At 42.1% G+C, this 57,671-nt stretch carries 52 protein-coding genes (2 of these 52 only partly in view); 51 read left to right on the top strand and 1 reads right to left on the bottom strand.

The features are described from left to right. The 11 genes from priA to spoVM form a co-directional block, all read left to right on the top strand. Positions 1-1,995, top strand: the 3' portion of a protein-coding gene (gene priA / locus QUF73_08615) for a primosomal protein N' (GenBank protein MDM5226275.1). Its footprint begins 420 nt before the window's first position; the window shows 1,995 of its 2,415 coding nt (coding positions 421-2,415); the start codon falls outside the window, past its left edge; the stop codon is at positions 1,993-1,995. Positions 1,996-2,181: 186 nt separating this feature from the next. Then, positions 2,182-2,667 carry a peptide deformylase gene (gene def, locus QUF73_08610; GenBank protein MDM5226274.1) on the top strand — a complete coding sequence of 162 codons (486 nt, stop codon included), beginning with the start codon at positions 2,182-2,184 and terminating at the stop codon, positions 2,665-2,667. Continuing rightward, the gene (gene fmt, locus QUF73_08605) at positions 2,664-3,614 is read left to right on the top strand and encodes a methionyl-tRNA formyltransferase (protein MDM5226273.1); all 951 of its coding nucleotides are present in this window, start codon (positions 2,664-2,666) and stop codon (positions 3,612-3,614) included. Before def ends, fmt begins: the two co-directional genes overlap by 4 nt. After that, a complete protein-coding gene (gene rsmB, locus QUF73_08600; GenBank protein ID MDM5226272.1) occupies positions 3,611-4,966 on the top strand; it encodes a 16S rRNA (cytosine(967)-C(5))-methyltransferase RsmB in 1,356 nt (451 codons plus the stop codon). Before fmt ends, rsmB begins: the two co-directional genes overlap by 4 nt. Beyond that, entirely contained in the window at positions 4,967-6,052 is a 1,086-nt protein-coding gene (rlmN, locus tag QUF73_08595) for a 23S rRNA (adenine(2503)-C(2))-methyltransferase RlmN (protein ID MDM5226271.1), read from the top strand. A 4-nt stretch (positions 6,053-6,056) separates the two neighbouring features. Then, positions 6,057-6,821 carry a Stp1/IreP family PP2C-type Ser/Thr phosphatase gene (locus QUF73_08590; GenBank protein MDM5226270.1) on the top strand — a complete coding sequence of 255 codons (765 nt, stop codon included), beginning with the start codon at positions 6,057-6,059 and terminating at the stop codon, positions 6,819-6,821. After that, entirely contained in the window at positions 6,814-8,805 is a 1,992-nt protein-coding gene (gene pknB / locus QUF73_08585) for a Stk1 family PASTA domain-containing Ser/Thr kinase (GenBank protein MDM5226269.1), read from the top strand. The genes QUF73_08590 and pknB overlap by 8 nt, the downstream gene beginning before the upstream one ends. 15 nt (positions 8,806-8,820) lie before the next feature. After that, the gene (gene rsgA, locus QUF73_08580) at positions 8,821-9,702 is read left to right on the top strand and encodes a ribosome small subunit-dependent GTPase A (GenBank protein MDM5226268.1); all 882 of its coding nucleotides are present in this window, start codon (positions 8,821-8,823) and stop codon (positions 9,700-9,702) included. A 3-nt stretch (positions 9,703-9,705) separates the two neighbouring features. Continuing rightward, on the top strand, positions 9,706-10,356 hold the full coding sequence (rpe, locus tag QUF73_08575) for a ribulose-phosphate 3-epimerase (protein MDM5226267.1): 651 nt from the start codon (positions 9,706-9,708) through the stop codon (positions 10,354-10,356). Between the two features lie 71 nt (positions 10,357-10,427). Next, positions 10,428-11,075, top strand: a complete 648-nt coding sequence (locus QUF73_08570; protein MDM5226266.1) for a thiamine diphosphokinase — start codon at positions 10,428-10,430, stop codon at positions 11,073-11,075. 177 nt (positions 11,076-11,252) lie between these two features. Beyond that, positions 11,253-11,333, top strand: coding sequence for a stage V sporulation protein SpoVM (spoVM, locus tag QUF73_08565; GenBank protein MDM5226265.1), 81 nt, complete (start codon positions 11,253-11,255; stop codon positions 11,331-11,333). Positions 11,334-11,479: 146 nt separating this feature from the next. Here the strand turns inward: spoVM and rpmB are convergent, their stop codons facing one another. Next, on the bottom strand, positions 11,480-11,668 hold the full coding sequence (gene rpmB, locus QUF73_08560; protein MDM5226264.1) for a 50S ribosomal protein L28: 189 nt from the start codon (positions 11,666-11,668) through the stop codon (positions 11,480-11,482). 449 nt (positions 11,669-12,117) lie between these two features. On the opposite strand from rpmB, the gene QUF73_08555 reads away from it, so the two are divergent. The 40 genes from QUF73_08555 to hslU all read left to right on the top strand — a co-directional run. Then, entirely contained in the window at positions 12,118-12,480 is a 363-nt protein-coding gene (locus QUF73_08555; GenBank protein MDM5226263.1) for an Asp23/Gls24 family envelope stress response protein, read from the top strand. Between the two features lie 16 nt (positions 12,481-12,496). Beyond that, entirely contained in the window at positions 12,497-14,173 is a 1,677-nt protein-coding gene (locus tag QUF73_08550; protein ID MDM5226262.1) for a DAK2 domain-containing protein, read from the top strand. Positions 14,174-14,404: 231 nt separating this feature from the next. Then, positions 14,405-16,453 (top strand): ATP-dependent DNA helicase RecG, encoded by a 2,049-nt coding sequence (gene recG / locus QUF73_08545; protein MDM5226261.1) that lies wholly within the window; start codon positions 14,405-14,407, stop codon positions 16,451-16,453. Between the two features lie 112 nt (positions 16,454-16,565). Further along, positions 16,566-17,126: a transcription factor FapR gene (gene fapR, locus QUF73_08540; protein MDM5226260.1), complete on the top strand. Its 561-nt coding sequence runs from the start codon at positions 16,566-16,568 to the stop codon at positions 17,124-17,126. 20 nt (positions 17,127-17,146) lie between these two features. Further along, positions 17,147-18,151: a phosphate acyltransferase PlsX gene (gene plsX, locus QUF73_08535; GenBank protein ID MDM5226259.1), complete on the top strand. Its 1,005-nt coding sequence runs from the start codon at positions 17,147-17,149 to the stop codon at positions 18,149-18,151. A 26-nt stretch (positions 18,152-18,177) separates the two neighbouring features. Continuing rightward, the gene (gene fabD, locus QUF73_08530; protein MDM5226258.1) at positions 18,178-19,125 is read left to right on the top strand and encodes an ACP S-malonyltransferase; all 948 of its coding nucleotides are present in this window, start codon (positions 18,178-18,180) and stop codon (positions 19,123-19,125) included. Continuing rightward, a complete protein-coding gene (gene fabG, locus QUF73_08525) occupies positions 19,122-19,865 on the top strand; it encodes a 3-oxoacyl-[acyl-carrier-protein] reductase (GenBank protein ID MDM5226257.1) in 744 nt (247 codons plus the stop codon). The genes fabD and fabG overlap by 4 nt, the downstream gene beginning before the upstream one ends. 91 nt (positions 19,866-19,956) lie before the next feature. After that, entirely contained in the window at positions 19,957-20,190 is a 234-nt protein-coding gene (locus QUF73_08520) for an acyl carrier protein (GenBank protein MDM5226256.1), read from the top strand. Positions 20,191-20,678: 488 nt separating this feature from the next. Next, positions 20,679-21,419, top strand: coding sequence for a ribonuclease III (rnc, locus tag QUF73_08515; protein ID MDM5226255.1), 741 nt, complete (start codon positions 20,679-20,681; stop codon positions 21,417-21,419). A 43-nt stretch (positions 21,420-21,462) separates the two neighbouring features. Further along, positions 21,463-25,029: a chromosome segregation protein SMC gene (smc, locus tag QUF73_08510; protein ID MDM5226254.1), complete on the top strand. Its 3,567-nt coding sequence runs from the start codon at positions 21,463-21,465 to the stop codon at positions 25,027-25,029. A gap of 71 nt (positions 25,030-25,100) precedes the next feature. Then, entirely contained in the window at positions 25,101-26,114 is a 1,014-nt protein-coding gene (gene ftsY, locus QUF73_08505; GenBank protein ID MDM5226253.1) for a signal recognition particle-docking protein FtsY, read from the top strand. Between the two features lie 303 nt (positions 26,115-26,417). Continuing rightward, on the top strand, positions 26,418-28,793 hold the full coding sequence (locus QUF73_08500; protein MDM5226252.1) for a hypothetical protein: 2,376 nt from the start codon (positions 26,418-26,420) through the stop codon (positions 28,791-28,793). Then, on the top strand, positions 28,790-29,725 hold the full coding sequence (locus tag QUF73_08495; protein ID MDM5226251.1) for an ABC transporter ATP-binding protein: 936 nt from the start codon (positions 28,790-28,792) through the stop codon (positions 29,723-29,725). The genes QUF73_08500 and QUF73_08495 overlap by 4 nt, the downstream gene beginning before the upstream one ends. Next, a complete protein-coding gene (locus QUF73_08490) occupies positions 29,722-30,570 on the top strand; it encodes an ABC transporter permease subunit (protein ID MDM5226250.1) in 849 nt (282 codons plus the stop codon). Before QUF73_08495 ends, QUF73_08490 begins: the two co-directional genes overlap by 4 nt. Positions 30,571-30,601: 31 nt before the next feature. After that, the gene (locus tag QUF73_08485) at positions 30,602-32,218 is read left to right on the top strand and encodes a hypothetical protein (GenBank protein ID MDM5226249.1); all 1,617 of its coding nucleotides are present in this window, start codon (positions 30,602-30,604) and stop codon (positions 32,216-32,218) included. A gap of 5 nt (positions 32,219-32,223) precedes the next feature. Beyond that, the gene (locus tag QUF73_08480) at positions 32,224-33,228 is read left to right on the top strand and encodes a MoxR family ATPase (GenBank protein ID MDM5226248.1); all 1,005 of its coding nucleotides are present in this window, start codon (positions 32,224-32,226) and stop codon (positions 33,226-33,228) included. Then, positions 33,228-34,094, top strand: coding sequence for a DUF58 domain-containing protein (locus QUF73_08475; protein MDM5226247.1), 867 nt, complete (start codon positions 33,228-33,230; stop codon positions 34,092-34,094). The genes QUF73_08480 and QUF73_08475 overlap by 1 nt, the downstream gene beginning before the upstream one ends. Before the next feature lie 7 nt (positions 34,095-34,101). After that, positions 34,102-35,874 (top strand): VWA domain-containing protein, encoded by a 1,773-nt coding sequence (locus QUF73_08470; GenBank protein ID MDM5226246.1) that lies wholly within the window; start codon positions 34,102-34,104, stop codon positions 35,872-35,874. After that, positions 35,858-38,641, top strand: a complete 2,784-nt coding sequence (locus QUF73_08465) for a VWA domain-containing protein (GenBank protein ID MDM5226245.1) — start codon at positions 35,858-35,860, stop codon at positions 38,639-38,641. The genes QUF73_08470 and QUF73_08465 overlap by 17 nt, the downstream gene beginning before the upstream one ends. A gap of 150 nt (positions 38,642-38,791) precedes the next feature. Continuing rightward, positions 38,792-39,124 (top strand): putative DNA-binding protein, encoded by a 333-nt coding sequence (locus QUF73_08460; protein ID MDM5226244.1) that lies wholly within the window; start codon positions 38,792-38,794, stop codon positions 39,122-39,124. A 12-nt stretch (positions 39,125-39,136) separates the two neighbouring features. Beyond that, complete coding sequence (gene ffh / locus QUF73_08455; GenBank protein MDM5226243.1) at positions 39,137-40,489, top strand: signal recognition particle protein; 1,353 nt, start codon at positions 39,137-39,139, stop codon at positions 40,487-40,489. 233 nt (positions 40,490-40,722) lie between these two features. After that, positions 40,723-40,995: a 30S ribosomal protein S16 gene (rpsP, locus tag QUF73_08450; protein MDM5226242.1), complete on the top strand. Its 273-nt coding sequence runs from the start codon at positions 40,723-40,725 to the stop codon at positions 40,993-40,995. Between the two features lie 11 nt (positions 40,996-41,006). After that, positions 41,007-41,237: a KH domain-containing protein gene (locus tag QUF73_08445; protein ID MDM5226241.1), complete on the top strand. Its 231-nt coding sequence runs from the start codon at positions 41,007-41,009 to the stop codon at positions 41,235-41,237. A gap of 249 nt (positions 41,238-41,486) precedes the next feature. Further along, positions 41,487-41,873 carry a YlqD family protein gene (locus tag QUF73_08440; GenBank protein MDM5226240.1) on the top strand — a complete coding sequence of 129 codons (387 nt, stop codon included), beginning with the start codon at positions 41,487-41,489 and terminating at the stop codon, positions 41,871-41,873. A 12-nt stretch (positions 41,874-41,885) separates the two neighbouring features. Then, positions 41,886-42,407 carry a ribosome maturation factor RimM gene (gene rimM, locus QUF73_08435; protein ID MDM5226239.1) on the top strand — a complete coding sequence of 174 codons (522 nt, stop codon included), beginning with the start codon at positions 41,886-41,888 and terminating at the stop codon, positions 42,405-42,407. Next, positions 42,407-43,144, top strand: coding sequence for a tRNA (guanosine(37)-N1)-methyltransferase TrmD (gene trmD, locus QUF73_08430; protein ID MDM5226238.1), 738 nt, complete (start codon positions 42,407-42,409; stop codon positions 43,142-43,144). The genes rimM and trmD overlap by 1 nt, the downstream gene beginning before the upstream one ends. A 137-nt stretch (positions 43,145-43,281) precedes the next feature. Beyond that, positions 43,282-43,626, top strand: coding sequence for a 50S ribosomal protein L19 (rplS, locus tag QUF73_08425; GenBank protein MDM5226237.1), 345 nt, complete (start codon positions 43,282-43,284; stop codon positions 43,624-43,626). A 214-nt stretch (positions 43,627-43,840) separates the two neighbouring features. Continuing rightward, complete coding sequence (lepB, locus tag QUF73_08420) at positions 43,841-44,392, top strand: signal peptidase I (protein MDM5226236.1); 552 nt, start codon at positions 43,841-43,843, stop codon at positions 44,390-44,392. Positions 44,393-44,436: 44 nt separating this feature from the next. Beyond that, positions 44,437-45,309, top strand: a complete 873-nt coding sequence (ylqF, locus tag QUF73_08415) for a ribosome biogenesis GTPase YlqF (protein MDM5226235.1) — start codon at positions 44,437-44,439, stop codon at positions 45,307-45,309. Between the two features lie 86 nt (positions 45,310-45,395). Next, on the top strand, positions 45,396-46,175 hold the full coding sequence (locus tag QUF73_08410; GenBank protein MDM5226234.1) for a ribonuclease HII: 780 nt from the start codon (positions 45,396-45,398) through the stop codon (positions 46,173-46,175). A gap of 11 nt (positions 46,176-46,186) precedes the next feature. Then, complete coding sequence (locus tag QUF73_08405; GenBank protein MDM5226233.1) at positions 46,187-48,046, top strand: hypothetical protein; 1,860 nt, start codon at positions 46,187-46,189, stop codon at positions 48,044-48,046. Further along, a complete protein-coding gene (locus QUF73_08400) occupies positions 48,043-48,339 on the top strand; it encodes an EscU/YscU/HrcU family type III secretion system export apparatus switch protein (GenBank protein MDM5226232.1) in 297 nt (98 codons plus the stop codon). Before QUF73_08405 ends, QUF73_08400 begins: the two co-directional genes overlap by 4 nt. Positions 48,340-48,644: 305 nt before the next feature. Next, positions 48,645-49,805 carry an ADP-forming succinate--CoA ligase subunit beta gene (sucC, locus tag QUF73_08395; GenBank protein ID MDM5226231.1) on the top strand — a complete coding sequence of 387 codons (1,161 nt, stop codon included), beginning with the start codon at positions 48,645-48,647 and terminating at the stop codon, positions 49,803-49,805. Positions 49,806-49,938: 133 nt separating this feature from the next. Further along, complete coding sequence (gene sucD / locus QUF73_08390; GenBank protein MDM5226230.1) at positions 49,939-50,841, top strand: succinate--CoA ligase subunit alpha; 903 nt, start codon at positions 49,939-49,941, stop codon at positions 50,839-50,841. Positions 50,842-50,955: 114 nt separating this feature from the next. After that, positions 50,956-51,831, top strand: coding sequence for a DNA-processing protein DprA (dprA, locus tag QUF73_08385; GenBank protein ID MDM5226229.1), 876 nt, complete (start codon positions 50,956-50,958; stop codon positions 51,829-51,831). 496 nt (positions 51,832-52,327) lie between these two features. Then, positions 52,328-54,403, top strand: coding sequence for a type I DNA topoisomerase (gene topA / locus QUF73_08380; protein MDM5226228.1), 2,076 nt, complete (start codon positions 52,328-52,330; stop codon positions 54,401-54,403). A gap of 246 nt (positions 54,404-54,649) precedes the next feature. Further along, complete coding sequence (gene trmFO / locus QUF73_08375; protein MDM5226227.1) at positions 54,650-55,957, top strand: FADH(2)-oxidizing methylenetetrahydrofolate--tRNA-(uracil(54)-C(5))-methyltransferase TrmFO; 1,308 nt, start codon at positions 54,650-54,652, stop codon at positions 55,955-55,957. Positions 55,958-56,021: 64 nt separating this feature from the next. After that, positions 56,022-56,924, top strand: coding sequence for a tyrosine recombinase XerC (gene xerC, locus QUF73_08370; GenBank protein MDM5226226.1), 903 nt, complete (start codon positions 56,022-56,024; stop codon positions 56,922-56,924). Positions 56,925-56,995: 71 nt separating this feature from the next. Then, positions 56,996-57,538, top strand: a complete 543-nt coding sequence (gene hslV / locus QUF73_08365) for an ATP-dependent protease subunit HslV (protein MDM5226225.1) — start codon at positions 56,996-56,998, stop codon at positions 57,536-57,538. Between the two features lie 18 nt (positions 57,539-57,556). Beyond that, positions 57,557-57,671 carry the 5' end (the start) of an HslU--HslV peptidase ATPase subunit gene (hslU, locus tag QUF73_08360; GenBank protein MDM5226224.1) on the top strand. 1,289 nt of this gene lie beyond the right edge of the window, so only the first 115 of its 1,404 coding nucleotides appear in the window; it begins with the start codon at positions 57,557-57,559; its stop codon lies off the right edge, out of view.

The raw sequence follows: 57,671 nt of genomic DNA, 5'->3' as shown, positions 1-57,671 counted from the left end.
TGGGATGATGCAGTAAAAAGCGGAGCTTTGCCGCTTCTTCAAAAGGAAGCATCCCATGGAAATATCGAAATTATATACCAAGTAAAAGAACGAGTGAAAAAGAAAAAAGTAAAGCAGGTTTTCGCGGCTGCTGCCCCTAATAAGCTTGCTGATTACCTTCAGCAGCTTCCAGGCAACGCAACCAAACAGAAAGAATTGCTTGAGTATTTTCTTCATGAGGAGGGGCCGGTCGATCAGAAAGAGTTATTTTCCTTGCTTGGAATAACCTCGTCTACCATAAAAGGGCTTATGCAAAAAGGGCTGCTTGGCCAGAGGGACGTGGAAATTTACCGAAACCCATTTGGAGACCGTAAATTCGAAAGAACTGTACCGCTCTCTTTGACCGATGGACAGAGAAAGGCCATAATCCCCATCCTTAATTCTATTGAAAATAACAGGCATGAAACTTTTTTGCTTTATGGGGTAACAGGAAGCGGAAAAACTGAGGTGTATCTGCAATCCATTCAGCGAGTGCTTGAGGATGGCAAAGAAGCCATAGTCCTTGTTCCTGAGATTTCCTTAACTCCGCAGATGGTCAAACGCTTTAAGGGCAGGTTTGGCAATCAGGTTGCCGTCATGCATAGCGGCCTTTCAGCGGGAGAAAAGTATGATGAATGGAGAAAGATTCAGCGGAAGGAAGTCAAGGTTGTTGTCGGAGCGAGGTCGGCTATCTTTGCCCCTTTTGAAAACCTTGGAATCATTATCATTGATGAAGAGCACGAAACCAGCTATAAGCAGGAAGAAAACCCAAGATACCATGCAAGGGATGTTGCCATTGAAAGAGCGGGAAATCATAAATGTCCTGTTGTGCTTGGCAGTGCAACTCCCTCATTGGAATCTTTTGCGCGAGCACACAAAGGAGTTTACCATCTCCTCACTCTTGAAAATAGAATGAACAACCAGGCTCTCCCTTCCGTTGATATCATTGATATGCGGGAAGAGCTGCGTGAAGGAAACCGCTCGATGTTCTCAAGGAAGCTCCTTGAAAAAATTAAAGACCGTCTCGGGAAAAAAGAGCAGATCGTATTATTTTTAAATAAAAGAGGGCATTCTTCATTTGTTATGTGCAGGGACTGCGGATATGTTATTAATTGTCCTCATTGTGATATATCTTTGACTTATCATCGCTATAACCAGCAGATGAAATGCCATTACTGCGGCTATGAGGCACCCGTTCCGAATGCATGCCCGGAATGTGAAAGTGAGCATATCCGTTATTTTGGAACCGGCACTCAGAAAGTGGAAGAGGAATTGGCAAAAATATTGCCGGAAGCGAAGGTAATCCGGATGGATGTCGACACAACCAGCAGGAAGGGAGCACATGAAAAGCTCCTTGATCAATTCCAGGAAGGGCATGCAGATATTCTTCTTGGAACTCAGATGATTGCTAAAGGCCTTGATTTCCCCAATATTACCTTAGTAGGCGTGCTCTCGGCAGACACGATGCTGCACCTGCCTGATTTCCGCTCTTCTGAAAAAACCTTTCAGCTTCTGACTCAGGTAAGCGGGCGTGCTGGGAGGCATGAATTGGAGGGGGAGGTAATTATTCAGACCTACACTCCTGAACATTATAGTATTGAACTGGCGGGGGAACAGGATTACGATAAATTTTATGAAAGAGAAATGATGGTCCGCAAAATTCATAGATATCCCCCTTTCTACTATATATCCCTTGTTACCGTCAGCCACGAGGAATTAATGAAGGCTGTTTCGGTAACTGAGAAGATCACGCAGTACATTCAGTCAAAATTATCTGCAGAGAGCATAGTCCTTGGTCCGGTTGCATCGCCGATACCGCGGATCAATAATAGATATCGGTATCAATGTCTGATAAAATACAAGCGGGAGCCGGAACTTGGCCAGACGCTTAAGAAAATCCTGGATAATTATCAGCAGGATATTTCAACTGGGGGCCTATCCGTCTCCATTGACCTGAATCCATATATTTTAATGTAGTTTATTAAAGCTGAATAAGATTAGTTTGTTTGAACTTTGAGAACTGTTGGTCTCACAAGGAATGTTTCAACAGCTTCAAATCACACGGCTATAAGCGTCAGCTTTTTTAGGGGAGCGGAGCTTCCGTTTTTGTGGTTATGAATAAACTTAAATTGGTTGAAAATAGATAAAAATGGAGGAAATGTTTTGGCAGTAAAAAAAATTGTAACTTATCCGGCTGAGATTCTAGAGGCAGAATGCGAACCCGTTAAGGTGTTTGATAAGAAGCTGGGCAAATTATTAAATGATATGTATGATACGATGATCGAATTCGATGGGGTCGGGCTTGCTGCTCCGCAAATCGGGCTTAGCAGGCAAATTGCCATTGTTGATATAGATGATGATTTTGGAACAATTGAAATGATTAATCCGGTAATCCTTGAAACGAATGGGGTACAGACAGGCCCTGAAGGGTGCCTGAGCTTTCCTGGGTTATATGGTGATGTAACTAGGCCTGAATATGTAAAAATCAAGGCGCAGGATCGAAAAGGGAAATATTTTACACTCGAGGCTGAAGATTTCCTGGCAAGAGCGATCCTCCATGAAATTGATCATTTGCATGGGGTGCTATTTACCTCAAAAGTTACAAGATACTTGAACGAAGAAGAGTTGGAAGGATTGGAAGCTGAATGACAAAAATCGTATTTATGGGCACACCCTATTTCTCAGTGCCTGTACTGAAGCAAATAATAGAGGACGGATATGAAGTAATTGGAGTGGTTACTCAGCCTGACAGGCCTGTTGGAAGGAAAAAAGTCCTTACTCCCCCGCCTGTAAAAGTCGAAGCTGAAAGACAGGGCATCCCTGTGTATCAGCCCGAAAAAATCCGCCAGCCAGAAGAACTGGAGAAAGTTCTTGCTCTTAAGCCTGACCTGGTAGTCACTGCTGCGTTTGGTCAAATTTTGCCGAAGGAGCTTTTGGATGCACCCAAGTTCGGATGCGTAAATGTCCATGCATCATTGCTTCCTGAATTGCGCGGAGGTGCACCCATTCATTACTCCATTCTGCAGGGGAAAGAAAAAACAGGAATCACCATTATGTATATGGCTGAGAAGCTTGATGCCGGCGATATTTTAACACAAGTGGAAGTGCCGATTACGGAAAGAGATACAGTTGGCACTCTTCACGATAAACTTAGCGCTGCTGGATCAAAGCTTTTATCTGAAACACTGCCAAAGCTCCTGAATGGTGAACTCACTCCCGTCAGGCAAAATGATGAAAAAGCCACTTTTGCTTATAACATTAAAAGAGAACAGGAAAAAATCAACTGGAGCAAAACTGGAGAAGAAATCTATAACCATATCAGAGGGTTAAACCCATGGCCGGTTGCTTATACAACTTTTGACGGCAAAGTGATTAAAATCTGGAATTCGGAGAAGGTCAATTCTGCTGAAAGCAAAGAACCGGGAACAATAATCAGGCTTGAGGAAGATGGAATCGTTGTGGCAGCAGGGAATGAGACAGCCATTAAAATTACTGAAATGCAGCCTTCCGGAAAGAAAAAGATGCCAGCAGAACAATTTTTAAGAGGCGCAGGGTCCCATCTAACTGCCGGCGGCCGTTTGGGAGACCCCGAATGAAAAAGCTAAAGAAGAAAAATGTAAGAGAAACTGCACTGGAACTTCTTGAAGCCATTGAAAAAAATCAGTCCTACAGCAATCTTTTACTGAATAACGCCATTAAAAAGAACGAAATAGATCAGAAGGATATCGGACTTCTTACAGAACTGACTTATGGTACCCTTCAGCGCCGGATGACACTCGATTTTTACCTGCAGCCGTTTTTGGCAGGCAATAAAAAAATTGAAAGCTGGGTAAACCAGCTCTTAAGGCTGACTCTGTATCAGATGGTTTTTCTTGATAAAATTCCCGACCGCGCAGCTATTTTCGAGGCAGTAGAAATAGCAAAACGATGGGGGCATAAAGGGATTTCCGGCATGGTCAACGGCGTGCTCAGGAACGTTCAAAGAAAGGGGCTTCCTGATATTGAACAAATTGAAGGCAGTGTTGAACGCCTTTCCATTGAGACTAGCCATCCCGCCTGGCTGGTAAAAAGATGGGCCGATCAGCTTGGGTTTGAAGAAACAAAGAAAATGTGCGAAATTAACTTGACTGCTCCACTTCAGACTGCAAGGGTAAATGAGGTAAAGGCTTCCAGGGAAAAATGCCTGTTACTTCTAAAGGAAGAAGGATTTGAAGTGGAACCAAGTCCGTTTATACCAGTTGCCATTAAATGTTTAAGAGGAAACCTTGCCAATTCGCGTGTCTTCAAAGATGGCCTGATCACTATTCAGGACGAAAGCTCCATGCTTGCTGCTTATGCGCTTGGAGGAAATCCAAATGAAAAGATCCTGGATGCCTGCGCAGCTCCCGGAGGAAAATCCACACATATTGCAGAAAAAATGCAAAATACCGGACAAGTCATTTCACTTGATCTTCACGAGCATAAAGTAAAGCTGATTAATGATAATGCCGATAGATTGGGACTTTCGAATATTAAGACAAATGCCCTTGACAGCAGAAAAGTCCAGGAGCATTATGAAAATGAATCTTTTGACCGCATTTTAGTGGATGCCCCATGCTCAGGCCTTGGAGTTATGAGAAGAAAGCCGGATATGAAATACACAAAAAAAGAAGATGATTTATATCATCTTCATAAGATTCAAAGAAATCTTTTGGATGCCGTTTCACCTTTGCTGAAAAAAGGTGGTATTCTTGTTTATAGTACATGTACAGTGGACAAGGAAGAGAATCAGCATGTTGTCCAGTCATTTTTAAAGAATAATGCGGAATTTGAGGGAGATGTATCTGTTCGTGAGCGGATGCCTAAAGCAATTGCTCCGTTTATAGATAATTTTGAAATACAGATTTTACCGCAGGATATTGGTTCGGACGGGTTTTATATTGCCTGTCTGAGAAAGAAGGTGCAATAAATGGAACAAACAGCAGCAGAGAAAATAACAGCAGCCGAACAAAAACCATCCATTTATACTTTACAGCTGCATGAGCTGAAGGATTGGCTTAAAGAAAATAATGAGAAAGCTTTCAGGGCTGAGCAAATTTTTGATTGGCTTTACACAAAAAGAGTCACATCATTTGAGGATATGACGAACCTGTCAAAAGGGTTAAGAGATACGCTATCAGCAAATTTTTCGCTGACAACTCTTAAAACGATCATTCAGCAGGAGTCAGCTGATGGGACAATAAAATTTTTATTTGAACTTCATGATGGCTATTCGATTGAAACTGTACTGATGAGGCATGACTATGGTAATTCAGTATGTGTAACTACTCAGGTGGGCTGCCGAATCGGCTGTACATTCTGTGCTTCAACTTTAGGCGGGTTAAAACGCAATCTTGAAGCAGGAGAAATCGTTGCGCAGGTCGTAAAAGTACAACAGGCACTAGATGAGACAGATGAACGGGTCAGCTCGGTTGTTATTATGGGGATCGGCGAGCCATTTGATAATTATGACAGTATGCTGTCATTCCTGAAGATAATCAACCATGATAAAGGGCTGAATATCGGTGCACGCCATATCACTGTTTCGACTAGCGGTATCATCCCAAAAATCTATAAATTTGCAGATGAAAATATGCAGATCAATTTCGCGATCTCATTACATGCTCCAAACACCGAAATCAGAAGCCGCCTGATGCCAATAAATAGAGCATATAAGCTGCCGGACCTTATGGATTCAATCAGGTATTATATAAATAAGACAGGCAGACGGGTGAGTTTCGAATATGGCTTATTCGGAGGGGTCAATGACCAGGTGGAACATGCCGAAGAGCTGGCAAAGTTAATAAAAAATGTGAAGTGCCATGTTAACCTGATTCCAGTAAACTATGTGCCTGAACGAGATTATGTAAGGACACCCAAGGATCAAATTTTTGCTTTTGAAAAGACACTGAAGAACCACGGCATTAATGTAACCATTCGCAGGGAGCACGGTCATGATATAGATGCAGCATGCGGACAACTTCGTGCAAAGGAGCGAAAAGAGGAGACGAGGTGACAGAATGAAAGCTGTTTTTATGACAGATCAAGGCAAAGTCAGGCAGCATAATGAAGATAATGGCGGCATCTATGTGAACAGCAAGGGGCAGCGCCTTGCCATCGTAGCAGATGGCATGGGCGGCCACCGAGCTGGTGATGTCGCAAGCGAAATGACGTTAACAAGTTTAAAAGGATTCTGGGATCAGACAGACGATTTTCAGACTGCCGAAGAGGCGGAAGGATGGCTGCAGAAGCATATTGCAGAGGTCAACGCCATTCTATATGAACATTCGAAAGAAAATGAACAATGTGAAGGCATGGGAACAACTGTTGTTGCTGCAATATGTACCGATCGTTTTGCGACAATTGCCAATATCGGCGACAGCAGATGTTATATCATGAATGAATCGGGTTTTCAGCAGCTGACGGAAGACCATTCCCTGGTAAATGAGCTTGTAAGGTCCGGGCAGATTACCAAGGAAGATGCTGAGCATCATCCAAGAAAAAATGTGCTCCTCCGGGCATTGGGAACTGAAGCAACGGTTGAGATGGATATCAAAACCATTACGTTTGAAGAGGGCGATTTATTATTATTATGCTCTGACGGATTGTCCAACAAGGTAGCTGTTGCTGAAATGAGTGAAATCCTCAAAAGCGGACGAACACTGGAGGAAAAAGCCGAAGTGCTGATTGAACAGGCCAATAATAATGGCGGCGAAGACAATATTACGCTCGTGATTGCTGAGTATTTTGAAAGCAATGAGAGCGGGATGATAAATGATGATTAAGGGAAGAAGATTAAGCGGCCGCTATAAGATTCTTGATATGATTGGCGGAGGCGGCATGGCAAATGTCTACCTGGCCCATGACATGATTCTAGATCGAGATGTAGCCGTGAAAGTGCTTCGGATGGACTTTGCCGAAGATGAAGAATTTATCCGCCGTTTTCATCGTGAAGCCCAGTCAGCTACCAGCTTAGCCCACCCGAACATCGTCAATATCTTTGATGTTGGTGAAGAGGATACAATCTATTATATTGTGATGGAATATGTAGATGGACAAACGTTAAAGCAATACATACAGCAATACAGCCCGATCCGCATAGATGATGCGCTGGAAATTATGAAACAGCTCACCTCTGCCATATCCCATGCACATCAAAACCATATCATACACCGGGATATTAAACCGCATAATATTTTGATAGATAGGCATGGTAATGTTAAGATTACTGATTTCGGAATTGCCATGGCATTAAGCGCTACCAGTATAACCCAGACCAATTCTGTTTTAGGCTCTGTTCATTATCTTTCTCCGGAACAGGCCAGGGGAGGGATGGCCAATAGAAAGTCTGATATCTATTCCCTTGGCATTGTTATGTTTGAGCTTTTGACAGGCAGACTTCCTTTCTCAGGTGAATCCGCTGTATCAATAGCTCTCAAACATCTGCAGTCAGAGACGCCTTCCCTTAAGAGATGGAATCCGTCCATACCGCAAAGTGTTGAAAATATCGTTTTAAAAGCAACAGCTAAAGATCCTTTTCACAGGTATGATTCTGTTGAAGAAATGGAAGAGGATATCAGAACAGCTCTTGAACCCGAAAGGCTTCATGAAGAAAAGTTTATGGTCCCGATTGACGATGATGCTACAAAGGCAATCCCTGTTATTACAGATGACCGCCCATATCAAAGCATGGACGAAACACTTGTACATGCAAAGGATCCAAAGGGAGACACGCTGCCTGTGGCAAAACCTCTCCCTGAGAAGAAGAAGAAGGAAAAGAAGAAAAAGAAGAAAAAGAAATGGCCAATTATTCTGGTATCAGTCTTTTTGTTTCTGGCTGTATTAGGCATCCTGGCCATAACAGTTTTACCTGATCTGATGGAGCCCAAGGATGTCCAGGTTCCTGATGTGTCCGGTAAAGAGGTGGAAGATGCAGTAGCAGAGCTTATTGCCGCAGGGTTTACGATTAGGGATACAAAGCCGATAAGTGACCCTGATGTGGAAGAAGGTCTGGTAGTAAAAACTGATCCGAAAGCAGGCAGAACCGTAAAAGAAGGAACTTCCATAGATATCTTTGAAAGCACTGGCAAGGAAAAATTTGAATTAGCCGATTACCAGGGCAGGCAATTTGATGATGTAGTCCGATTGCTTGAAAGCAAAGATTTTAAAAGCATTGAAAAAACAGAAGAAAATAATGAGAGTGAGCCGGCTGGGACAATCCTGGACCAAAACTTCTCAGAAGGCGACCTTGTCGTTCCCGAAGATACGGAATTGATTTTCACTGTCAGCAAAGGACCTGCGCCCATTGCCTTAAAAGATCTGCGCGGCTATAACGAAAAGGGTCTGCAGGAGTATGAAGAATCGTCCGGATTAAAAGTAGAATATGGTGAAGAAGAATTTCATGAGGAAGTCCCTGAAGGACTAGTCATTAAACAGGATCCGGCACCAGGCACAAACCTGGCAAGGGGACAGAAAGTGACGGTGGTTCTTTCAAAAGGGAAAAAAGAACTTCTCCCTAAAACAGAAAATATTGAGATCAGCGTTCCATTTGAGCCTGCAGCCGAAGGTGAGCCAAATGAAGTTCAGATTATCATCAAGGATATGAATAATTCTGGTTCTGAACCAGTTCATACAGAGCTGATTTATGAAGATACGGTAATACCAATTGATATAACGATTGCTCCTGGACAGAATGCCACTTATAAGGTTCTGCGGGATGGCCAGGTTTTTGAAGAAAAGGAAATTCCTTATCCGGAAGAAGAATCATAAGCAAGGAGTGTTGCTATGCCTGAGGGCAAAATTATTAAAGCCTTAGCCGGGTTTTATTATGTTTTAAGCGGAGATGAAACCATTCAGTGCCGAGGCCGCGGAGTTTTCCGGAAAAATAAGGTTAACCCGCTGGTCGGTGATGAAGTTGTGTTTCAGGCAGAAAGTATTACAGAAGGATACATCTTAGAAGTAAAAGAACGGAAAAATGAGCTGATCCGTCCGCCGATAGCAAATGTTGATCAGGCCATTCTAGTGTTTTCAGCTGTTGAACCAGGCTTCAGCACCTCTCTATTAGATCGTTTCCTGGTGCTGGTTGAATTCAATCATATAAAGCCAATCATCTGCATTACTAAAATAGATCTGACAGACGAAGACGAGTATAAGGAAATTCAGCAATATGCATCAGATTACCGCAAAGCCGGCTATGATGTTTTGCTGACTTCCTCCGAAACAGAAGAAGGCGTTAAAGACTTAATGCCATATCTGGAAGGCGAGATATCCGTTTTTGCAGGACAGTCAGGTGTGGGGAAATCTTCTTTGTTAAATGTACTAAGACCAGACTTAGAGCTGAAAACAAATGATATTTCTTCACATTTGGGCAGAGGAAAGCATACAACCAGGCATGTAGAGCTGATAGAGGTTGGAAAAGGGCTTGTTGCTGATACCCCGGGATTCAGCTCCCTTGAATTTACAGATATCGAATTGGAGGATCTCAATTATTGCTTTCCAGAAATTCAGGAGAAAAGCGACCTGTGCAAATTTAGAGGCTGCCAGCACATGGCAGAACCGAAATGCGCTGTAAAGGCCGCCAGTGAAAACGGTGATATTCCTTCCTACAGATATGAGCATTACAAAACCTTTCTGCAGGAAATAAAAGATAGAAAGCCGAGGTATTAATTCATGGTAAAAATCGCACCTTCTATTTTATCGGCAGACTTTTCTAAATTGGGAGAAGAGATTAAAGATGTAGAGCGCGGCGGCGCTGATTATATTCATGTCGATGTAATGGACGGCCATTTTGTACCGAATATTACAATTGGTCCATTAATTGTTGATGCAATCCGTCCTGTGACAAAGCTGCCTCTGGATGTTCATTTAATGATAGAAGATCCGGATAACTACATTGAGGCATTTGCAAATGCGGGGGCAGATTATATCACTGTACATGCAGAAGCTTGCAAACACCTTCACAGAACAATTCATTTTATTAAATCTTTTGGCGTCAAGGCAGGGGTGGTTCTTAACCCGGCTACACCAGTTAATATGATAGAGCATGTTATTGATGATATTGATATGGTATTGCTTATGTCTGTTAATCCTGGTTTTGGAGGACAAAAATTCATCCATGGCGTTCTTCCTAAAATTGAGGCCGTTAAGAAAATGGCTGACGCAAAAGGTCTAAATATTGAAATTGAAGTGGACGGCGGAGTGAATGAAGAAACAGCACAATTGTGCATTGAAGCAGGTGCCAATGTGCTTGTTGCCGGGTCGGCAATTTATAATCAGAAAGACAGAGCCGGGGCGATTGCTGCTTTAAAAGGTTCGAGATAAAAAAGGGCCAGCTGGAATACAGCTGGCTTTTTTACAATTTAAGATATATATCATGAATGGAGCAATGAGAAATGATTATAAATATTTTAGCTGGCGGCCCTGAGGATTTGCTGCCTGAACTGTCTTCGTTCAGTGCTGCTGCTGACATTTGGGTCGGGGTAGATAGAGGAGTGCTTACTCTCATTCAAAATGGCATTCAGCCGAAAATGGCATTTGGCGATTTTGATTCTGTGTCAAAAGAAGAACTATTAATCATTGAAGAAAAAGTAAAAGAGCTGAACAGGTTCAAGCCGGAGAAAGACGAAACCGACATGGAGCTTGCCCTGAATTGGGCATTGGGCCAAAATCCTGAAAAAATCCGATTGTTTGGCGCCACAGGCGGCCGGCTTGACCACTTATTTGCAAATATTCAGCTGTTAATAAAGCCTGTACTTGCAGAAAACTTTGTTTCTGTCGAAATTATTGACAAAAAAAATAAGATTTATATTAAAGGCCCAGGTGAATACATCATAAAGCAAAATCCAAATTTCAAATACATTTCTTTCGTACCGATCACAATGGAAATTAAAGGTCTCACATTAAGAAATTTCAAGTATCCGCTCACAGATCGGACCGTCCCTGCCGGCTCTACTCTTTGTATCAGCAATGAACTTATTGATGATTGTGGTACTTTTTCTTTTACTGAAGGCATATTAATGGTTGTAAGAAGCAGGGATTAAGTGCCGGGCCTGTGCTGCCCTGCAAGGTGCTGGGGAGCAGGATATGAGTCCTGGCATGAATTGCTTTCTGATCATTTTTTGTATTCATGAGTACTCATCTTTCATTATTTGAATAAGATGGTAAAGACGATTTAAGGACAGAATGGATGCGTAAGATCGTGAGGAGGGACACGAGTAATGAGATTTTATACAATCAAACTTCCTAAATTTTTAGGGGGCATTGTGCGTGCCATGTTAGGGACCTTCAAAAAGGGGTAAACACCCATAAATGAAAAAGAAAATAGCATCAAAAACTGGGCACCTCTTTGGGGTGCTTTTATTTTTTGACTGAATGGGGGAGAATGATAGTGGATTTATAAAAAGGAAAATAAAAAGGACATCCTAAAAGGATGTCCCTGAGCATATTAAACGCGCTCAACTTTACCTGATTTAAGTGCTCTTGCAGAAACCCAAACACGTTTAGGTTTACCGTCTACAAGAATACGTACCTTTTGAAGGTTAGCACCCCAAGTACGCTTGTTAGCGTTCATTGCGTGAGAACGTGCGTTACCTGAAGTTGTTTTTTTACCAGTTACAACACATTTGCGTGGCATGTATGTTTCCCTCCTTACTAAAAGCATAAGCTGAAACTATTTTTCAATGCTTTCATTTGCAATAGTCAGATTCATCCATCTGAATTAATGAGGAATTCCTTTTCGGATTTCGACATTAAAAGATACTTTAATAATTTATCATACAACCCTTCTGATTGCAATAGTTTGCTTTCAAGAAAATTTCCTTGACATAGGGGCATGGAACATGAGCTATAATAGGGATGGGGAAGTATGACTTTCAAAATTACAGCCCATATAGTAAAATATCATAAGGTATGCATAAAGCTTTGGAGTTAGAAAGATCGCTGCCCAGCTGAAAAGGATGCATTCTCCTTTAACAGCAAGCTGGCCTCCATTTTACAATTAAGGGGGAACGCCAGCGTTTCCGTAAAGCGGGAGCGCTTGAAGAAGCTTTTTATTAAAAGCAATTTCCAAAGGGGGAACGAACCATGTCCATCGAATTAAAAACGAAGTTCGGGCAAATTGATATCTCTAATGACGTAATTGCAACAATCGCAGGCGGAGCAGCAGTCGACTGCTACGGCATCGTAGGGATGGCCTCTAAAAATCAAATTAAAGATGGCCTTACAGATATACTTCGAAAAGAGAATTTTACCCGCGGTGTAATTGTCCGCCAGGAAGAAGATGAAGTACATATCGATATGTATATTATTGTAAGTTACGGAACGAAAATTTCTGAGGTTGCCCACAATGTGCAATCTAAAGTGAAATACACCCTTGATAAAACAGTTGGGCTTAGCACGGACTCGGTTAATATTTACGTTCAGGGAGTTCGTGTAACGAACCCGTAGTGAGGAGGAAAGACTTGTGTCAAAAAGAGATTTAGATGGGAAGCTTTTTGCCGAAATGGTCATACAAGGAGCGAACCATTTATCTGCTAATGCAAAATTAGTGGATGCGTTAAATGTTTTCCCTGTTCCTGATGGAGACACAGGAACGAACATGAATTTGTCAATGACTTCCGGTGCAAAGGAAGTAAAAGCTAATATTCAGGAACATATTGGGAAGGTGGGCTCTGCTCTTTCTAAAGGTTTGCTGATGGGGGCACGCGGGAACTCTGGAGTAATTCTTTCCCAGCTGTTCCGAGGCTTCTCAAAGCACATTGAACAGAAATCATCCATCAATGGCAAAGAGTTTGCTGATGCTTTGAATTCAGGTGTAGAGACTGCTTATAAAGCTGTGATGAAGCCGGTTGAAGGAACAATCTTAACGGTTGCTAAAGATTCCGCTAAACAAGCGGTGCTGGCTGCAAAAAATGAAGATGATATCATAGTGATTATGGAGGAAGTTTTAAAAGAAGCACGCGCTTCTTTAAACCGCACTCCGGATCTTCTTCCAGTCTTAAAAGAAGTTGGGGTTGTAGACAGCGGCGGCCAGGGTCTTGTTTTTGTATATGAAGGATTCCTTGCCGAGCTCAAGGGCGAAAAACTTCCTGATACACCAGCAGCCCTTCCAAGGATGGATGACCTGGTTAGCGCAGAACACCATAAAAATGTTCATAGTTTTATGAACACTGAAGATATTGAATTTGGTTATTGCACAGAGTTTATGGTCAAGTTCGAAACTGAAAAGCTATCTGCTAATCCCTTTGCAGAAGACAAGTTCCGCCAGGACTTAAGCAAATATGGCGACTCGCTTCTTGTGATTGCGGATGAACAGCTTGTAAAAGTACATATCCACTCTGAACAGCCAGGAGATTGCCTGACATACGGACAGCGCTATGGCAGCTTAATCAATATGAAGATTGAAAACATGCGCCAGCAGCACACCAATTTGATTGATGACGTTCCTACACCATTGGCAGCTGAAGCTAAGCCAAAGGAAAAGCAGGAGTACGGAATTGTGACAGTATCAATGGGCAGCGGGATTGCTGATCTTTTCAGAAGCATCGGAGCACATGCCGTCATTGAGGGCGGCCAGACGATGAATCCCAGTACGGAAGATATTGTAAAGGCCATCAAAGAAGTGAATGCCAAGAAAGTAATCATTTTGCCAAACAATAAAAATATCATCATGGCTGCACAGCAGGCTGCAGAAGTGACTGAAGAAGAAGCAGTCGTTGTTCCTTCCAAGACCGTTCCTCAGGGAATGGCAGCCCTGCTTGCTTTTAACCCTGGTGCCGGACTTGCAGAAAATGAAGAAGGCATGACAGACGCCCTTCAGCATGTGAAGACAGGCCAAATTACATTTGCTGTCCGTGATACAAGCATCGATGGCCTCGAAATTGAAAAAGATGATTTTATGGGCATCGCAGATGGGAAAATTGTTGTCAAGAACAAGGATAGAGTGCAGGCTGCCAAAGATCTTCTCGATGGAATGATCGATGAAGACTCTGAGATCCTAACCGTATTAAAAGGTGAAGATGCGGCAGAAGAGGAAGTGGATGCCCTTATCAGCTATATTGAAGATAAGTATGAAGATGTTGAAGTCGAAGTGCATGATGGCAAACAGCCACTATACTCTTTTATATTCTCAATTGAATAACCAATAAAAAAAGCGAGGGCCCAGCCTTCGCTTTTGTCCATTTAAAAAGATTATATTTTTGTGAACTTCGGAAATATTAATATTTTTGGTTAAAGATTACTTACTTGCCTATTTAAATTATAATGTGCTAGTTATAAAGCAGGCGTTACATAGCCTGCAGTTAAAAGTAATTGAGCAGGGAGGGGTGGCGGACTGCCTTAAGAAAATATATTTGGCAGCCGTTCAATAAACGTGAATCCAAATTATAACCAGTCTGTTACAGCTGTTAAAGGCATTGGAGAGGAAACAGCAGTATCACTTGCAGAAATGAACATAGTCTCTGTAAAAGATTTGCTTGAATATTTTCCATATAGATATGAGGATTACAGGCTCAAGGACCTGGAAGAGATTAAGCATGATGAAAGAGTAACTGTGGAAGGAAAGGTGCACAGTGAACCTTCACTCTCCTATTATGGAAGGAAACGGTCCAGGCTGACTGTGAGAGTTCTTGTAGGCAGATATCTGATACAAGTGGTCATGTTTAATCAGCCATATTTAAAGAACAAAATTACATTGAACGAAACTGTTACAGTGACAGGCAAATGGGACCAGCACCGCCAGATCATTACAGCCAATGAATTAAAAATAGGAAATGCCTCCAATAACAAGGATTTTGAGCCGGTATACGCTGTGAAAGGAAATATCTCTGTCAAGGGAATCAGACGTTATATTAAACTGGCTTTTTCACAGTATGGGAATGAGATATCAGAAACTTTGCCAGAAAAATATCTTTTGCAATATAGGCTTTTAAATAGGCGAGATGCTATGAGATCGCTTCATTTTCCTGCCAATGATCAGGAACTTAAACAGGGGAGAAGACGTTTTGTTTATGAAGAATTCTTCTATTTTCAATTAAAAATGCAGGCACTGAGAAAGATTGAAAGAGAGCACTCTAAAGGGATTGCGCAAGCTTATGATCTTTCGGGGCTGATGGAATTTATAGACTCCCTGCCATTTGCATTAACCAGCGCGCAGAAAAGGGTAGTTAATGAGATCCTGTCTGATATGAAATCGCCTTATCGGATGAACAGGCTGCTGCAGGGGGATGTTGGTTCCGGCAAAACGGCTGTTGCGGCGATCGCCCTCTTTGCCAGCAGGACAGCAGATTTCCAGGGAGCTTTAATGGTTCCGACCGAAATCCTGGCAGAGCAGCATGCGGAATCTTTAAAGACGATGCTTGAGCCATTTGGCTTGCGATGTGAACTCCTGACAAGCTCCGTCAAAGGAAAGCGCAGAAGAGAAATTCTTCAGCATCTAAAGGATGGAGAAATTGATGTTCTTATAGGCACACATGCACTTATCCAGGAAGAAGTGGAATTTAATAAACTGGGACTTGTTATTACTGATGAACAGCATAGATTTGGTGTCGGACAGCGGCGGATCCTCAGGGAAAAAGGCGAAAATCCAGATGTTCTGTTCATGACTGCCACGCCAATCCCGAGAACATTGGCCATTACTGTTTTTGGAGAAATGGATGTTTCCATCATAGATGAAATGCCGGCAGGACGAAAAGCGATTGAAACCTATTGGGCAAAACCTGAAATGCTTGATAGGGTACTTGGCTTTATGGAAAAGGAGCTTTCAGCAGGCCAGCAAGTATATGTGATCTGTCCTCTTATTGAGGAGTCGGACAAACTGGATGTTCAAAACGCTATAGATGTCCATGCAGCAATGATGCATCATTTTCATGGCCGCTATGATGTCGGTCTCATGCATGGCAGGCTTCATCCAGAAGAAAAAGAAAATGTAATGAAGGCTTTTAGCCGAAATGAAACTCAAATTCTTGTATCTACTACGGTTGTCGAGGTGGGTGTAAATGTCCCAAATGCAACGATGATGGTGATCTATGATGCAGAGCGTTTTGGACTTGCACAGCTGCACCAATTAAGGGGCAGGGTAGGAAGAGGAGATAAACAATCTTATTGTGTCCTTTTAGCTGACCCCAAATCGGAAGTTGGAAAAGAACGCATGAAAATCATGACAGAAACCAATGACGGATTCGCTTTAAGTGAAAAGGACCTGGAGCTGAGAGGTCCAGGGGACTTTTTCGGAAAAAAACAAAGCGGGCTCCCGGAATTTAAAGTCGCCGATATGGTCCATGATTACCGCGCTCTCGAAACCGCCCGAAACGATGCAGCTTCTCTTGTAGAATCCCATGAATTCTGGCATTCAGATGAGTACCTGCCTTTGAGACATTATTTAAAGGAAACAGGAGTGCTGGAAGGGGAAAAACTGGACTAGGTCTAAGTGTAAACAAGCAGATTGCAGGAAAGTTCTTTCTTGCAATCTGCTTTTTTTGATTATATACTACTATTAGTACCTAGTCTTAATATCTCGGACGGTGGGATTTTTAATGAAAAGAAATAAAAAAGAACGCCAGCATTTATTAACGGACACAATAAAAGAAAATCCATTTGTCACGGACGAGGAACTTGCTGAAAAGTTCTCTGTAAGCGTCCAGACTATCAGGCTCGACCGCTTGGAATTATCTATTCCGGAATTGCGGGAGCGAATCAAGCATGTTGCTGAAAAAACTTTCGAGGATGAAGTCCGATCTTTACCCATAGAAGAAATAATCGGTGAAATAATAGATATAGAATTGGATAAAACTGCATTATCCATTTTTGATGTAAAAAATGAACATGTTTTCAAGCGAAATGGAATAGCCCGGGGTCATCACTTGTTTGCACAAGCCAACTCACTGGCGGTTGCTGTTATAAATGATGAACTGGCATTGACTGCAAAAGCCAATATTCAATTTACAAGGCCAGTGCGATTAAGTGAACGTGTAATAGCAAAAGCCAAGGTCCTTACAATTGATATTGACAGCGGAAGGACGATTGTTGAAGTCAATAGCTTTGTGAATAACGAACAGGTATTTAAGGGCGAATTCGATATGTTCAGAAAAAAATAATCACTAAAGGATGAAGCATCATGAAAATTTCCATAGACGCAATGGGAGGCGACAATGCACCAAAGGAAATTGTCCTTGGCGCAATGAAAGCTGCTGCAGAGTTTAAGGATATATACATTACCCTTGTTGGCGATGAGTCAAAAATAAAGGAATACCTTACGTCAAACGAGCGTATTGAAATTTTACATACAGATGAAGTCATCTTGCCGGATGATGAACCAGTGAGAGCTGTACGCAGAAAGAAAAATGCATCAATGGTGCTTGCAGCACAGCTTGTCTCAGACGGTAAAGCGGATGCATGCATTTCTGCAGGAAACACGGGTGCTCTTATGGCAGCTGGCCTTTTTGTGGTAGGAAGGATTGATGGCATAGAACGCCCGGCATTATCACCTACGCTTCCAACGATAGGCGGGGAAGGGTTCCTATTGCTGGATGTAGGGGCGAATGTAGACGCGAAACCTGAGCATCTTCTTCAATATGCGATTATGGGATCCATATATACAGAAAAGGTCCGGGGTGTTTCCAATCCGAGAGTGGGCCTTCTAAATATCGGAACTGAAGAGAAAAAAGGCAATGAGCTGGCGAAAAATACATTTGACCTTCTGAAGAATGCTGATATCAATTTCATCGGCAATGTAGAAGCGCGCGATTTGCTTGAGGGAGCTGCAGATGTTGTAGTGACAGATGGCTTTACCGGCAATATGGTGCTAAAGACAATTGAGGGTACTGCTCTATCTGTATTTAAAATGCTAAAAACAGCTCTGACCAGCAGCTTTAAAACGAAATTGGCCGCCGCCGCCTTAAAGCCTGATTTATACCAGCTTAAATCCAAGATGGATTATTCGGAATACGGCGGTGCTGGATTATTTGGATTAAAGGCGCCGGTTATTAAGGCTCATGGTTCATCAGATGCAACAGCTATATTCAGTGCAGTCCGGCAGACCAGGAATATGGTAGAAAACAATGTCGCTCAAACTATTAAGGAAGCAGTTGAAAAAGAAGCAGAAAAAACAGCCATTAAATAAACTTATTTTACATAGGGGGAAGCATGATGGGTAAAATCGCCTTTTTATTTCCTGGGCAGGGATCGCAGGCTGCAGGAATGGGAAAAGCACTAGCCGAACAGGATGAAAAAGTAAAATCATTTTTCGAAAGTGCTGATCAAAAACTTGGCTTTTCACTATCAGAACTTATTTTTGAAGGGCCTCAGGAAAAGTTGACGCTAACAACAAATGCCCAGCCGGCATTGTTGACTACTAGCATTGCCATCCTCGATTACTTTAAAAGATCGGGTGTAACACCTGATTTTGTTGCTGGCCACAGCCTTGGAGAATATACTGCACTCGTTGCAGCTGAAGCTATATCCTTTGAGGACGGTGTTTATGCAGTCCGTAAAAGAGGAGAGTTCATGGAAGAAGCAGTTCCTAATGGCGAGGGAACAATGGCAGCGGTACTGGGACTTGACAGGGACAAGCTTACTGCAGTCACAGAAGAGGTTACTTCAGGCGGCAATCCGGTTCAGCTCGCAAATTTAAACTGTCCCGGACAGATTGTGATTTCAGGTTCAAGGGCAGGTGTTGAACTAGCTTCAGCAAAGGCTAAAGAAGAAGGTGCCAAGCGTGTGCTTCCACTGGAAGTAAGCGGTCCTTTCCATTCTGAATTAATGAAGCCTGCTGCGGAGAAGTTCAGGCAAATCCTGGACGAGATTGAAATCAAAGATGCAGCTGTTCCTGTCATTGCAAATGTAACGGCTTCTGAAATGACTTCCGCTTCAGAAATAAACAGCAGATTGATTGAACAGCTGTATTCTCCTGTGCTCTGGGAGGATTCAATCCGCAAAATGATAGAGCTTGGAGTAGATACATTTATTGAAATAGGACCTGGAAAAGTACTGTCAGGCTTAGTGAAAAAGGTAGATCGTTCCCTTAAAACTTATGCCGTGTCCGATGCTGAATCCTGCCAGGCAGTTACAGAATCCTTGAAGGAGGAATTGAAATGAAGCTAGAGGGAAAAGCCGCTTTAGTAACGGGAGCTTCCCGGGGAATCGGAAGAGAAATCGCTTTGGGTCTTGCTAAGCAAGGTGCAGATATCGCGGTTAACTATTCCGGAAGTGAGACAAGGGCGAACGAAGTAGTTGATGAAATAAAAGCATTAGGCAGAAATGCATTTGCTATCCAATGCGATGTGTCCAGCAGTGATTCTGTGGCAAACATGGTAAAAGAAACAGTAGAAAAGTTTGGCAAGCTTGATATTCTGGTTAATAATGCTGGAATTACGAAGGATAACCTGATTATGAGAATGAAGGAAGACGAATGGGATGATGTAATTAACATCAACCTGAAAGGTGTGTTCCTTTGTACAAAAGCTGTTACAAGGCAGATGATGAAACAGCGCAGCGGCCGCATTATCAATATTTCATCCATCGTTGGAGTCAGCGGCAATCCTGGCCAGGCTAACTACGTCGCTGCCAAATCAGGTGTTATTGGCCTGACAAAGACCTCTGCAAAGGAACTTGCAACAAGAGGCATAACGGTCAATGCCATTGCACCAGGTTTTATCACAACTGATATGACCGATAAGCTGAACGAGGATGTAAAAGAGCAGATGCTTAAGCAAATTCCTTTGGCGCGTTTTGGCGACCCTGCAGATATTGCGAATGTGGCAGTGTTTCTTGCTTCAGAGGACAGCCGCTATATGACAGGACAAACCCTTCATGTTGATGGCGGTATGGTCATGTAGTCTGTAACAGGCTTGTAATGCAAATTTTTTTATAAAACCTTTCAATAAAGGCTAAAAATAATCTATAATACTTGAGGGGAGGTGAACAAGCATGGCAGAAGTATTAGAACGTGTAACAAAGATCATCGTGGACCGTCTTGGTGTTGAAGAGTCTGAAGTAAAATTGGAAGCTTCTTTCAAAGATGATCTAGGTGCTGATTCCCTTGATGTAGTAGAATTAGTAATGGAATTAGAAGATGAGTTCGACATGGAAATTTCTGACGATGATGCTGAGAAAATCGCAACAGTCGGTGACGCTGTAAATTACATAAAGGCTAGCCAATAATCGTTAGGTGAAACACTCTGCAGTGAGGGCATCCCCCTCGCTGCAGCAATTTTTTATCGCAGTCTAACGGGCAGTAAGACTCCCGTTTCTAGACTTAGAGGAACTCAAAAACTAATAAGTGTGAACCAAACTGCCCGTAAAGGTCCGATTGGTTCAACTAACAATCATTGGGGAAAAGCACCCCGCTGATTGAGTTTCACTTTATCAGCAGATGTTTACTGTCCGGTGTTACCTGTGACATAGAAGGGCAGCGGGGATAAAGCTGTCGCCCTGCAGCAGGTGGCTGTGGACAGTAAATATGTCAGGCAAAAGCTCCGTTGAATAACGGAGCTTTCTTCTGTGAAGATGGCTGTACCCATATGAAACTTAAAATTGCTTTGTAAATAGAAGTTTTTTTGCGTTTTTCATCTTTATTACGTAAACTTAGGGAAGACCATTTAAGCTTTTTACTTAAGCAGAATATTAATTTTTAGCAAGGTGGATGCATAATGCGCAGCAATAGGGATAAGGAAAGAAAATCATTTCGCGCAATCGAAAAACAATTTAAAGAATTCCAAACGGAAATCGCAATTCATTTTGAAAATGAAAAATTATTAAAACAAGCTTTTACCCATTCATCTTATGTGAATGAGCATCGGAGAAAGCCCTATGAAGACAATGAAAGGCTGGAATTTTTGGGTGACGCTGTCCTTGAACTGACTGTTTCAAAGTTCCTTTACCTAAAATATCCTATGATGAGCGAGGGGGAATTAACAAAGCTGAGGGCTGCGGTTGTCTGCGAACCATCCCTGGTTTCATTTGCCCACGAATTGTCATTCGGCAGCCTTGTACTGCTTGGAAAAGGGGAGGAAATGACAGGAGGAAGAACCCGTCCGGCCCTGCTTGCAGACGTATTTGAAGCCTTTATAGGTGCACTATACCTTGATAAAGGATTAGATACGGTTGTCGGTTTTTTGGAAAAAGTTGTTTTTCCGAAGATTGATTCTGGTGCTTTTTCGCATGTGATGGATTTCAAGAGCCAGCTGCAGGAACTTGTGCAGCGGGATGGTGCAGGTGCAATTGAATATAAAATCCTTCAGGAAAAAGGACCTGCCCACAATCGTGAATTTGTTTCCACAGTTTCCCTAAACGGCAAGGAGCTTGGGACAGGCACTGGCCGATCAAAGAAAGAAGCGGAACAGCATGCAGCCCAAATGGCCCTTGAAGTATTGAAGAATCATATTAAGTGACATCAAAGAATAGAAACTTGGAGGAGACAGAGGGGGAGCAAGGTTGTTTTTAAAAAGGCTTGATGTTATTGGTTTTAAGTCATTTGCTGAGCGGATAACGGTTGATTTTGTTCCTGGCGTCACAGCAGTTGTAGGTCCAAATGGAAGCGGAAAAAGCAATATAACAGATGCCATACGCTGGGTTTTGGGTGAACAATCAGCTAAGTCCCTTCGCGGCGCGAAAATGGAGGATGTTATTTTTGCTGGCAGTGATTCCCGGAGGGCGCAGAATTTTGCTGAGGTGACACTGACCCTTGATAACGGCGATCAGGGGCTGCCGATCGAATATAGCGAAGTCAGTGTTACAAGAAGGGTCTACCGATCTGGAGACAGTGAATACCTAATCAATAAGCAAACATGCAGACTAAAAGATATCGTAGATTTATTTATGGATTCAGGCCTTGGCAGGGAAGCTTTTTCAATAATAAGCCAGGGCAGGGTAGAAGAAATTCTAAACAGCAAAGCTGAAGAACGCCGGACGATATTCGAAGAAGCGGCAGGCGTGCTTAAATATAAGACAAGAAAGAAAAAAGCGGAAGGCAAACTTTCTGAAACCCAGGATAATTTAAACAGGGTGAATGATATTCTTCATGAACTGGAAAGCCAGGTAGAGCCTTTGAAAATTCAGGCTTCGATTGCGAAAGATTATCTGCAGCAGAAGGAAGAGCTGGAGAAAATAGAAGTTGCCCTTACAGTTTATGAAATAGAGGAACTGCATTCAAAATGGGAGCAGCTCTCACGTCAGCTTGAACAGCATACTGAAGATGAAATGAAGCTATCGGCAGTTATCCAGAATAAAGAAGCGAAAATGGAAGAGTTAAAGGATCATATAGCAGCAATCGATGAATCAGTAAATGATTTACAGGACGTACTCCTTCATGCCAGTGAAGAGCTGGAAAAACTGGAAGGCAGGAAAGAAGTCCTAAAAGAGCGAAAGAAAAATGCCAGCCAGAATAAAGACCAGCTTCATCGAAACATGGAAGAACTTTCTATGAAGATAACTGAGTTAAAAGAGCAGGAAGAAAAGCAGTCGGCTCTCAAAGGAAAAGTGAAGGCAGAAGCAGTTAAGCTTCAAAAAGCATTAAAGGAAAAGCAGGATCAGCTCAAACTCTTCAGTGAAAATACGGAAGAGAAAATTGAATCGCTGAAAAGTGATTATATTGAAGTGCTGAATAGCCAGGCGGCTTCAAGAAACGAACTGCAGAATATTGATCAGCAGCTGAACCAGCAGGGTCAGCGCAGTTCTAAGCTTGAGATGGATAACGAAAAGTATATTGCCGACCGCAAGAAAAACGAAGAGAAAAAGCAAAAGATACAATCAGACCTTGAAAGCCTGCAAAAGGAAATAGAGAGTCAGGTACATGTATTCCGAACAGAAGACCGCAAGCTTGAATCATTAAAGAATAATTATCAAAAGCAGGAAAAAACATTGTATCAGGCTTATCAGTATTTGCAGCAGGCAAAATCCAGGCAGGAAATGCTTGAAGAAATGGAAGAAGACTTTTCGGGCTTTTTCCAAGGTGTAAAGGAAGTATTGAAAGCGAGGGGCAGCAAGCTGCAGGGAATTGAAGGAGCCGTAGCGGAATTAATTCAGGTGCCAAAAGAGTACGAAACGGCGATTGAAACTGCTCTTGGCGGTGCCATGCAGCATATCATCGTACAGACTGAGCAGGATGGGAGAAGTGCCATCCAATTCCTGAAAAAGAATTCATACGGCAGAGCAACCTTCCTGCCGTTGAGCGTAGTGAAGGGGAAAAAGCTTAACAACGGGCAACTGCAATCGGTTCAAGGCCACCCCGCCTTTATTGGTGAAGCTGCTTCACTGATCCAGTTTGAAGGAAGGCATCAGTCCGCTATTGAAAACTTGCTTGGCAATGTGGTTATTTCCCGGGACCTTAAAGGAGCCAATGAACTGGCGAAGCTGCTTCAATACCGTGTGAGACTCGTTACAATTGATGGAGATGTGGTGAATCCCGGCGGATCCATGACCGGCGGAGCTGTGAAACAGAAAAGCACTTCAATCCTTTCACGTAAAGGTGAACTTGAAGAGCTGAAATCCCGAATTGTGGATATGGAATCCAAGACAGCTAATCTTGAAAAACAAGTGAAACTGCAAAAAAGCGAAATCCAAAAACAGGAAACACGAATTGAACAGCTTAGAAAAACAGGTGAAGAGCTTCGTTTGATGGAACAGAAGGTAAAAGGAGAGCTTCTAGAAGTAGAGTTTGAGGAGAAAAGCATTAATGAGCGCCTATCTCTTTATGATATGGACAAAGCACAGTTTTCGGAAGATAGAGAAAGACTGCTGATCAGAAAGAGTGAGCTGGCAGATCTATTGGAGCAGCAGCAAAAACAAATAGCTGATCTTGATAATGAGATTAAAGCGTTAACAGAAAGAAAAAACACCCAGCAGACGTCAAAGGAAACTGTGGTATATGAAATAAATGAGCTGAAAATCAGCTTCGCTTCCAAGAGTGAGCAGCTGAATCATGCTGAGGACAAGCTAGCCGCAATAAATTCAGAGCTTGCTGTTAACAGGGAAAAGCTGAAGACAGTAAAAGAAGATTTAGAACTGCTCTCATCCGAAATGACGAATAGCTCTTCAGGTGAGCAGCATCTGGAAGAGGCAGCACAGCAAAAATTAAAGGAAAAAAATGAAACGCTGGAATTAATTGCTTCAAGAAGGGATGAGCGCTTAAAGCTCCAAACATCTTTAGAGGACCTGGAACTTGAGGCAAAAGAATTAAAACGCCAGCATAAAGGTCTGGTAGAAGTTTTGAAAGATGAGGAAGTTAAGCAGAACCGGCTGGATGTTGAGCTGGAAAATAGGCTGAATCATTTAAGGGAAGAATATTTGCTGTCTTTTGAAGGTGCAAAGGAAGAATACCCGCTGCAGATTGAGATAGATGAAGCACGAAAAAAAGTAAAACTCATAAAGCTGGCAATCGAAGAGCTTGGGGCTGTAAACCTTGGAGCAATCGAAGAATATGACAGAGTATCTGAACGATATGAATTCCTGCTTGAACAAAAAACAGATCTTCAAGAAGCAAAAGATACGTTATTCCAGGTTATTGATGAAATGGATGTTGAAATGAAAAGGCGATTTGAAGAAACGTTTGCAGGGATCCGTTTTCATTTTGAGTCGGTTTTCCAATCTTTATTCGGTGGCGGCAGAGCCGATTTACGCTTGACTCAGCCTGATGACTTATTGAATACTGGTGTTGAAATTGTCGCACAGCCTCCAGGCAAGAAACTGCAGAACCTTGGATTATTATCGGGTGGAGAAAGGGCGCTTACAGCAATTGCCTTGCTATTTTCCATTTTGAAAGTCCGTCCTGTTCCATTCTGTATTCTCGATGAAGTAGAGGCAGCTCTGGATGAAGCGAACGTCCAAAGGTTCAGCCAATACTTAAAGAGATACAGCGACGAAACCCAGTTCATCGTTATCACCCACAGAAAAGGAACAATGGAAGAAGCGGATGTCCTCTACGGTGTAACCATGCAGGAATCCGGTGTTTCCAAACTGGTATCTGTACGTCTGGAAGAAACCAGAGAATTAATTACTCAATAGCAGATTTAATGCGGGGCAGCGTGCAACCTGTTCCGTACTTATACATATTGCATTTATAAGGAAGTGAAAACATGAGTTTCTTTAAAAAACTAAAAGAAAAAATCACCAAGCAGACAGATAGTGTGACTGAAAAGTTTAAAGACGGTTTAACCAAAACGCGCGATAATTTTTCAAATAAGGTAAATGACCTTGTTTCCAGGTACCGTAAAGTGGATGAGGAATTTTTTGAGGAACTGGAAGAAATCCTAATTGGGGCGGATGTCGGATTTGACACTGTCATGGAACTGGTGGAAGAGCTGAGAAGGGAAGTAAAGCGCAAGAATATTCAGGATCCTCGCGATGTGCAGGCTGTCATCTCAGAAAAGCTTGTAGAAATATATGACAGCGCAGGCGAAATCTCCACAGAATTAAATATTCAGACAGAGGGACTAACGGTTATCCTGTTTGTTGGTGTTAACGGAGTCGGAAAAACGACGACGATCGGAAAACTTGCCCATAAGTTCAAAAATGAAGGGAAAAATGTCCTGCTTGCAGCAGGCGATACCTTCCGTGCTGGAGCGATTGAACAGCTTGAGGTGTGGGGCGAACGTGTCGGCGTTGATGTCATTAAGCAGGGGGCTGGCTCTGACCCTGCAGCTGTCATGTATGATGCCGTTCAATCTGCAAAGTCGCGCAAAGCCGATATTTTAATCTGTGACACTGCGGGACGCCTGCAGAACAAAGTCAATCTGATGAAAGAATTGGAGAAAGTTAAGCGTGTAATTGAAAGGGAAGTACCTGGTGCCCCGCATGAGGTATTGCTTGTTCTTGACGCTACAACTGGACAAAATGCCATGATTCAGGCTAAGACCTTCAAGGAAGCCACTGATGTTTCTGGTATTGTTCTTACAAAGCTGGATGGAACTGCAAAGGGCGGCATCGTTCTTGCAATCAGAAATGAACTTGAAATCCCGGTGAAATTTGTAGGCTTGGGAGAAAAAATGGATGACCTGCAGGAATTCAATGCAGAACAGTATGTCTATGGACTCTTTGCCGACATAGTCGAAAAAGAAGCAGAAGAAGAAGAAGAAGAAGAAGAGGAATAAGAATTGATAAACAGCCGGAGAACGAGGTCTCCGGCTGTTTTTTTATCATGGAAATAATATGTATTTTATTATAAATAATAGTTTGAATTTTATGATTTTTAGTGTAAAATTACACTATGTTGATAAATTTCTTTCAATTCAGGTCTGACAAACTAACTATATAAATATCCTCAGGAACTTTTTGTCAGTAAGCTGCGTCTATATTATGAAAGAAGTCATCAGGCTGGCAATATTTATAGTTATAAAGACTGCCTATAAAAAAACAAAAGGCTGATACTTACGATTTTAATGGGGGAGATTGGGTTGCACGGAAAATTAAAAGTGATCATTATGGCTTTATTCTGCTTTGTATTAATGTTTCATCCATTCCAATCAGCAGAAGCTGCCAGCACAGACATCAAAGTTTCTCTAGAGGAGGTCTTTGGGGGAAAAGTGAAAAGAGGAGAGGGGTTTCCTCTGCGTATTAAGATGGAAAATTCAGGAGAGGCATTTAGCGGGAATTTGCTGATAAGTTACCATCCATCCTACAATACGAGCGGTGCGGTTACCGTAAAAGTAGAGCTTCCTGCGGGAGCAGCTAAGGAATACTTGGTTTCCATTCCTGGCATGGCGGAGGACCACCCTTCCATGTATCAGAACATCCCATTGCTGACTCTTTATGAAGGAGATTGGCAAGACGGGAAAAAAGTTAGTTTTAAAGGTGAAAATACATTAAAGCCAAAATTTATAGATATGGCAACTGAAGTAATTGGTGTTCTCAGTGAGAACTATGACCGTGTAAAAGAATTAAGGACGCTTCCTTCCAAATCGATGATTGAACTTAATAAGGAAGATTTGCCGGATGATGCCACAGGATTGGAAACACTCGATTATTTGCTGATTGATGAATACAAGATTTCCCAGCTTAGTGACAAACAGCAAAAAGCTATAAGGGAATGGGTTTACAACGGTGGAGCATTGATTGCCGGAGGCGGACCTGATGCAAGCGGCGCCTATGGAGAGCTATATTCTTTGCTGCCAATGAAATCTGAAAACGAGGCCGCCGGTGCAGTGAAATTCCTGCTGGCACCAAAGGGAGAGGAGCCGGATTTTAAAGAGCTCAATCTCTTTACTGGTCCAATTGATACGGGTACGGAAGTTATCGCGGAAAGCGGTGATCTTCCAGCAGCAGTGAAAAAGGAGTATGGAAGCGGGACGATCTTGCAGACAGCTTTTTCACTGGGAGATGAGCCTTTATCTTCATGGCAGGGATACGACACATGGTTTGCAGACTTTATTAATCAGGCAACTGGTGCCGGCATTGGATCCAGCCCATATTCTCAGGATTACCTGGACCAGCTGTATTGGGAATTTGCAGAAGTGAATGAATTCTTTCCTGCATCCAATTTTTCAATCGGGCAGCTTATTGGACTTTTTGCCGGTTATATTATTCTGATAGTGCCTGTTCTTTATTTTGTATTAAGAAAGCTTGATAAACGGGAGCATTCCTGGTGGATCATTCCTTCTATCGCCATATTAATGGGTGCAGCTGTCTTTGGAATGGGGGCAAAAGATAGAATTTCTCAGCCGCAGCTCAACCAGATGGGGATATATAAAGTGAATAACAATCTGCTTACCGGTTATCAGGCTTCAACCCTGCTGTCAAATAAAAGCGGTGAATATATCCTCTCATTGCCCAAAGGCGAATTTAATGCAGTGGTTTATTCAAATAATTCCACTTCATCTGATCCCCTTAGAGGCGGAATCATGGCTGAAAAAGTAAAAAACAATGAGATTATTTTCCCTGAGGTAGAATATTGGTCATCCAAAACAATTTACGGAAAGGCCCAGACAGAAATCAGCGGGAAGTTTGAAGCGGACATAACCCTTAAGGAAAAAAGATTAACGGGAACAATCAAAAACGAAAGTGAGTATGATTTTGAAGAATTATATATTTGGTCAGGCAATGAAGCAATCAAATTAGGGCCAATCAAGAAGGATGAGACAATTAAAGTGGATAAAACCATAAAGCAGTCCCTGCTGAGCAGACCATATGGAGGAACTTTTAATGTGGCATACCCTGCCAATGGTCAAAATGATATTAATAGGTTAAGAAGAGAAAAGCTTGAATACGCCTCCACTACATTTCTGCTTGGGGATGTTGCTCAGCCAGTCCTTGCTGGTATTACAAAAGAATCAATTATTGATGTAGCCATGAGAGGGAAGAAGGAAAAACAGAATAACACAAATATGATCCTTCAGCCATTTGAGGCCATAAATGAGTTCTCCGGATCCTTTACACTGAAAGATGGAATGATGGCTGCTGATTGGAATGTGATTCAGGGTCAGATTTATGAAAAAGGCATGGGCAGCACGAATGCAGAAATGATGCTTGAAGACGGAGAATATGAATATATTCTCAGCCTTCCGAAGCAGCTGAAAGAGAAAACATATAGATTAGAAGAAATTTCGGTAAGGGTCAATAGCCAAAACGTACAGTATTCGATAAAAAACCATAAAACAGGTGAGTGGTTGCCGATTGAACCGGATCAAAGGAGCATAAAGCTGACAAGTAAAGATGACTTATCCCAGTTTGTTTCAAAAGAAGGCCGTTTTATTATAAAGCTTAATAAATCAGCTCAGGGTGATCCTTTCGTTCAATTGCCGGCTGTTACGATCAAAGGGGAGGTGGAAAAATGATCGAAATTATGGATTTATCGAAAAGATACGGAAAATTTACAGCACTTGATTCTTTAAATTTAAATATAGAAAAAGGCAGTGTATTTGGTTTTGTCGGACAGAATGGTGCTGGAAAATCCACAACCTTCTCCATTTTAGCAACCTTACTTGCTCCCACTTCGGGCTCTGCTTACGTAAACGGGTATGATGTTCAAAAGGAATCAAAGCTCGTGAGGAAGCAGATAGGTTATATGCCGGATTTCTTCGGGGTTTATGACCAGCTTAAGGCTGATGAGTATCTGCACTTCTACGGTGCGAGTTACGGAATACCATTTGCAGAACGCGAGAAGCTGATTCCGCAGCTTCTCGACCTAGTCAACTTGTCAAATAAAAGAGAGTCATATGTAGACCTATTATCAAGAGGCATGAAGCAGCGTCTCTGCCTGGCCAGGTGCCTTATCCATGATCCTGAAGTGCTGATTCTTGATGAACCTGCATCAGGACTTGATCCAAGAGCTAGGGTGGAAATGAGGGAAATATTAAAAGAATTGAAAAGCATGGGCAAAACAATTTTAATATCTTCACATATTCTCCCTGAGCTTGCAGAAATGTGCGATACCATTGGCATTATTGATCAGGGGAAACTGGTGGCTCAGGGGTCTGTCGCTGATATTCAGTCACAGCTGAGGGGAGAAAGGCTGATCATTGTAAAAGTTCATGGAAGCGCAGAAAAGGCCGTCTCCTTTTTTGAAGATGATCCTAATATATTCAAAGTAGCTTTGCTTGAAGACGGAGCATCTTTTCAATTTATTTATAAAGGGATAGCTGAAGAACAAACAGAACTGCTGAAAAGAGCCATTTTAAATAATTTGGCGATCACCAGCTTTGCTGAAGCAGAAACGGATCTGGAAGATGTCTTTATGGAAATTACAAAGGGAGTTGAGCTGACATGAAGAATTTAGTTGTAAATCCTGTTCTGAATAAAGAGTTTAAGCTCCGCTTCCGCAGCTTTAAAAGCTACCTGGGGGTACTCTTTTACCTCCTTGCATTAGGGCTGATCATTGTTGGTTTTATCTTTATAGAATCATTGTCAAATAACATGCAGGGCTTTTTTAAACCAGATCAGAGCCGGACAATGTTTATGGTTCTATCTATATTGCAGCTTGGCTTAATTCTGTTTATTACTCCCGGTTTAACAGCTGGGGTTATCAGCAGTGAAAGAGAGAGGCAGACCTTAAATATTCTGCTCACAACGACCCAAAGCTCTTCAAGCATTATATTGAGCAAGCTGATCTCTTCCATTTCATATTTGATTCTGCTTATTGCGGCAAGTTTGCCTCTTTATAGCTTTGTGTTTTTATTTGGAGGCATTTCCCCAGGTCAGCTGCTTACGACAATGGGTTTTTATTTATTTACCATTCTGGTTTATGGAAGCCTCGGGGTCTTGTTTTCAACGCTAATTAGAAAAACAATTGTCTCAATGGTTACCACCTATGGGGTTACTTTATTTCTAGCAGGAGGAACGGCATTCCTGACTTTGATTTTTATGCAATTAACCAATGCATATGGCTATACAGGGACTCAGCCCACAAATCCTCTTGCATACTTCCCGGCTATGCTCAACCCGGTCATTATTCTGATAAGCACCTTTGAGCCGGAAATGACCAATGAAATTACTAGATCAACAGGCATTGAATTTCCTTTATGGATTTCATACTTAATTTCGTACACATTGATTTTCATTGGAGCTATTCTGCTGAGCATAAAAAAACTCCGTCCCAATATGAAAAAGGGCTAACATTTATTCGGGCAAATCCCTGGAGACGGGATTGCCCGTAAATTTTAATAAGGGAATGATATCGGTGGAAAACCGCAATCAATATCTTAGACTTTTAAAACCGGTAAAAAGACAGCTCCTATTTCAGCTGATCGTTAAGGAATTCCAGGTGTTCCTTTTATCAGCTGCTGTCTTGGCCTTTTTTCTTATGATGGCAGCAAGATTTTTTGTTATCCCATTTCTGCAAAACTATCTCCTGCTGATGTTATTTCTGTCTGCTTTTTATGCAGCTTTTCGAATTTGGAAGAGGCGCCCTGACATGACCCAGGCTGCTTCATTGTATAACACGTTTGTAGCGGAAGACAGGGTCATGACAGCCCATTCTTTCCTTCACGATGATGGCATTCTGGCAAGATTGCAGCTGGCAGATGCAGTAAAGCACATGAAAAAGGTGCACCATCAGGTTTTAGTCAGGAAGAAAACTTACATTCTTCCCAAACCTTTTCTAATGTTTTTGTCTTTTCTTGGTTTGGCAGTGCTCTTATACATGATTCCGGGCGAGAAAATGGAATTGGCGCTAAAACAGGAGAAGGAAATCAAGATAGTTGAAGAAGCTAAAGAGAAACTTGAGAAAAAAGCTGAGAAAGAAAAGAATCCTGAAGTGAAAAAAGCATTAGAAGAAGCAAAAGACAAGATTGCAGAAAAAAAGTCTGCTGAGGAAGCATTGAAGGAATTAGCGAAGCAAACAAAAAGCTTAGAGTTAAAGGCAATGAAAGAAAAAGAAAAATCACTAGCCCTGGAAAATATGAAAAACGATCTTGATAAGAGCGGGTTAGAACAATTAAGCCGAATGCTGAAAGAAAAAGATCTGGCTTCCTTTAGGGAAGAGTTGTCAAAGCTTGATAAGCAGAGGACGGAACTTAATGAAGATCAAAGAAATACCTTGAAAGAGCTTACTGGCAGTGAAGTACCGTTGTCTGAAGAAGAGCTGTCAAGTCTCCTGGATCAGCTCGAAAAGGCATTGCAATCAGAAGAGCTTGTAAAACAGCTGGCTGCAGCACAAGATGCTCTGCAGCGTTCAGGGATTTCTTTACAGCAGCAAATGGCTGCGAATGGAATGACCCCGGGACAGCTCGCTTTTGCGCCGCCTGGCCAGCCTGGCAGTTCAGGAAACGCTTCCAATACGCCTCATCAGGGGCAGCAGAATAATTCAAATCAGCAAAATAAGCAAAATCAAGCTGGCAATAGCTCAAACAGTGGCAATGGCAGCGGATCGGGTTCAGGCAGCGGCTCAGGAAATGGAAACGGCTCAGGAAATGGTTCGGGTTCGGGCTCTGGTACCGGGGCTGGCTCAGGGAGTGGGTCAGGCAGCGGTCTTGGAGGAGGTGCCGGGCTCGGACAGGGATCCAGGGATCTGCTCACCATTCCATCTGGCATGGAAGGGAAGACGAATATTGAAAATGACAATGGCAGCATTGCACAGGGGAGTCCAGGACAGCAGCTTGAAGGGGAAGGTCCTGTCTTAAAAGGAAATATCAGACCTTACAGTGAAGTTTTCGGGAACTATGAAAAGTCGTACAGACAGAGTACAGACCGGTATAAACTTCCGGCTGATTTAGAGGAAATCGTTAAAAATTATTTTACAAGTATAGATCCTGACAAGGAGTGACTTCAATGTCCGCAACACAGGAAAAAGAACAGCAATTCGCACAAGCAGCAGATATTATTGCAAGAGTGAAAGATGAAATTCAAACATTCATAGTCGGCCAGGAAGAAGTAGTCGATCATGTTTTATGGAGCATATTCTCAGGAGGGCATGTTTTGCTTGAAGGTTTGCCTGGTCTGGGTAAAACCATGCTGATTAAAACCATTGCAGAAGTGCTGGATCTCAAATTTTCACGCATTCAATTCACCCCTGATATTATGCCATCCGATATAACCGGAACCATGCTGCTTCAGCCTGATGAAGCAGGCAGGCAAATATTCAGTTTTCATAAAGGGCCCATATTTGCAAACATCATCCTGGCAGATGAAATTAACAGGGCAACACCAAAAACACAAAGTGCCCTGCTCGAGGCAATGGGAGAAAAAACGGTCACTATAATGGGCGAAACCAAAAAGATGGAAAAGCCATTTTTTGTACTCGCAACTCAAAATCCGATTGATATGGAAGGGACTTACCCCCTGCCGGAAGCACAAACGGACCGGTTTTTATGCAAGGTGAATGTTGCCTATCCGACGAAAGAAGAATTAAAAGAAATTGCCCGGAGGACTACGGGGACGCAAAAAACTCATTTAAATAAAGCCGCCGGATTGAAGGATGTCATGGCCCTTCAGGAGCTTTCGAGAGAAATTCTCCTATCAGATGAAATCCTGGATTATGCTGTTTGGATGATCACTGCCACGCACCCGGAATCAGAGGGGGCACCAGAAACAGTGAAAAAGCACGTCCAATATGGCAGCGGTCCACGCGGCCTTCAGAGTCTGATAAGTATGGCAAAAGCAAGAGCCATGTGCTCCGGCCGATTCCATGTATCAATAGGAGACATTAAAAACGCTGCCTATCCGGTTTTGCGGCATCGTCTTATTTTGAACTTTGAGGGAGAAGCAGCGGGTATTTCGGCGGATTCGATTATTGAAGCTTTGTTAAACGAAACTTCCTGGGGAGCTAAAAGCTGATGAACAGCCATCATGCTCTACTTGCAAAGCTTCAAAAACGAAAGATTGCTGCAAAGACAAGGAAAAGAGGATTTCATTCAGGGTCCAGGCAATCCCATAAATTCGGATCTTCCATGGAATTCTCTGATTTCAGGGCCTATCAGCCTGGTGACGATATTAGACAAATAGATTGGAATGTCTATGGCAGAACACAAAAACATTATATTAAACGCTTCCTGGATGAGCAGGAGCTTTCTATTGCAGTTTACCTGGATGCAACGTCTTCAATGACAAAAATCCAGCAGAAATGGGAATATGCCAAATCGCTGGCATCAGCTTTGAGCTTTATGGTGCTTTCAAGTGAAGACCGGCTTTTCTTTTCAGCTGTTTCTTCTGCAGGCGTGCAGCCTATCAAAAGGAAAGGCTCTGTTTACAGCAGGCGAACGTTCATGGAGATCCAAAAAATTGAACCTGCAGCTCTTTCTACAAACTTTCTGGGCTGTCTGAAAGAAACTCTTTCTAAACATCAGCAGCTTGCTGTAATAATAGCAGATGGTTTTGAGCCGCTTCAGGATTGGGAAAACCTTTTTTGGAAGCTCAGGGGGTTAAAACAGGAGTTCTGGCTATTTCAGGTGCAGGCAGATGAAGAGATGACCCCTGCATATTCTGGAGATATTAAGTTAATTGATAGTGAAACAGGGACAGCAGTAAATGTCAGCATGGGCCCTTCCGTATTAGCTGAATATGAAAAGCGCCTAAAAGAACATAATGAACAGCTTGAGATTTTATGCAAACGGTATGGCGGCCAGTATATCTTTGCCCCGGAAACAAGAGATCTTCAGACCGTTCTTTTCAGGGATCTGTATGCGAAGGGGCTGGTCAGGTGAGGACACAATGCAATTCTTAAATCCTATCTATTTTATTTTAGCCATTTTTATAGGAGCAGTTATCCTATTTTATTTCTTTCGTAAGCAGTACATGGAAAAGACCATTTCATCCAATCTGCTCTGGGAGCAGGTTCTGAACGAATGGCAGGCCTCCCCTTGGCTGAAAAAGCTACAGCAGAATCTATTATTTTGGCTGCAATTATTGGCTCTGATCCTATTGATGCTGGCCCTTGTGCGCCCATTTTGGCTTGAAGACTCTTTAAAAGGGGAACATTTAATCATCATTATAGACCCATCCGCCTCTATGTCGGCTGAACACGGAGGAAAGAGCCGTTTTGAAATCGCAAAAGAGGAAATCCTTGACCTTGCCGCCAAGCTTAATGGCCAGCAGGTAACCTTGATTAAAGCAGGAGAGAAAAATGAGATCCTATTAAGCCGTGAAGATGATCCAAATGCCATTCGCAGAACCGTTGATGGGCTGAAACTTACTTATGAACATGAAAATATGGATAAAGCCCTCTTATTGGCAGGTTCCTTATCTTCAGGAAAAGACACAGCCCTTCATATTTTTTCAGATTCGGCTGTAAAAAATGATTTAATGGAGGAACTGGCTGGCCTATACACTGTTGTACATAATATTGGAGAGGATGCAGGGAATGTCTCGCTGCAATCGTTTGGAACAGCTTCAGCTGGTGATGGTATCTCAGCCATTGCGGTGATAGAAAACCAGTCTTCCGGAAATATAGAAACAGGTTTTACCGTCCAATTTGAGGATGAAGTCTTATTTGAGCAAAATTTATCATTGAAAGCAAATGAACAAACAACCGTACAGATTAAAAACCTGCCTGAAAAACCTTATTATGAGGCATCCATTTCCATTAATGACGGCTACAGTGCAGATAATTTCGCTGCCTCTATTTACACAGACCCAAAACCAAAGGTTTACACTATGGGGGATATAAATCCGTTTGCAGTGAAGGGCTTTCAAACCATAGGAGCCGAATTGCTGCAGACAGATCCCGCTGCTCTTAAAGGTTTTGAAATGAAGGGTGTGGTTGTAGCAGAAGGAAGCACAATATCGGAACTTCCAGAGCTGCCAATGATCTTTTTTAACACAGGCAAGGAAAAAACAAAACTTAAAGAGGCAATTTCGGGGGATGAGGATCTTTTATTTGAATATACAGACTTTGACCGTGTGTATATCAGTTCCGCTTCCGCTGCATTGAAAGGAGAATGGGAAACTGTTTTGAAAAGTGGGGACATTCCTTTAATCCAGAAGGGAATGCAGAATGGACAGCCAATTATTATTGTCAATTTCGATCTATCCGACACAGATTGGCCACTCCTGCCAGGTTTTCCGATCTTTTTGTATAACTCTTACCAGTGGTTATCCCAGCAAACAGATTTCCTCGGATATTTCAGTGCCGGAGAAGAAAGATGGATAAATATTGGCAGAGGAAATGGAAGCTGGGAGATTTTCAATAATAAAGACGAAAATCTATACTCCCTTGATCTAAACAAAGAAAACTTTAAAGCTCCTGTGATTCCAGGGACTTACCAGGCGGTATCAGGGAATCAAATATATTATTTTTCTGTCCTATTGGATGAAAGGGAGAAAAATGCAGGAATAGAAGAATCTTTCATATTGAATGAAGAATCTTCTGAAAAAAACAGCATGATCCAAAGGCCGAACGAAAGCCTCTGGTTCTGGCTGGCGTTAATTGCTTTTATACTGATTGCTATCGAATGGGAGGTATATCGCCGTGGGCATAGAGGTTAAATATCCCTTCCTGTTTCTGCTCCTGATTCCTGCTGTCATAATGGTCTTTTTGTATATTCGAAATCACAGGAAGAAAGGAAAAGAAAAATATTGGATTGCTATTCTGAGGCTGGTCATTTTCTCATTATTAATTTTTGCACTGACAGTTCCCCAGGTGGTCCTTCCGGTTAAGGGACAGACCGTCGTATTTCTGGCCGACCGGTCTGCAAGCATTGGCCCAAATGAGGAGGCACTCTCCTGGATAGAAAACAGTGCCAGCCACAGGAAAAGTGAGGATCAATTTACGGTGGCAGCTTTTGGCAAGAATGTAGTGCTTGAACAGAATTTGGGCAGGAACCGTGAAGCTATTACCGAATTTAACGGGAAAGCAGACGATTCTCAAACGAATCTGGAAGCAGGTCTGCAATTTGCCGCTTCACTCATTCCGAGGGATTCTTCTGGCAGAATTGTCTTGATGACGGACGGAAATGAAACGGCAGGCAAAAGCCTGGAGGCTGCCTCAGTTTTAAAGAATCGAAGTATCGAGATTGACTATGTACCATTAAGAACAGCAGCAGGTGACGATGTATCAATTTCAGAATTAAAGATGCCTCCATCACTTTATTTAGGAGAAGAGGCTCCGATTACAATAGAAGTTACCAGCAATGTTGCCAAAGAAGCTGATATCAGATTATCTGTAAACCATAAAGAGGTTTTAAAGGAAACCATTCAAGTGAATGAAGGGAAAAATGTATATACCTTTACTCACAAAGCAGATACAGCAGGGTTAACCGTATATAAAGCAGAGATAGCTGCTGACCAGGACGCCTTCTCTGAAAACAATACACTGCACTCGGTTGTAAATGTTAAGGGAACCCCTAAGGTGCTGATCGTACAAGGGAAGGACTCGGGTGATATTGCGAATCTGTTAAAAGGTTCAGGCCTCGAGACAGACACGGTTCTTCCAGAGGAGCTTCCAACCGTTCTCTCAGGATATTTGCAATATCAGTCGATTATTTTTAATAATGTTCCTGCAACAGTTATTTCAGAGCATCAAATGACGTTGATGGAGAAGGCAGTTAAGGAATTCGGCACCGGTTTTATTATGTTTGGCGGTGAAGAAAGCTTCGGGCTGGGGGGCTATTTTAAAACTCCGATTGAGAAATTGCTGCCGGTGGATATGGATATCAAGGGCAAGAAAGAAATGCCTTCCTTAGGCCTGGTATTAGTTATGGACCGTTCTGGAAGCATGGCCGGGAATAAAATTGAATTGGCGAAAGAGGCGGCTGCCCGTTCAGTGGAGCTGCTGCGTGAAGAAGATACAATCGGATTCATTGCATTTGATGACCGGCCATGGGAAATCCTTGAAACCGAGCCTCTCAAGGATAAAAAGAAGGCAATTGAAAAAATCAGATCTATTACACCAGGCGGGGGGACAGAAATTTTTACTTCTCTGGAACAAGCATACAGTGAGCTTGAAGAATTGCAGCTTCAGAGAAAGCATATTATTTTGCTGACAGATGGCCAATCTGCCACAAATGGAGACTATGAGCTTTTAATCGAAAGCGGGAAAGAGAAGAATATCACTCTATCAACTGTCGCACTTGGTCAGGATGCTGATAGAGGACTGCTTGAAGATCTTGCGGGAATGGGGTCAGGGCGTTTTTACGATGTTATAGACTCTTCCGTCATTCCGAGCATATTATCACGCGAAACGGTAATGGCTACGAGAACCTATATCGAAGACAATCCATTTTATCCAAGTGTCCAGCCCTACCCTGAATGGTCCTCACTCTTTGAAAAAGGTGTCCCAGAAATGAATGCCTATATAGCTGCTACGGCCAAGCCGCGAGCGCAGGTGCCGCTGTTAAGTGAAAAAGAAGATCCTGTACTTGCTGAATGGCAATACGGAATGGGGCGGGCAGCTGCCTTTACATCCGACTCCTCAGGCAAATGGTCAGGAGATTGGGCCCGATGGGAAAAGTGGCCATCATTTATTAATCAGCTTGTCACCAAAACCCTGCCGCAATATGAAAGTGAACCATACAGGGTTGCTGTTGAGAATAAGGATGGCAATACAGTGCTCAGCCTGGAGTCTGCGGCAAGCAAGTCTTTGCCCATTGAGGCATCTATCGTGTCGGAAACGGGCGATCAGATAGAAGCCAATATAAGGCTCACTGCTCCAGGTAAATATGAGGCGTCAATGCCTGAAAGTGCGGGAATGTATTTTTTAAATATTAAACAGACAGATCAAAATGGGAATATACAGGTTCATCAGACTGGATTTACTATTCCCTATTCAGAAGAGTATCTGCAAAAGGGAACAAATAAGGAGCATTTGGAGTCACTCTCAAAAATGACTGGCGGCAAGGAGCTGAAAAGCGGAGAAGAAGCTTTCAGATCGCTGAAAAAACCAGCCAGCACCAAACAGCCGATCAGCGAATGGCTTCTTCTCGCTGCATTCCTGATCTTTTTTTCAGAAATCGCGGTAAGGCGCTTTGGCTTAACTGCTCTCGCAGCGAGAATTTTGAAGAAAAACAGCAAGAAAAAGGAAAAGCCAGAGGAGCCTATGAAAATTCAAAACCTTAAAGCTTCCAGGGAAAAACAATCTCCTTCCGTGCAGATGCCCGTTAAACTTCAAAGGGAAACTTCTGTAAAAGAAACACCGGAAAAAACAAAAGAAAAGAAAAAACCAAACCGGCCAAAACCAGCAGCAGAACCCTCGCCGAAAGAAAGAGAAGAGCGCATGAAAAGGCTGCTGGATGCAAAAAATAGGAAAAATAAGTAAAATCAGATTGAATGCCAGTTTAATTTTTGCCTGAAGCTTTCATCTGGAAATAAGAACTGCCAACGCTGTAAAGATATTTTCTTGACATGATATGAAATTCTATGTAAACTTACTTTGTAAAGGCTTTTCACTTAACAAGGGGGAATAGGGATGCTCGAAAAAACAACGAGGATGAACTACCTTTATGATTTCTATCAGTCGTTGTTAACTCCTAAGCAGAGAAGCTATATGTCCCTGTACTACCTGGATGATTTTTCGCTTGGAGAGATTGCCGAGGAATATGATGTTAGCCGGCAAGCGGTATATGACAACATTAAAAGAACAGAAGCAATGCTTGAAGAGTATGAAGAAAAGCTATTATTATTTCATAAATTTCAAGAGCGCAGCAAGCTGATTGCAGAAATAAAAGAGATGCTCAAGGAAGGCTCCCCTTCCCGAGATGCATTGGAAGAAGCAGTGGCAGAGCTTGAGAAATTAGATTAGGAGGCGGCATATATGGCATTTGAAGGATTGGCCGACCGACTGCAAAATACAATTCAGAAGATCCGCGGAAAAGGCAAAATCAATGAAGCGGATGTAAAAGAAATGATGCGTGAAGTCCGTCTCGCCCTTTTGGAAGCGGACGTAAACTTCAAAGTCGTCAAAGAGTTTGTCAAAAAAGTCAGCGAACGCGCTGTCGGGCAGGAAGTATTAAAGAGCCTGACGCCAGGACAGCAGGTAATTAAGGTTGTTAAAGAAGAATTAACGGAACTGATGGGCGGAGAGCAAAGCAAAATTGCTGTCTCCAATCGCCCGCCGACAGTCATTATGATGGTCGGTCTTCAGGGTGCCGGTAAAACGACTACAACCGGAAAGCTTGCAAACCTGCTCCGCAAAAAGTATAACCGCAATCCGATGCTGGTTGCTGCAGATATTTACCGCCCTGCGGCGATTAAACAGCTCGAAACGCTTGGCAAACAGCTTAATATGCCGGTCTTCTCCCTTGGTGATCAAGTCAGTCCTGTTGAAATTGCAAAACAGGCAATCGCAAAGGCAAAAGAGGATCATCATGATTATGTTCTGATCGATACAGCAGGAAGACTGCATGTGGATGAAGCCTTAATGGATGAGCTAAAGCAAATCAAAGAGCTTTCCGATCCAGATGAAATTTTCCTTGTTGTAGACGCCATGACCGGTCAAGATGCGGTTAACGTAGCGCAAAGCTTCAATGATCTGCTGGGTCTTACTGGGGTTGTCCTGACGAAGCTGGATGGCGATACCCGAGGCGGTGCGGCTCTATCCATTAGATCCGTAACAAATACGCCGATTAAATTCGTCGGTCTTGGCGAAAAGCTGGATGCGCTTGAAGCGTTCCATCCAGAACGGATGGCATCCCGTATATTAGGTATGGGAGATGTCCTATCCCTAATTGAAAAAGCACAGGCTAATGTGGATGAAGAAAAGGCAAAAGAGCTTGAGCAGAAGATGCGCACTGCTTCCTTCACATTTGACGACTTTTTGGATCAGCTTGGACAGGTCCGCAATATGGGGCCTCTTGACGAGCTTCTGAAAATGATGCCTGGCGCCAACAAAATCAAAGGCTTGAATAATATCCAAATCGACGAGAAGCAAATCACTCACGTTGAAGCGATTATTAAATCGATGACAAAGGAAGAGAAAACTCATCCGGAAATCATCAATGCAAGCCGCCGCAAACGGATTGCCAAGGGAAGCGGAAGAACCGTGCCTGAAGTCAACCGTCTGCTGAAGCAATTTGAAGACATGAAAAAGATGATGAAGCAAATGGCTGGCATGCAGCAAAAAAGTAAGAAAAAAGGCGGGTTTAAGCTTCCTTTTAACCCTTTTTAGTAATGTCTAGCTCCAGCGCCTACCCCCTCAAGTTCACAAGCCAATCCTCCCAAAAAGGCAAAGAACGCCTTTTCGAAAGGCTCGTCTTGTGCTTGTCGGGGGTGATCAAGGCGCTTGCGCTTTTCCAGTCATTTAAGCTTTTCATAAGATGTAAAGAAAAAAACCTTTACAAACTAATTAACTATCTGATATTATACTATCTTGTGTGAAACTATTCGGAGGTGCTTTTTAAAATGGCAGTAAAAATTCGTTTAAAGCGTATGGGTGCTCACAAAAACCCTTTCTATCGTATCGTTGTAGCTGATTCTCGTTCTCCTCGTGACGGACGTTTCATTGAAACAGTAGGAACTTACAACCCGGTTGCTCAGCCAGCAATCGTTGAAATCAATGAAGAGTTGGCTCTTAAATGGCTTCAGACAGGCGCCAAGCCATCTGATACAGTACGCAACCTTTTCTCTAAGCAAGGCATTATGGAGAAATTCCATAACGCTAAAAACGGTAAGTAATTCACTATAAGATGAAAGAGCTTATCGAAACGATTGTTAAGCCCCTTGTTGATTTTCCGGAAGACGTTCAAGTGAATGTCCAAGAAGAGGATCAGCGCGTAACCTATCAGCTTTCCGTCAACAAGAATGACATGGGGAAAGTAATTGGGAAGCAAGGGCGCGTTGCGAAAGCAATACGGACCGTTGTCTATGCAGCAGGTTCATCAGAACAAAAGAAGATCTTTTTAGAGATCATCGAATAATTATCCTGCAATTGAGCAGGGTATTACCAAAAAAGGAGGGGCTTCCCCTCCTTTTTTTACAATCTAAAAAATCCTGCTGTTTGAACTTTATTGTCCTCTGATTTAAAACTTTATTCATCAACGGGCAGAATATATAATTAACACAGCATTTCACGAGAAAAGTTAAAATAAAAACATCGCCAACTAAGAATTTGACAGTAGTGTCAGTAACGCCGTTTTTTAATCGGATCAATTTGGGAGGCGCTGTACATGAACATTATTCAATCGGTTACAGTTAAGCAGGTGCTGACAGAGAACAGCAAGAAAGAACTGCTGGAAGGCTATATGGCCCAAAAAAAGCAGCTGCAGAAAGAAAGTGATCAGCTGAGGTTTGAACTGAAAAAACAGGAAAAAACCAAAAAACTGCATCCGGCCAGTCTAAAAAAGCATTTTGAAAAGGAAATTCAAATGAGGCAGGAAAAAGTCCAGCTCCTCGATTTTCAAATAGAACAATTACATATGCTACCATTAGGAAGCGAATTAAAAGAAAAAGAAGTCCAGGCGATTATTGAGATTCAAAAGGGTACCCGCTGGGAAGACATAGAAAAAGGGAAAACCATCATCATAAGAGATGGAATTGTAGATGAAATACGCTAGAGGTGATAGTAAATGCAGAAATGGTTCAACGTAGGAAAAATCGTGAACACCCATGGCATAAAAGGGGAAGCAAGAGTCATTTCCAAAACAGACTTTGCAGAAGAAAGGTATAAGCCGGGAAATAAACTTTATTTGTTCATGCCTGACACAAAAGGTGATCCAATTGAACTGATAGTGAAAACTCACCGTACCCATAAATCATTCGATTTGCTTACATTTGAAGGATACGAAAATATTAATGAGATTGAAAAAATGAAGGGTGGCATCCTGAAAATTTCAGAAGATCAGTTAGGCGATCTTGAAGAAGATGAATTTTACTACCATGAAATCATAGGGTGTACTGTTGAAACGCTTGATGGAGCGGAAGTAGGTAAAATCAAGGAAATTCTTTCTCCTGGAGCAAATGATGTATGGGTAATCAAAGCAAAAGGCGGGAAGGAAATCCTGATCCCCTATATTGAAGATGTTGTTAAGGAAGTTAATGTGGAAGACAAACTTGTGAAAATTAATGCGATAGAAGGTTTGCTTTCATGATGAATATTGATGTGCTCACGCTGTTTCCTGAAATGTTTGAAGGAGTTTTTGGGCATTCCATTTTAAAAAAAGCGGCTGAAAATGAAGCAGTGAAATATAATGTGGTCAACTTTAGGGAGTATGCCGACAATAAGCACAAAACCGTAGATGATTATCCATATGGCGGAGGGGCGGGAATGGTTTTAAAACCGCAGCCCATATTTGATGCTGTAGATGATCTTCGCAGTAAAAGCGGGGCATCTCCGAGGGTTATTCTTCTGTGTCCTCAAGGAGAACGCTTTACACAGAAGAAAGCTGAAGAGCTTGCGGAAATGGATCACCTGATTTTTGTTTGCGGCCATTACGAGGGATATGATGAAAGAATACGGGAACATGTGGTAACCGATGAAATTTCAATTGGAGATTTTGTGCTGACTGGAGGAGAGCTCGGAGCCATGGTCGTAATCGATAGTGTTGTCCGATTGCTCCCTGGTGTGTTAGGCAACGAAGAATCACACCTGAAAGACTCTTTCAGCACAGGTTTTCTTGAACACCCTCATTATACCCGTCCAGCGGATTTCAGGGGAATTAAAGTGCCGGATATCCTCATGTCAGGGAATCATCGCCTTGTCGAAGAGTGGCGAGCCAAAGAATCCTTGAGAAGGACGTATGTAAGGCGTCCTGATCTTCTTGAGGATGCAGAATTAACAAAAGATCAGCAAAAATGGCTAGAAGAAATAAAAAAAGAAGATAAATAACATTGAAGTTGCCGTCCAAGTATGGTATGATACTTTTTGTGACTTAGGCTGAACTTGTTCAGTTTATGTCTGATAAAGATGTTCCGCTGCAAACATATAGGTTGTGCAAGAGCGTCTGCTGAGAGGAGTTGAAAACGATGCAAAAATTAATTGAAGAAATCACAAAAGAACAGCTTCGTACAGACCTTCCGTCTTTCCGTCCTGGTGATACTGTACGTGTACACGTAAGTATTGTTGAGGGAACTCGTGAGCGTGTTCAGGTATACGAAGGTGTTGTGATTAAGCGTCGTGGTGGTGGAATCAGCGAAACTTTCACAGTTCGTAAGATTTCTTACGGTGTAGGCGTTGAGCGTACATTCCCTGTACACACACCTAAGATTGCGAAGCTTGAAGTTATCCGCCGCGGTAAAGTCCGCCGTGCGAAACTTTACTACCTGCGTAACCTTCGCGGTAAAAAAGCTCGTATCAAAGAAATTCGATAATAAAGAAAAGAAGGAGCTTGTTAATCAAGCTCCTTTTTCTTTCATGAAACAGCAGAATGCAAATAATATTACATAAATGTTAAATAATATATAAATAAGATTCCCATCGTGTTTATTAAGATGAATTTTTGTACAATAAACAATAGAAATCACTTACTGCGGTACAAGCAGGAATATTAGCATAATTTTTGACGGAAGAATGGTGGGGAAGGCTATGGCAAAAAAGAAAAATGAATTGTGGGAATGGACAAAAGCTCTTGTAATCGCAGTCCTGCTAGCGGCAGTCATCAGATATTTTTTATTTGCGCCGATTGTGGTTGACGGCTTGTCCATGATGCCAACATTGCATGATCAGGATCGAATGATTGTTAATAAGTTCAGTTATAAGATTGGAGAGCCGGAGCGCTTCGACATCATTGTTTTCCATGCACCGGAAAACAAAGATTACATCAAAAGGGTAATAGGTCTTCCTGGAGATAAGATTGAATATAAAGATGATACTCTTTATGTTAATGGAAAAGCTTATGAAGAGCCATACCTGGATGAATATAAGAAGCAGGTAATCGATGGTCCGCTGACAGAGCCGTTTACTTTAAAAGAAAAGATTGGACAGGAAACAGTGCCAGAAGGCCACTTATTTGTAATGGGTGACAACCGCCGCTTCAGCAAGGACAGCCGTCACATTGGCCCTGTTGCAATGGAAGAAGTACTGGGCGATGCCGGAGTAATATACTGGCCTATAGAGGACATTCGCATCGTTGATTGATGATTCTTTGTTTTATAAATACATATCGGATGGAGGTGCCAGCTTTGACGATCCAGTGGTTTCCAGGACATATGGCAAAAGCCCGCAGGCAGGTTACAGAAAAATTAAAACTGGTCGATATCATCTTTGAGCTCGTTGATGCAAGGATCCCTTATTCATCACGAAATCCGATGATCGATGAAATTATTCAGCACAAACCCCGGCTTGTTTTATTGAATAAAGCTGACATGGCTGATAAAGAAGCGACAAAAAAGTGGATCAGACATTTTCAAGATAAGGGCATAAGAGCTCTTGCGATAAACTCACAGGCGGGACTAGGCATGAAGGAAATCGTCTCCGCGTCTCAGGGGATTCTTCAGGAAAAGTTCGATCGAATGAAAGCGAAGGGTGTCAAGCCAAGAGCAATCCGGGCAATGATTGTAGGTATTCCAAACGCTGGAAAGTCCACCCTTATCAATCGCCTGGCCAAAAAGAATATTGCCAGGACAGGAAATACTCCCGGCGTTACGAAAGCTCAGCAATGGATAAAGGTAGGGAAAGAGCTGGAGCTTCTCGATACCCCTGGGATCCTATGGCCAAAATTTGAAGATCAGGAAGTAGGTCTTAAGCTTGCTCTGACTGGAGCAATTAAAGATACTATATTAAATCTTCAGGATGTTGCAGTATATGCCCTGCGCTTTCTCGGTGATAAATATCCAGATCGCCTGAATGAGCGATATCAGCTTGATGAAATCCCTGAAGATATTGTTGAAGTGTTTGATAAAATTGGCAGGCTGCGCGGCTGTCTGATGGGCGGCGGCGAAATTGATTATGATAAGGTAACAGAGCTGGTAATCAGAGAATTCCGTTCTGAAAAATTGGGGCCAATCACTTTGGAACTGCCTGAAGAGATGGCAGTTCGGAGTGAAGCTGAATAGTTTAGATGAAGACCTTCTGTCCACAGGAGGCCTTTATTTTTTTTGGAAAATGCCGATACATACATTAGATTGAAAAGGAGAAGGCCGTGGAAAAGTTAACCATTCGCCAAATAGAAGAAAAGATCAAAACAATTAAGTTAGAGGATGACCCTTTCCTTCACTCGATAAAACATGATGACAGAAAAGGCGTACAGCAGCTTTTAGCAAAATGGCATTTCCGAAAGCTGCAGCAAAAGAAGATATTTGAAAAGCATAAAGAAATGACCCAGTATGAAGTTCGGTACAGGAGCCAGGGTTTTCAGTTTATTGCCGGAATTGATGAAGTAGGCAGGGGGCCTCTTGCAGGGCCAGTGGTAGCTGCAGCAGTTATTTTGCCTGAAGACTTTTTCCTGCCGGGTTTAGATGATTCAAAAAAGGTGTCTGAGAACAAAAGAGAAGAGTTTTTTGAGATAATTAAGGCTAAGGCTGTGGCAGTCAGCGTTGGAATCATTGAGTCTGAAGAAATCGACCGCATCAATATATTTGAAGCATCAAAAAAGGCAATGTTATCAGCAATTGAAGGGCTGAACCCAAAACCAGACTTCCTGCTTGTAGATGCCGTAAAACTTTTAACACCATACCCAATGGAAGCAATCATTAAGGGAGATGGCAAAAGCATATCGATTGCTGCAGCTTCTATCATAGCTAAAGTCACGAGAGACAGAATGATGGCTGAAATAGGTACAGAATTTCCCCAGTATGGATTCGAGAAAAATATGGGCTATGGGACGAAGGAGCATCTTGAAGCCATCATACTTCATGGAATTTCTCGTTATCATCGAAAGAGCTTTGCGCCAATAAAAGATCGTATTAGTGAAATAGAATAGAAGGTGAAGGCATGAAGCCGTCTGAAATTATCCAAAGAATCATAAGCCATGACCAGAACAATGCAGTAAAAACAGCTGCATTTAGACCTGGGCAAATTGTCAGCGGAAAAATAGTAAAGCTATTTCGGAACCAGACGGCAGAGGTGCAAATAGGGTCTCATAAAGTGATTGCGCAGCTTGAAACCCCTTTGTCAGCCAACAGCAGATATTGGTTTAAAGTTGAGCCAGGTGTGGAAATGCTGCGCTTAAAGGTAATGGAGTCAGCAAATAGACCAGGTGCGGCAGCTCTGGCTGAAAGCCTTCTAAGCCAGCTCGGAATGCAGTTATCCAGAGAAAATAAAATGCTTATTCAATTTTTTCTTAAAGAACAGCTTCCAATAACTGGTGAAACTTTAAAAATGTCATCTGAATGGATCAAGGAAAGCCAATCTGCTGAAGATGGCCTGAGGACAGTAAAAGAGCTGATTATTAGGCAGCTTCCTTTTTCAAAGGATATTTTTTCAGGGCTATCCTCAGTCTTGCATGGGGACTCTCTTACTTCGCTTATGGGAGAATTACAGGAGGAGTTAAAGGGTGCTGATTTATCATCCAAAGGGCAGCAAATATATTCGCTCCTTGGGGATCTGACAAAGACTTCAAGAGAAAAACTAGGCCAGCAGGCTATAATCAGATTGTTTTCTGAGTGGCTGAATACAAAAAATCAGGCAAGATCAAATACTGCTTTCCAGCTCCTGAAAGTAATTGGGCTGATGCCGGGTGAAGCGGATGAGGCTGCGGCTCTAAAGCAGCTTACGGAAGGAAGCATTCAAAATAAACCGATTAGTCATGTCCTGACAGAACTTCTGAAAGCAAACGAATCCGGAAACAGGCAGGAATTTATATTGAACTTGGCTAAGCTTAATGGGTTTATTTCACAAAGGTCGGAAAGCAGTGGACAAGCTCAAACATTAGAAACCTTATTCAATGATATACGAAATGGAAAGATTTTTTTTCCTGCAGAAAGGAATTTGCTTAATGCCCTTTTCAAATCAGCTCTTTCTTACACATTAAATGCTGATTTGGGCCAATTATTGTCAGATCCACCTGGGTTAAAGCAGGCTGCTGTTCAGGCGGGGAGGATACTTGCCGGTGAGAAACCTTCGGTAGCTGCGGCTCTCACTCTGCAGGAAAAGACAATGCTGGAAGAACTGAAGAATAGCCTGCGAACAGAGTTGAATTTTACATATGACCAGAGGAATATTCATAGTGAATTAAAGAGAATAATCAGAACATTGGGGCTTTCTTATGAACATGACATTTTAAATTTATTAAAACATCACGATGAGGGAGCCGCCGAAAAGCTGGACACCCTTAAACCGCTCCTAATGGGCCTTTTAAATGAAGAAACTTCACATTCAGCTAAAGATGCAGCCGAACGGCTACTGCATAAATTAACCGGCTTTCAGGCTCTCTCACAGGAATCCGGTCCATTGCAGCACTATATCTTTCAGCTGCCGGTTTCCTTATGGGGGAAGATCTCCGATTTGACAATGCAGTGGAGCGGCCGGAAAACGGAAGCGGGAAAAATTGATCCCAGCCATTGCCGGGTTATATTTTATTTGAATTTGGAGCATCTGAATGAAACGATTGTCGATCTTCAAGTCCAAAACAGAATCATAAATATTTCAGTTATTACTGAGCACAAAGAAATAAAGGACTTAACAGCTCCATTTGCTGCTGACTTAAAAGAAAACCTTTTAAAATTAAATTATAAGCTGTCCTCAGTTTCCTTCCAAAAGCCGGAGTCTGCAGGAGATTCACCAATGGCAAGAGAAACAATTACATCTATTGTGCAATCAAATCAATTCAGCGGAGTAGATATAAGGATATGAAAAAAGATCATGAAAGACACAGGAAAGAAGCGGTAGCATTAACCTATGATCCTGAAAGTCAGGGAGCACCAAAGATATCTGCAAAGGGGAAGGGCCTGGTTGCTGAAAATATCCTTGCGAAGGCTAAGGAACATGATATTCCGGTTCAGGAAGATCCTGCTCTTATGGAGCTTCTTGGCAAGCTTAACATCAATGAGGGAATACCGGAAGAACTATATCAGGCTGTTGCTGAGGTGTTTGCTTTTATCTACAGGACTGATCAGGAAGCTGGGAAGAGGGAACATATGAAATAATCTATTCTGGTAAACCAATATGGTTCTTTCTCAGCGAATCAATTCCATGGGATGACAGCGTGATTTTACTTGAGTCTAATAGAAAAGAAAACTGTCGAAAAGACAGTTTTTCTTTATTTTAAAAAAATATTTTTATGATAAATTATGTTAAAAACATCTATTATGACAGGGTTTTTGCACTTTTTAATATTTCTAATTTTTAAAGAAATATAATATTTTAGAGTAAATGGTAGACAAGGGGTTTTTCATTTAATAAAATGAAAGCGCAGTCTATTTTTTTGAAGAGTTAGATAGGAGGATGGGAAATGAATATACATGAGTATCAAGGTAAAGAAGTCCTCAGACAATACGGGGTGGCAGTTCCGAACGGAAAAGTGGCATTTACAGTAGAAGAAGCTGTTGAAGCTGCTAAAGAACTTGGCACTGAGGTATGTGTGGTTAAAGCACAAATCCACGCCGGAGGACGCGGTAAAGCTGGCGGTGTAAAAGTTGCCAAAAATCTTGAAGAAGTTCGTACATATGCAGGTGAAATCCTGGGGAAAACACTTGTTACACATCAAACAGGCCCGGAAGGCAAGGAAGTAAAGCGTTTACTGATTGAAGAGGGCTGTGACATTAAGAAGGAATATTATGTTGGTCTAGTATTGGATCGCGCAACATCACGGGTAGTTTTAATGGCTTCTGAAGAGGGCGGCACAGAAATCGAAGAAGTGGCTGAACAGACGCCTGAAAAGATCTTCAAGGAAGAAATCGATCCTGTACTTGGTTTAACAGCATTCCAGGCGCGCAGAATCGCTTTTAATATCAACATCCCATCAAAGCTTGTCGGACAAGCTGTTAAATTCATGATGGGCTTATACAGAGCTTATATAGAAAAAGATTGCTCCATCGCTGAAATCAATCCATTAGTAGTAACTGGTGACGGCAAAGTAATGGCTCTGGATGCAAAGCTGAACTTTGATTCAAATGCTCTTTACCGTCAAAAAGACATCATGGCTCTTCGTGACCTTGAAGAAGAGGATGCAAAGGAAATCGAAGCATCAAAATATGACCTGAGCTATATTTCCCTTGATGGAAACATCGGCTGCATGGTTAACGGTGCAGGATTGGCGATGGCTACTATGGATATCGTTAAGCACTATGGCGGAGACCCGGCCAACTTCCTTGATGTTGGGGGCGGAGCAACCGCTGAGAAGGTTACTGAAGCTTTCAAAATCATCCTTTCTGATAAAAACGTAAAAGGTATTTTTGTTAATATTTTTGGCGGAATCATGAAGTGTGACGTCATCGCCACTGGTGTAGTGGAAGCAGCGAAGCAAGTAGGCTTGACTGTGCCTTTAGTTGTACGTTTGGAAGGTACGAATGTTGAATTGGGCAAGAAGATCCTTGCTGAATCCGATATCGATATCATCGCAGCTGAATCAATGGCTGACGGCGCACAAAAAATCGTTTCTTTAGTAGGCTAAGAATCAAAATTGAGCGGCCGTTCAGTGTCTAAGGCATATAGCGGAACCCTTTAGGCGTTATTGCCTGATAGATCTTTTGCTTATGACCTTTGAACGCAGGATGGCACTCTTTAGACCAGAAAGGAGAATTAACGTGAGCGTATTTATTAATAAAGATACTAAAGTTATAGTTCAAGGGATTACTGGTTCAACAGCCCTTTTCCATACTAAGCAAATGCTTGAATACGGAACGCAAATTGTCGGCGGTGTTACTCCGGGTAAAGGCGGTACTGAAGTAGAAGGTGTTCCTGTCTTCAATACTGTGGAGGAAGCAGTTAAGGCGACAGGCGCAAACGCCTCAGTTATCTATGTTCCAGCTCCATTTGCTGCAGATGCTATTCTTGAGGCCGTAGATGCAGAATTGGATCTTGCCATTTGTATCACTGAGCATATTCCCGTATTGGATATGGTTAAAGTTAAGCGTTATATGGAAGGCAAGAAGACTCGCCTTGTAGGTCCTAACTGCCCTGGTGTTATTACTCCTGATGAGTGTAAGATCGGCATTATGCCTGGATACATCCATACTAAAGGTCATGTTGGGGTTGTTTCCCGTTCTGGAACATTGACTTATGAAGCAGTACACCAGCTGTCACAAGCTGGAATCGGCCAGTCTACTGCTGTTGGAATCGGCGGAGACCCGGTTAACGGAACAAACTTCATCGATGTATTAAAAGCATTTAATGAAGATCCAGATACTTATGCTGTAATCATGATTGGTGAAATCGGCGGAACAGCTGAAGAAGAAGCTGCAGAGTGGGTTAAAGCGAATATGACTAAGCCAGTTGTAGGCTTCATCGGCGGACGCACTGCACCTCCTGGAAAGCGTATGGGCCATGCCGGCGCAATTATTTCAGGAGGCAAAGGAACAGCTGATGAAAAAATCCGTGTTATGAATGAATGCGGTATTCAAGTAGCGGACACTCCATCCGTAATGGGTGAAACCCTGATAAAGGTTTTAAAAGAAAAAGGCCTTTATGATCAGTGTAAAACTCATTAATTTTATTTAAATAATTCAAGAATAGTCCCTCAAATTGAGGGACTATTTCTGCATTGGCAAATCCAGGTATCCCCGCCCTTACCCCGCTTTTAAAAATTATTCAGGAGGCTCCCTATGAATGAATTTAATATGAGGCTCACCCATCTCCATCATTGCAGAGGAATGAGCTGGAAGATGATTTATTACATTCTGAAGAAAGATCCCCAATTAAAATGTATGTATAATGATTCAACCCGCCGAATGATGCCCCGCATATTCACCACTCAAGATTGTCCTTCAAATGTACTCCAAGATCTTCATTCCGATCAAATCCAGGAACAAATCCGCCAATACTCACCAAATGGCATTAGAACCATTACTATTTTTGATGAGGAATATCCAAGGCTATTAAAAGAAACGTACCAGCCGCCATGGGTTATTTATGCGAGAGGTGATATCGGTCTTCTGAATAGCGGATCTCACCTGGCCGTTGTCGGATCCAGACAGGCAACAGAGTATGGAGAAAAAGCCATTCAATACATGTTTCCCAAGCTTATTGAAAAAGGGGTTATTATTGTAAGCGGGCTGGCGGCTGGCATTGATGCCATTGCGCATAAGGAAGCAATCAAAAATAAAGGGAAAACAATTGGTGTCATAGCTGGCGGTCTGTTCCATATTTATCCCCAGGCTAATCAAAAGCTGGCATATGAAATGATGAAAAATCAGCTGGTTATTTCTGAATATCCGCCAGACACAAGACCCTCAAGATGGCAGTTTCCAATGAGGAACCGAATTATCAGCGGCATTAGCAGAGGCACACTGATAATCCAGGCAAAAAGCAAAAGCGGCTCCCTTATCACAGCTAATTATGCGGTTCAAGAAGGAAGAGATGTCTTTGCAGTCCCTGGAAATATATTTAGCCCGTTTTCAGGGGGAACCAATGAATTAATTCAGCAAGGCGCCAAACTGGTAAAATCAGCTGAAGATATTTTAGAAGAATTTCTTTACTGATCAGTAAATGAAATAGGAGCCTTGTTATTAATTAAGTGCTCCTTTTCTTACATCAGCTCATATTAATTGTGTTAATTTAAAGGAATTTTTACAAAAAGGTTGAAATTCTATTAAAACTGTTATACATTTTGCAACAGGTATTATGGAAAGAAAAAGACTGCTTGTTTATTCATTTTAGAATTTTTTCTTGGAAACGGTTGCGGAAATATTCCGCTTAAGTTTGACAAACTTGAATAGAATGTAGAATAATAATGAATATTTCAATACGCAAGCAGTAAAGCTGATGATAACAGCAAGCTGGCGAAGAATAATTCATATTAATTCAATTATGCTAAAAGACACTTAAACCGCTCCTCAGGATATAAATATCCAACCTGAGGCTGTTTTATAGGTTATTGATAAATGAAAGCAGGCAAGTTTAGCAGGGCAAGAAGTACCGCAATTCAAGATTGATTTTGCCTGAATGTTTAAAAATCCCTCTCAAGGAGGACTATTGATGTCAGAGTTTCTTGTAATCGTTGAGTCACCTGCAAAGGCGAAAACGATTGAGCGTTATTTAGGGAAAAAATATAAAGTTAAAGCTTCTATGGGCCATATAAGGGATTTGCCTAAAAGCCAAACCGGAATAGATGTTGAAAACAACTTTAAACCAAAGTACATAACCATTCGTGGGAAGGGTCCAGTTTTAAAGGAACTTAAGTCTGCGGCCAAAAAGGCTAAGAAGATTTACCTCGCGGCTGACCCGGATCGTGAAGGTGAGGCTATTGCATGGCATTTGGCACATAGCTTAGATATGGATGTGAATTCTGAATGCCGTGTTGTTTTTAACGAGATTACAAAGGATGCAATAAAAGAATCTTTTAAACATCCACGACCAATTAATATGGATTTGGTAGACGCACAGCAAGCAAGAAGGATGCTGGATAGACTTGTTGGTTATAACATTAGCCCGTTACTATGGAAGAAAGTGAAAAAAGGCTTAAGTGCAGGCCGGGTACAATCAGTTGCGGTACGGTTAATAATTGACCGAGAGAAAGAAATCAAGAGCTTTATACCAGAGGAGTACTGGTCTATTGATGGTGAGTTCTTGAAAGGAAAAACAGCGTTTGATGCCACTTTCTATGGTTTGGAAAATGAAAAGGTTGAATTGAAATCTGAAAGTGATGTACAGAATATCTTAAGCAAGATGGAAGGCAATAAATTCGAAGTTGCTTCGGTTACAAAGAAAGAACGAAAGCGGAACCCTGCGGCCCCCTTTACGACTTCCTCACTCCAGCAGGAAGCTGCAAGAAAATTGAATTTCCGTGCCAAGAAAACGATGATGCTTGCCCAGCAGCTTTATGAAGGTATAGATTTGGGCAAAGAGGGTACTGTCGGTTTAATTACTTATATGAGAACCGATTCAACTCGAATATCTGAAATTGCTCAAAATGAAGCAGCTGATTATATAAAGAACTTTTACGGCGAAGAATTTTTGCAGAGTGAAAAGAAAAAAGAAAAGAAAAACAGCAATGCCCAGGATGCTCACGAAGCTATTCGTCCTACAAGTACTTTAAGAGCACCAACAAGTTTAAAGGAATACTTATCTCGTGACCAGCTAAGGCTATATAGGCTTGTTTGGGAGCGTTTCGTTGCAAGCCAGATGGCGCCTGCAGTAATGGATACTATGAGTGTTGATCTTAAAAACGGTGAGGTTATATTCAGGGCTACTGGCTCTAAAGTGAAATTTTCTGGTTTTATGAAGGTTTATGTTGAGGGAACGGATGACCAGTCAGAAGAAAAGGATAATATGCTTCCTGACCTTAAAGAAGGAGACGAGGTTCTTAAGAAGGATATTGAACCCAAGCAGCACTTTACCCAGCCTCCTCCAAGATATACCGAGGCAAGACTTGTTAAAACGCTTGAAGAACAAGGAATTGGCCGTCCATCGACTTTTGCTCCGACTCTGGATACCATCCAAAAACGGGGTTACGTCGCCTTAGACAACAAACGTTTTGTTCCAACAGAGCTTGGTGAAATCGTTCATGAGTTGATGATAGAATTTTTCCCGGAAATCCTAGATATAGAATTCACCGCGAAAATGGAAAAAGACCTGGACTATGTGGAAGAAGGCAAAGTGTATTGGGTGAAAATCATTGATGAATTTTACGGAGACTTTGAAAAGCGGCTAGAGAAAGCAGAAAAAGAAATGCAGGAAGTTGAAATTAAGGATGAACCTGCAGGTGAAGATTGTGAGCAATGCGGAAATCCAATGGTGTTCAAGATGGGGCGCTATGGAAAATTCATGGCATGCAGTAATTTCCCTGACTGCCGCAATACAAAACCGATTGTAAAGGATATAGGTGTGAAGTGTCCGAAGTGCAAAGAAGGAAATATAATAGAAAGAAAAAGCAAAAAACGCCGGATCTTCTACGGCTGTGATAGATTCCCTGAATGTGACTTTATTTCATGGGATAAGCCCCTGCCAAGAAGCTGTCCAAAATGTGATAACCTTCTAGTTGAGAAAAAACTCAAAAAAGGTGTCCAGGTTCAGTGTGTTGAATGCGACTATAAGGAAGAAAAGCAAAGTTAAGGGTGGGCTTAAATGCTCACTCTTTTCTATTGAGGGATGTGCATCCAGAATACTTCCAGCCCGGTTTCGTTCTTTCGTTTATCTCAAAGTACAGCAGATGCAAATCGTTCACGAAACTTTATTATTTTTAAATCGTATTGTAAAATGGCAAAATGAATAAGAACAGGGTAAAGTAAGAGAGACTGTTTTTAAAAATATAAATTAATCATGCCATTGTCATCATAAGTATATATGGAGGTTCATTTTATGAGAGATACAGCAGTAAATGTAATAGGAGCGGGATTAGCAGGCAGTGAGGCTGCGTGGCAGCTGGCCAGCAGGGGAATAAAAGTAAACCTCTATGAAATGAGGCCAGTAAGGCAGACTCCTGCCCATCACACAGATAAATTTGCAGAACTTGTCTGCAGCAACTCTCTGCGTGCAAATACTTTAACAAATGCAGTCGGGGTATTAAAAGAAGAAATGCGGAAGCTGAATTCTGTTATCATCCATTCAGCTGACAGCAGTGCCGTTCCTGCCGGGGGAGCATTGGCAGTTGACCGCCATGATTTTGCTGCTCGTGTAACGGAACAAGTCAAAAACCATCCGAATGTAACGGTAATTAACGAAGAAGTGACAGATATTCCGGAAGGGCCAACTGTGATCGCTACTGGACCGCTGACAAGTGAAGCCCTATCCGGAAAATTAAAAGATCTTTCCGGCGAAGATTATTTATATTTTTATGATGCGGCTGCTCCAATTTTAGAAAAAGACTCAATCGATATGAATAAAGTTTATTTGAAATCACGTTATGATAAGGGAGAAGCGGCATATTTGAATTGCCCTATGACAGAAGAAGAATTTGACCGTTTTTATGAGGCTCTTACCTCCGCAGAAACAGTTCCATTAAAGGAATTTGAAAAGGAAATCTTTTTCGAGGGCTGTATGCCAATAGAGGTGATGGCAAACAGGGGAAAGAAAACCATGCTTTTTGGGCCGATGAAGCCGGTAGGTTTAGAAGATCCGAAAACAGGAAAAAGGCCATATGCAGTTGTTCAGCTTCGACAGGATGATGCTGCCGGAACACTTTATAATATTGTAGGTTTTCAAACACATTTGAAATGGGGGCCGCAAAAAGAAGTAATCCGCTTGATTCCAGGTCTCGAAAATGCTGAAATAGTAAGGTATGGCGTTATGCACCGGAATACATTTATCAACTCTCCAAAAGTCCTGCGCGCAACATATCAGTTCAAGAACCGGGATGATTTATTCTTTGCAGGGCAAATGACAGGGGTTGAAGGGTATGTCGAATCTGCTGCCAGCGGACTTGTGGCAGGCATCAATGCTGCAAGGCTTGTTAAAGGAGAGGATCCTATAGAGTTTCCTCATGAGACTGCGATTGGAAGCATGGCACGTTATATTACTACCGCTAACCCGAAAAGTTTCCAGCCTATGAACGCTAATTTTGGTTTATTTCCTGAACTTCCTGAAAAAATCAGGGGGAAAAAAGAAAGAAATGAAAAACATGCGGAAAGAGCATTAGGAACAATTCAGAACTTTGTGAAAAATTTGTAAATTATGTTGCGTTGGGCTGCTGAGTTGTGATACTATTTAGTAGCCCTTGCGAGGTGAACATTTAATGTCTGAAAATGTGAACGTTTCTTTAAAGTTGTTTATTGAATATTTACAAATTGAGAAAAATTATTCACAATATACAATTGAGCATTACCAGCATGATATTAGTGAATTTTTTATGTTCATGTCTGAACAAGCCATTGCAGATTTAACAAAAGTCGAGTATCAGGATGTCAGGATATTTCTTACTGATCTATACAATAAAAAGATGTCCCGTAAGTCTGTTGCCAGGAAAATATCAAGCTTAAGGAGCTTTTTTAAATTTTTGCTCAGAGAAGAGAAAGTGGCTGAAAATCCTTTTGCACTTGTTTCCATTCCGAAAGCGCAGAAAAAGCTGCCGGAATTTTTCTATGAGGAGGAAATGAAGCAGCTTTTCGATGCTTGTGAAGCAAGTACTCCTCTAGGGCAAAGAAATAAAGCACTTCTTGAACTATTGTATGCAACCGGCATCCGCGTCAGCGAGTGCAGCCAAATCCGCTTAAAAGACCTGGATATGTATTTATCAACGGTTCTTGTCCGCGGCAAGGGCAGTAAAGAGCGGTATGTCCCTTTCGGAAGTTTTGCCCAGGACGCACTTGACACATACATAAACCATGGACGTAAAGAATTGCTTTCTAATGGGAACGTGCAGGATAATTTGTTTCTGAATGCCCGAGGCGGTCCGCTTACAGCAAGGGGAATCAGGACTATACTGGATAAGATTATCGAGAAATCATCCTTATCAGGCAAAATCCATCCCCATATGCTTCGCCACACATTTGCGACGCATTTAATGGCAAATGGGGCTGATATGAGAACAGTTCAGGAATTACTTGGACACGCATTTCTATCTTCAACCCAGGTATATACACATGTTACGAATGAATACTTGAAAAAAACTTATATGGCCCATCATCCGCGGGCTTAGCAGAAGAATGTAAATACCGAATAGTCTGCAGAAAAAATCAAAGGCAATATGCTCCAAAGGAGGAGTCTTTCATGTCCGAATTTCATGCTACAACAATATTTGCTGTGCATCATAATGGAGAATGTGCAATGTCCGGCGACGGCCAGGTTACCTTTGGAAATGCAGTTGTGATGAAACACACTGCAAGAAAAGTCAGAAAGCTATTTAATGGTAAGGTGCTGGCCGGATTTGCGGGCTCAGTAGCCGATGCATTTACGTTATTCGAAATGTTTGAAGGAAAGCTTGAAGAGTATAATGGAAACCTTGAGAGAGCAGCTGTGGAGCTTGCAAAAGAGTGGAGAAGCGATAAGGTTTTGCGCAAGCTAGAAGCAATGCTTATCGTAATGAATACGGATAGTCTGCTGCTTATCTCCGGTACAGGTGAAGTTATTGAGCCGGATGATGGAATTCTGGCTATTGGATCAGGCGGCAACTATGCTCTTGCAGCTGGACGGTCTTTAAAGAGATTTGCAGGCGAACACTTGTCAGCAAGAGAAATTGCGAAGGCCTCACTTGAAATGGCTGCGGAAATATGTGTATATACAAACCACAACATCATTGTGGAAGAACTCTAATAAAAGGAGTGCTGTTGCATGGGTAAAGGAACAAATTTAACTCCCCGCCAAATTGTTGAGCGTTTGGATCAGTTTATCATCGGTCAAAAAGATGCAAAAAAAGCAGTCGCTGTTGCACTTAGAAATCGCTATC

Source organism: Cytobacillus sp. NJ13 (genome assembly GCA_030348385.1).
Taxonomy (GTDB): domain Bacteria; phylum Bacillota; class Bacilli; order Bacillales; family Cytobacillaceae; genus Cytobacillus.
Note: the sequence above shows the minus strand (reverse complement) of the source record. Positions and strands in the feature narration are given on the sequence as shown.

Excerpts from the sequence above, each read along its gene's own strand:
- fmt (MDM5226273.1), top strand. The coding sequence starts at position 2,664 with ATGACAAAAATCGTATTTATGGGCACACCCTATTTCTCAGTGCCTGTA.
- rsmB (MDM5226272.1), top strand. The coding sequence starts at position 3,611 with ATGAAAAAGCTAAAGAAGAAAAATGTAAGAGAAACTGCACTGGAACTT.
- rlmN (MDM5226271.1), top strand. The coding sequence starts at position 4,967 with ATGGAACAAACAGCAGCAGAGAAAATAACAGCAGCCGAACAAAAACCA.
- QUF73_08590 (MDM5226270.1), top strand. The coding sequence starts at position 6,057 with ATGAAAGCTGTTTTTATGACAGATCAAGGCAAAGTCAGGCAGCATAAT.
- pknB (MDM5226269.1), top strand. The coding sequence starts at position 6,814 with ATGATTAAGGGAAGAAGATTAAGCGGCCGCTATAAGATTCTTGATATG.
- rsgA (MDM5226268.1), top strand. The coding sequence starts at position 8,821 with ATGCCTGAGGGCAAAATTATTAAAGCCTTAGCCGGGTTTTATTATGTT.
- rpe (MDM5226267.1), top strand. The coding sequence starts at position 9,706 with ATGGTAAAAATCGCACCTTCTATTTTATCGGCAGACTTTTCTAAATTG.
- QUF73_08570 (MDM5226266.1), top strand. The coding sequence starts at position 10,428 with ATGATTATAAATATTTTAGCTGGCGGCCCTGAGGATTTGCTGCCTGAA.
- spoVM (MDM5226265.1), top strand. The coding sequence starts at position 11,253 with ATGAGATTTTATACAATCAAACTTCCTAAATTTTTAGGGGGCATTGTG.
- rpmB (MDM5226264.1), bottom strand. The coding sequence starts at position 11,668 with ATGCCACGCAAATGTGTTGTAACTGGTAAAAAAACAACTTCAGGTAAC.
- QUF73_08555 (MDM5226263.1), top strand. The coding sequence starts at position 12,118 with ATGTCCATCGAATTAAAAACGAAGTTCGGGCAAATTGATATCTCTAAT.
- fapR (MDM5226260.1), top strand. The coding sequence starts at position 16,566 with ATGAAAAGAAATAAAAAAGAACGCCAGCATTTATTAACGGACACAATA.
- plsX (MDM5226259.1), top strand. The coding sequence starts at position 17,147 with ATGAAAATTTCCATAGACGCAATGGGAGGCGACAATGCACCAAAGGAA.
- fabD (MDM5226258.1), top strand. The coding sequence starts at position 18,178 with ATGGGTAAAATCGCCTTTTTATTTCCTGGGCAGGGATCGCAGGCTGCA.
- fabG (MDM5226257.1), top strand. The coding sequence starts at position 19,122 with ATGAAGCTAGAGGGAAAAGCCGCTTTAGTAACGGGAGCTTCCCGGGGA.
- QUF73_08520 (MDM5226256.1), top strand. The coding sequence starts at position 19,957 with ATGGCAGAAGTATTAGAACGTGTAACAAAGATCATCGTGGACCGTCTT.
- rnc (MDM5226255.1), top strand. The coding sequence starts at position 20,679 with ATGCGCAGCAATAGGGATAAGGAAAGAAAATCATTTCGCGCAATCGAA.
- ftsY (MDM5226253.1), top strand. The coding sequence starts at position 25,101 with ATGAGTTTCTTTAAAAAACTAAAAGAAAAAATCACCAAGCAGACAGAT.
- QUF73_08495 (MDM5226251.1), top strand. The coding sequence starts at position 28,790 with ATGATCGAAATTATGGATTTATCGAAAAGATACGGAAAATTTACAGCA.
- QUF73_08490 (MDM5226250.1), top strand. The coding sequence starts at position 29,722 with ATGAAGAATTTAGTTGTAAATCCTGTTCTGAATAAAGAGTTTAAGCTC.
- QUF73_08480 (MDM5226248.1), top strand. The coding sequence starts at position 32,224 with ATGTCCGCAACACAGGAAAAAGAACAGCAATTCGCACAAGCAGCAGAT.
- QUF73_08475 (MDM5226247.1), top strand. The coding sequence starts at position 33,228 with ATGAACAGCCATCATGCTCTACTTGCAAAGCTTCAAAAACGAAAGATT.
- QUF73_08470 (MDM5226246.1), top strand. The coding sequence starts at position 34,102 with ATGCAATTCTTAAATCCTATCTATTTTATTTTAGCCATTTTTATAGGA.
- QUF73_08460 (MDM5226244.1), top strand. The coding sequence starts at position 38,792 with ATGCTCGAAAAAACAACGAGGATGAACTACCTTTATGATTTCTATCAG.
- ffh (MDM5226243.1), top strand. The coding sequence starts at position 39,137 with ATGGCATTTGAAGGATTGGCCGACCGACTGCAAAATACAATTCAGAAG.
- rpsP (MDM5226242.1), top strand. The coding sequence starts at position 40,723 with ATGGCAGTAAAAATTCGTTTAAAGCGTATGGGTGCTCACAAAAACCCT.
- QUF73_08445 (MDM5226241.1), top strand. The coding sequence starts at position 41,007 with ATGAAAGAGCTTATCGAAACGATTGTTAAGCCCCTTGTTGATTTTCCG.
- QUF73_08440 (MDM5226240.1), top strand. The coding sequence starts at position 41,487 with ATGAACATTATTCAATCGGTTACAGTTAAGCAGGTGCTGACAGAGAAC.
- rimM (MDM5226239.1), top strand. The coding sequence starts at position 41,886 with ATGCAGAAATGGTTCAACGTAGGAAAAATCGTGAACACCCATGGCATA.
- trmD (MDM5226238.1), top strand. The coding sequence starts at position 42,407 with ATGAATATTGATGTGCTCACGCTGTTTCCTGAAATGTTTGAAGGAGTT.
- rplS (MDM5226237.1), top strand. The coding sequence starts at position 43,282 with ATGCAAAAATTAATTGAAGAAATCACAAAAGAACAGCTTCGTACAGAC.
- lepB (MDM5226236.1), top strand. The coding sequence starts at position 43,841 with ATGGCAAAAAAGAAAAATGAATTGTGGGAATGGACAAAAGCTCTTGTA.
- QUF73_08405 (MDM5226233.1), top strand. The coding sequence starts at position 46,187 with ATGAAGCCGTCTGAAATTATCCAAAGAATCATAAGCCATGACCAGAAC.
- QUF73_08400 (MDM5226232.1), top strand. The coding sequence starts at position 48,043 with ATGAAAAAAGATCATGAAAGACACAGGAAAGAAGCGGTAGCATTAACC.
- sucC (MDM5226231.1), top strand. The coding sequence starts at position 48,645 with ATGAATATACATGAGTATCAAGGTAAAGAAGTCCTCAGACAATACGGG.
- dprA (MDM5226229.1), top strand. The coding sequence starts at position 50,956 with ATGAATGAATTTAATATGAGGCTCACCCATCTCCATCATTGCAGAGGA.
- topA (MDM5226228.1), top strand. The coding sequence starts at position 52,328 with ATGTCAGAGTTTCTTGTAATCGTTGAGTCACCTGCAAAGGCGAAAACG.
- trmFO (MDM5226227.1), top strand. The coding sequence starts at position 54,650 with ATGAGAGATACAGCAGTAAATGTAATAGGAGCGGGATTAGCAGGCAGT.
- xerC (MDM5226226.1), top strand. The coding sequence starts at position 56,022 with ATGTCTGAAAATGTGAACGTTTCTTTAAAGTTGTTTATTGAATATTTA.
- hslV (MDM5226225.1), top strand. The coding sequence starts at position 56,996 with ATGTCCGAATTTCATGCTACAACAATATTTGCTGTGCATCATAATGGA.